Origin of the sequence: Roseomonas sp. 18066, assembly GCF_902706185.1 — a bacterium.
Lineage (GTDB): Bacteria > Pseudomonadota > Alphaproteobacteria > Acetobacterales > Acetobacteraceae > Pseudoroseomonas.
This window is the reverse complement of the sequence record NZ_CACSJM010000030.1, coordinates 1-46782: the sequence shown is the minus strand read 5'-3', so window position 1 is coordinate 46782 and position 46782 is coordinate 1. Positions and strand designations below refer to the sequence as shown.

48 protein-coding genes and 1 riboswitch are annotated in these 46782 nt (G+C 71.2%); of the genes, 19 read left to right on the top strand and 29 right to left on the bottom strand.

What is annotated here, in order from left to right:
* Nucleotides 1–158: 158 nt before the first annotated feature.
* Together GVN67_RS08745 and GVN67_RS08740 are read right to left on the bottom strand one after the other, a co-directional pair.
* The gene (locus GVN67_RS08745; RefSeq protein WP_159994867.1) at nucleotides 159–650 is read right to left on the bottom strand and encodes a YdcF family protein; all 492 of its coding nucleotides are present in this window, start codon (nucleotides 648–650) and stop codon (nucleotides 159–161) included.
* Nucleotides 647–1885: a methyltransferase gene (locus tag GVN67_RS08740; RefSeq protein WP_159994865.1), complete on the bottom strand. Its 1239-nt coding sequence runs from the start codon at nucleotides 1883–1885 to the stop codon at nucleotides 647–649. The genes GVN67_RS08745 and GVN67_RS08740 overlap by 4 nt, the downstream gene beginning before the upstream one ends.
* Nucleotides 1886–2088: 203 nt before the next feature.
* Between GVN67_RS08740 and GVN67_RS29665 the strand changes: the two genes are divergently transcribed.
* Both GVN67_RS29665 and GVN67_RS08730 read left to right on the top strand, forming a co-directional pair.
* A complete protein-coding gene (locus GVN67_RS29665) occupies nucleotides 2089–2313 on the top strand; it encodes a hypothetical protein (RefSeq protein WP_200845178.1) in 225 nt (74 codons plus the stop codon).
* Nucleotides 2314–2549: 236 nt separating this feature from the next.
* Nucleotides 2550–3017: an N-acetyltransferase gene (locus GVN67_RS08730; RefSeq protein ID WP_159994863.1), complete on the top strand. Its 468-nt coding sequence runs from the start codon at nucleotides 2550–2552 to the stop codon at nucleotides 3015–3017.
* Here GVN67_RS08730 and GVN67_RS08725 read toward each other — a convergent pair whose 3' ends face one another.
* The gene (locus GVN67_RS08725; protein WP_159994861.1) at nucleotides 3018–3932 is read right to left on the bottom strand and encodes a bestrophin family protein; all 915 of its coding nucleotides are present in this window, start codon (nucleotides 3930–3932) and stop codon (nucleotides 3018–3020) included. It abuts the gene before it with no gap.
* A gap of 66 nt (nucleotides 3933–3998) precedes the next feature.
* Here GVN67_RS08725 and GVN67_RS08720 point away from each other — a divergent pair, with 66 nt between their 5' ends.
* The 4 genes from GVN67_RS08720 (at nucleotide 3999) to GVN67_RS08705 (ending at nucleotide 7776) form a co-directional block, all read left to right on the top strand.
* Nucleotides 3999–4652: a type 1 glutamine amidotransferase gene (locus tag GVN67_RS08720; RefSeq protein WP_159994859.1), complete on the top strand. Its 654-nt coding sequence runs from the start codon at nucleotides 3999–4001 to the stop codon at nucleotides 4650–4652.
* A gap of 297 nt (nucleotides 4653–4949) precedes the next feature.
* Nucleotides 4950–5666: a ribonuclease PH gene (rph, locus tag GVN67_RS08715; RefSeq protein ID WP_159994857.1), complete on the top strand. Its 717-nt coding sequence runs from the start codon at nucleotides 4950–4952 to the stop codon at nucleotides 5664–5666.
* Nucleotides 5667–5716: 50 nt separating this feature from the next.
* Nucleotides 5717–6304 (top strand): non-canonical purine NTP pyrophosphatase, encoded by a 588-nt coding sequence (locus GVN67_RS08710; RefSeq protein ID WP_159994877.1) that lies wholly within the window; start codon nucleotides 5717–5719, stop codon nucleotides 6302–6304.
* A gap of 146 nt (nucleotides 6305–6450) precedes the next feature.
* Nucleotides 6451–7776 (top strand): aspartate aminotransferase family protein, encoded by a 1326-nt coding sequence (locus GVN67_RS08705; protein WP_200845177.1) that lies wholly within the window; start codon nucleotides 6451–6453, stop codon nucleotides 7774–7776.
* Nucleotides 7777–7813: 37 nt separating this feature from the next.
* Here GVN67_RS08705 and GVN67_RS08700 read toward each other — a convergent pair whose 3' ends face one another.
* Nucleotides 7814–8431, bottom strand: coding sequence for a LysE family translocator (locus GVN67_RS08700; protein WP_159994855.1), 618 nt, complete (start codon nucleotides 8429–8431; stop codon nucleotides 7814–7816).
* Nucleotides 8432–8455: 24 nt separating this feature from the next.
* Nucleotides 8456–8542: riboswitch (ZMP/ZTP riboswitch) on the bottom strand.
* Between the two features lie 166 nt (nucleotides 8543–8708).
* Between GVN67_RS08700 and GVN67_RS08695 the strand changes: the two genes are divergently transcribed.
* Complete coding sequence (locus GVN67_RS08695) at nucleotides 8709–9677, top strand: GTP-binding protein (protein WP_159994853.1); 969 nt, start codon at nucleotides 8709–8711, stop codon at nucleotides 9675–9677.
* The gene (locus GVN67_RS08690; protein ID WP_159994851.1) at nucleotides 9674–10729 is read left to right on the top strand and encodes a WD40 repeat domain-containing protein; all 1056 of its coding nucleotides are present in this window, start codon (nucleotides 9674–9676) and stop codon (nucleotides 10727–10729) included. The genes GVN67_RS08695 and GVN67_RS08690 overlap by 4 nt, the downstream gene beginning before the upstream one ends.
* Nucleotides 10730–10796: 67 nt before the next feature.
* On the opposite strand, the gene GVN67_RS08685 is transcribed toward GVN67_RS08690, so the two are convergent.
* Both GVN67_RS08685 and GVN67_RS08680 read right to left on the bottom strand, forming a co-directional pair.
* Nucleotides 10797–11219: a hypothetical protein gene (locus GVN67_RS08685; RefSeq protein ID WP_159994849.1), complete on the bottom strand. Its 423-nt coding sequence runs from the start codon at nucleotides 11217–11219 to the stop codon at nucleotides 10797–10799.
* 52 nt (nucleotides 11220–11271) lie between these two features.
* Nucleotides 11272–11919, bottom strand: coding sequence for a polymer-forming cytoskeletal protein (locus tag GVN67_RS08680; protein WP_235035184.1), 648 nt, complete (start codon nucleotides 11917–11919; stop codon nucleotides 11272–11274).
* A gap of 330 nt (nucleotides 11920–12249) precedes the next feature.
* Here GVN67_RS08680 and GVN67_RS08675 point away from each other — a divergent pair, with 330 nt between their 5' ends.
* From GVN67_RS08675 to GVN67_RS08665, 3 genes are read left to right on the top strand one after another with little or no spacing between them, the layout of a single operon-like run.
* On the top strand, nucleotides 12250–13233 hold the full coding sequence (locus GVN67_RS08675) for an adenosine kinase (protein WP_159994847.1): 984 nt from the start codon (nucleotides 12250–12252) through the stop codon (nucleotides 13231–13233).
* 13 nt (nucleotides 13234–13246) lie between these two features.
* The gene (locus GVN67_RS08670) at nucleotides 13247–14158 is read left to right on the top strand and encodes an AEC family transporter (protein ID WP_159994845.1); all 912 of its coding nucleotides are present in this window, start codon (nucleotides 13247–13249) and stop codon (nucleotides 14156–14158) included.
* Nucleotides 14159–14201: 43 nt separating this feature from the next.
* The gene (locus tag GVN67_RS08665) at nucleotides 14202–15161 is read left to right on the top strand and encodes a tripartite tricarboxylate transporter substrate binding protein (protein ID WP_159994843.1); all 960 of its coding nucleotides are present in this window, start codon (nucleotides 14202–14204) and stop codon (nucleotides 15159–15161) included.
* 217 nt (nucleotides 15162–15378) lie between these two features.
* Here GVN67_RS08665 and trpA read toward each other — a convergent pair whose 3' ends face one another.
* From trpA to aroA, 12 genes are all read right to left on the bottom strand, one after another.
* The gene (gene trpA, locus GVN67_RS08660) at nucleotides 15379–16209 is read right to left on the bottom strand and encodes a tryptophan synthase subunit alpha (protein WP_159994841.1); all 831 of its coding nucleotides are present in this window, start codon (nucleotides 16207–16209) and stop codon (nucleotides 15379–15381) included.
* A complete protein-coding gene (gene trpB / locus GVN67_RS08655) occupies nucleotides 16206–17423 on the bottom strand; it encodes a tryptophan synthase subunit beta (RefSeq protein ID WP_159994839.1) in 1218 nt (405 codons plus the stop codon). The genes trpA and trpB overlap by 4 nt, the downstream gene beginning before the upstream one ends.
* 122 nt (nucleotides 17424–17545) lie before the next feature.
* Entirely contained in the window at nucleotides 17546–18208 is a 663-nt protein-coding gene (locus tag GVN67_RS08650; protein ID WP_159994837.1) for a phosphoribosylanthranilate isomerase, read from the bottom strand.
* Nucleotides 18208–18921, bottom strand: coding sequence for an orotidine-5'-phosphate decarboxylase (gene pyrF / locus GVN67_RS08645; protein ID WP_159994835.1), 714 nt, complete (start codon nucleotides 18919–18921; stop codon nucleotides 18208–18210). Before pyrF ends, GVN67_RS08650 begins: the two co-directional genes overlap by 1 nt.
* Nucleotides 18921–19253: a lipopolysaccharide assembly protein LapA domain-containing protein gene (locus tag GVN67_RS08640; protein ID WP_159994833.1), complete on the bottom strand. Its 333-nt coding sequence runs from the start codon at nucleotides 19251–19253 to the stop codon at nucleotides 18921–18923. The genes pyrF and GVN67_RS08640 overlap by 1 nt, the downstream gene beginning before the upstream one ends.
* On the bottom strand, nucleotides 19250–19576 hold the full coding sequence (ihfB, locus tag GVN67_RS08635; protein WP_159994831.1) for an integration host factor subunit beta: 327 nt from the start codon (nucleotides 19574–19576) through the stop codon (nucleotides 19250–19252). Before ihfB ends, GVN67_RS08640 begins: the two co-directional genes overlap by 4 nt.
* Before the next feature lie 64 nt (nucleotides 19577–19640).
* Nucleotides 19641–20552, bottom strand: a complete 912-nt coding sequence (gene sppA, locus GVN67_RS08630; RefSeq protein WP_159994829.1) for a signal peptide peptidase SppA — start codon at nucleotides 20550–20552, stop codon at nucleotides 19641–19643.
* 205 nt (nucleotides 20553–20757) lie between these two features.
* Entirely contained in the window at nucleotides 20758–22479 is a 1722-nt protein-coding gene (gene rpsA, locus GVN67_RS08625; protein ID WP_159994827.1) for a 30S ribosomal protein S1, read from the bottom strand.
* 552 nt (nucleotides 22480–23031) lie between these two features.
* Entirely contained in the window at nucleotides 23032–25080 is a 2049-nt protein-coding gene (locus GVN67_RS08620; RefSeq protein WP_159994825.1) for a hypothetical protein, read from the bottom strand.
* 138 nt (nucleotides 25081–25218) lie between these two features.
* Nucleotides 25219–25641 (bottom strand): VOC family protein, encoded by a 423-nt coding sequence (locus GVN67_RS08615; RefSeq protein ID WP_159994823.1) that lies wholly within the window; start codon nucleotides 25639–25641, stop codon nucleotides 25219–25221.
* 30 nt (nucleotides 25642–25671) lie between these two features.
* Nucleotides 25672–26322: a (d)CMP kinase gene (cmk, locus tag GVN67_RS08610; protein WP_200845176.1), complete on the bottom strand. Its 651-nt coding sequence runs from the start codon at nucleotides 26320–26322 to the stop codon at nucleotides 25672–25674.
* Entirely contained in the window at nucleotides 26319–27701 is a 1383-nt protein-coding gene (gene aroA / locus GVN67_RS08605) for a 3-phosphoshikimate 1-carboxyvinyltransferase (protein WP_159994821.1), read from the bottom strand. Before aroA ends, cmk begins: the two co-directional genes overlap by 4 nt.
* An 81-nt stretch (nucleotides 27702–27782) precedes the next feature.
* Between aroA and GVN67_RS08600 the strand changes: the two genes are divergently transcribed.
* The 3 genes from GVN67_RS08600 to GVN67_RS08590 all read left to right on the top strand — a co-directional run bounded on the left by GVN67_RS08600 (nucleotide 27783) and on the right by GVN67_RS08590 (nucleotide 30288).
* Nucleotides 27783–28106, top strand: a complete 324-nt coding sequence (locus GVN67_RS08600; protein ID WP_159994819.1) for a TIGR02300 family protein — start codon at nucleotides 27783–27785, stop codon at nucleotides 28104–28106.
* A 192-nt stretch (nucleotides 28107–28298) separates the two neighbouring features.
* Entirely contained in the window at nucleotides 28299–29474 is a 1176-nt protein-coding gene (locus GVN67_RS08595) for a dihydrodipicolinate synthase family protein (protein WP_159994817.1), read from the top strand.
* Nucleotides 29475–29478: 4 nt separating this feature from the next.
* The gene (locus tag GVN67_RS08590; protein ID WP_159994815.1) at nucleotides 29479–30288 is read left to right on the top strand and encodes a sugar phosphate isomerase/epimerase; all 810 of its coding nucleotides are present in this window, start codon (nucleotides 29479–29481) and stop codon (nucleotides 30286–30288) included.
* Nucleotides 30289–30442: 154 nt separating this feature from the next.
* Here the strand turns inward: GVN67_RS08590 and hemE are convergent, their stop codons facing one another.
* Nucleotides 30443–31486 (bottom strand): uroporphyrinogen decarboxylase, encoded by a 1044-nt coding sequence (gene hemE / locus GVN67_RS08585; RefSeq protein ID WP_159994813.1) that lies wholly within the window; start codon nucleotides 31484–31486, stop codon nucleotides 30443–30445.
* 343 nt (nucleotides 31487–31829) lie between these two features.
* Between hemE and GVN67_RS08580 the strand changes: the two genes are divergently transcribed.
* Complete coding sequence (locus GVN67_RS08580) at nucleotides 31830–32702, top strand: pyruvate, water dikinase regulatory protein (protein ID WP_159994811.1); 873 nt, start codon at nucleotides 31830–31832, stop codon at nucleotides 32700–32702.
* Entirely contained in the window at nucleotides 32699–33295 is a 597-nt protein-coding gene (locus GVN67_RS08575; RefSeq protein ID WP_159994809.1) for a nucleoside triphosphate pyrophosphatase, read from the top strand. The genes GVN67_RS08580 and GVN67_RS08575 overlap by 4 nt, the downstream gene beginning before the upstream one ends.
* A gap of 49 nt (nucleotides 33296–33344) precedes the next feature.
* Here GVN67_RS08575 and hrcA read toward each other — a convergent pair whose 3' ends face one another.
* A complete protein-coding gene (hrcA, locus tag GVN67_RS08570) occupies nucleotides 33345–34415 on the bottom strand; it encodes a heat-inducible transcriptional repressor HrcA (protein WP_159994869.1) in 1071 nt (356 codons plus the stop codon).
* Nucleotides 34416–34619: 204 nt separating this feature from the next.
* Here hrcA and GVN67_RS08565 point away from each other — a divergent pair, with 204 nt between their 5' ends.
* Entirely contained in the window at nucleotides 34620–34916 is a 297-nt protein-coding gene (locus GVN67_RS08565; protein WP_159994807.1) for a hypothetical protein, read from the top strand.
* Nucleotides 34917–34924: 8 nt separating this feature from the next.
* A complete protein-coding gene (locus tag GVN67_RS08560) occupies nucleotides 34925–35098 on the top strand; it encodes a hypothetical protein (RefSeq protein ID WP_159994805.1) in 174 nt (57 codons plus the stop codon).
* A 21-nt stretch (nucleotides 35099–35119) separates the two neighbouring features.
* On the opposite strand, the gene GVN67_RS08555 is transcribed toward GVN67_RS08560, so the two are convergent.
* The 7 genes from GVN67_RS08555 to GVN67_RS08525 all read right to left on the bottom strand — a co-directional run bounded on the left by GVN67_RS08555 (nucleotide 35120) and on the right by GVN67_RS08525 (nucleotide 43192).
* Nucleotides 35120–36187, bottom strand: coding sequence for an AGE family epimerase/isomerase (locus GVN67_RS08555; protein WP_159994803.1), 1068 nt, complete (start codon nucleotides 36185–36187; stop codon nucleotides 35120–35122).
* A 74-nt stretch (nucleotides 36188–36261) separates the two neighbouring features.
* Nucleotides 36262–37590 carry an FAD-binding oxidoreductase gene (locus GVN67_RS08550; protein ID WP_159994801.1) on the bottom strand — a complete coding sequence of 443 codons (1329 nt, stop codon included), beginning with the start codon at nucleotides 37588–37590 and terminating at the stop codon, nucleotides 36262–36264.
* Nucleotides 37591–37620: 30 nt separating this feature from the next.
* Nucleotides 37621–38613: an ABC transporter ATP-binding protein gene (locus GVN67_RS08545; protein WP_159994799.1), complete on the bottom strand. Its 993-nt coding sequence runs from the start codon at nucleotides 38611–38613 to the stop codon at nucleotides 37621–37623.
* The gene (locus GVN67_RS08540; protein WP_159994797.1) at nucleotides 38610–39623 is read right to left on the bottom strand and encodes an ABC transporter ATP-binding protein; all 1014 of its coding nucleotides are present in this window, start codon (nucleotides 39621–39623) and stop codon (nucleotides 38610–38612) included. The genes GVN67_RS08545 and GVN67_RS08540 overlap by 4 nt, the downstream gene beginning before the upstream one ends.
* Nucleotides 39623–40516, bottom strand: coding sequence for an ABC transporter permease (locus GVN67_RS08535; protein WP_159994795.1), 894 nt, complete (start codon nucleotides 40514–40516; stop codon nucleotides 39623–39625). The genes GVN67_RS08540 and GVN67_RS08535 overlap by 1 nt, the downstream gene beginning before the upstream one ends.
* Nucleotides 40517–40529: 13 nt before the next feature.
* Nucleotides 40530–41480, bottom strand: a complete 951-nt coding sequence (locus tag GVN67_RS08530; protein ID WP_159994793.1) for an ABC transporter permease — start codon at nucleotides 41478–41480, stop codon at nucleotides 40530–40532.
* A gap of 44 nt (nucleotides 41481–41524) precedes the next feature.
* The gene (locus tag GVN67_RS08525; protein WP_159994791.1) at nucleotides 41525–43192 is read right to left on the bottom strand and encodes a peptide ABC transporter substrate-binding protein; all 1668 of its coding nucleotides are present in this window, start codon (nucleotides 43190–43192) and stop codon (nucleotides 41525–41527) included.
* Between the two features lie 240 nt (nucleotides 43193–43432).
* Between GVN67_RS08525 and GVN67_RS08520 the strand changes: the two genes are divergently transcribed.
* Nucleotides 43433–44071: a helix-turn-helix domain-containing protein gene (locus GVN67_RS08520; protein ID WP_159994789.1), complete on the top strand. Its 639-nt coding sequence runs from the start codon at nucleotides 43433–43435 to the stop codon at nucleotides 44069–44071.
* A 68-nt stretch (nucleotides 44072–44139) separates the two neighbouring features.
* Here GVN67_RS08520 and typA read toward each other — a convergent pair whose 3' ends face one another.
* Nucleotides 44140–45969, bottom strand: a complete 1830-nt coding sequence (typA, locus tag GVN67_RS08515) for a translational GTPase TypA (protein ID WP_159994787.1) — start codon at nucleotides 45967–45969, stop codon at nucleotides 44140–44142.
* Between the two features lie 418 nt (nucleotides 45970–46387).
* On the bottom strand, nucleotides 46388–46782 hold a 395-nt coding region (locus tag GVN67_RS08510; protein ID WP_200845175.1), incomplete at its 5' end, for a hypothetical protein.

The following is a 46782-nucleotide window of genomic DNA, read 5'->3' as shown; positions in this document are numbered from 1 at the left end:
TTCGATGGAACGACGGAGCGTGACCCTCGCTTCTTTACGGGCTCGATCGCCCCAAGGGGTTCCGGGCTACGCTCCGCCACCGCTCCGGACACTCTAGCAACGACCGAGCGCGATGGCGCCAAGTTACAAGGGGTCCAGGGGAATTCATTCCCCTGGCCTTACCGTCTGATCTTGCTGTCCCAGGTTCCCGCCACCGCGTCATAAGGCAGCGCCGCCGCTTCCCGCGCCCGCCACCACCAGCGTTCCTGCCAGCGATGCGCAGCTTCCGGCGCCGGCGCCGCGCGGGCGGGCAGGCCGTAGATCCGCAGCAGCATCACGCAGCGCGGCAGGTGGTAGCCGCTGGAGGCGGCGAAGACCGGGCCGGCATGGTCGCGCAGCAGCGCCGCGCAGGCGCGGGCGGAGCTCAGCGTGTCGGTGCCGGTGGTCTCCTGCAGGATGGCGTCGGCCGGGGTGCCGAGGTCTTGCAGCAGGCGCGCCATCACCGCGGCCTCGGCCGGGCCGTGGCGGCCTTGGGCGCCGGTGGGGACGAACAGGGCCTCGGGCGCGAAGGCATGGGCGGCCATGACGCGGCGGCGCAGCGTCAGGCTGGGGCTGCCATCGGGGCGGACCGCGGCGCCGAAGATGACGATGGCCGGGCGGCCGGCGGTCATGCGGCGGGGGCGGCCAGCAGCAGGCGGTTCAGCGGCTCCAGCGCCTGGCGCAGCGCCGCGAAATCGCGGGCGAAAGCGGCTTCGGTCACGCCGTTCTGGGCCAGCTCGGCGCCGATTTCCGCGATGCTGCGGCGGCCGTCGATGCGGGCCAGGATCGCCGAGGCCAGGCGCGGCAGCGGCACGCCGAGCCGGATGCCGTCGAAGGTCACGCGCAGCACGCCATCGGCCGGGATGCCCTTGGCCAGGGTCGGGCCGTCGAGCTCGCGCAGGATCGGCACGGCCGCGGGGTTGTCCCAGTCGGGGGTCAGCGCCTCGTCGCGGGTGACGTAGGCGATGTGGATGCCCATGTTGCCGGCCAGCGACTCGGCCAGTGCCGCGCGTTCGGTGGCGCCCAGCGTGGCGATGCGGGCGCGCAGCTTCGGGTCGGGCAGGTAGCGCTCGGGCTCGTAGCGCAGCGGCTCGACGAAGCAGCGCAGGCGCAGGCCGGCGCCGTCGATCAGCGCCGCCAGCTGGGGGACACTGAAGGACACGTCGCGCGGGTTGAGCAGCAGGTCGTAGAGCCCGGCATCGCCGCCCTCCAGGTGGTCGGTGATCCAGGGGTTGCGGCGCAGCCAGGCGGTCTCCGGCAGCTGCTTCCACAGCCGCTTGGCGATGTCGACGCGGGCCGGGGGCGCCTCGCTGTCGGGGGCCAGCAGGCGCAGCGCATCCTGCAGCATATAGACGCCGGTGCGGCCATGCGGGGCATAGACCATCAGCCCGATGCCGCCGCCCGGGGCCAGGCTGCCGGCCAGCGCCGCCAGCCCCGCCGCCGGGTCCGGCAGGTGGTGCAGCACGCCGCAGCAGTCGATGTAGTCGAATTTTCCCAGATCCAGCGCCGGCAGGTCCAGCAGGGAACCGCTGACGAAGCGGATATTGGTCAGGCCGCGCTGCTTTGCGCGCGCTTCCGCCACCGCGCGGGCGGCGGTCGAGCGGTCCAGCCAGGTCACCTCGCCCGGGCGCCCGGCGCTGGCCAGCTGCTGCGCCAGCATCATGGTGCCGTCGCCGCTGCCGCCGCCTGCCATCAGCACGCGCAGCGGCTGGCTGGCGGGGCGGCGGGCGCCGAAGATCCAGTGGTCGACCTCCCGCAGGTGGCTGGGGCTGCCGATGATCAGGCGCTTCGCCTCGTCGCGCGGGTCGCGCTCGGGATAGGGATAGGCCTCGTACTGGGCGGCAAGGCGGGCATCGGTGGCGTCCATGGCCTTCCGGATAGGGAAGCCGCATCCCATCTGCAAGGGCATGCCGCCGATCAGCACCCTGTCCCGCATCGTCCTCGTCCTGCTGGTGGCCAGCGCCGTGGTGCGCATCTTCCTCTTCGCGCTGGAACGCTGACCGCGTCGTGATCCAATGGCCGGTCCCGGCCCGGCTATGACAGGGGCGCAACAACCGGGGAAAGCCACCCTTGGCCAATGTCGTCCTGATGCTGCCGGTGCTCGCGCTGGGCGGGCTGACCGCCATGGCGCTGGTCGGCAGCCTCCGCGAGCGGCGGCGCCGGCCGCGCCAGGGCAGCAACACCGGGGATGGCGGTGGCGGCGATGTCCAGGGCGACGGCTGGCTCGACGGCGGCGGCAGCGATTCCGGCAACAGCGACGGGGGTGGCGGCGATGGTGGCGGCAGCAGCGACTGATGCCGCGTTGACCGGCGCGTTGACCACGTCCTAGGCTCCGCGCCATGGCCCATCGGATCTTCCGCACCGCCGACCGACGCCGCCGCGGCATCCCCGCGGCGGGCCTGTCTGCCATGGCATGCGCGGACCGACGAGGCTGAAAGGCTCGCGGCCCGCCGACCATCGGACACAGAGACCTCCGCAGCCCCCGCGCTCCGGGGGTTTTTTCATGCCCTTCGCCAAGGACGACCCTGGACATGGTTGAGAACAGCATCGCCGGCCTGCGGCGGGCGACGCCCGAGGATGCCGCCCTGGTGCGCGGCTTCACCCGCGCCGCCTATGCCAAATGGGTGGACGTCATCGGCCGCGAGCCGCGCCCGATGACCGCCGATTACGAGCTGGCCCTGCGCGAGCACCGCATCGACCTGGTCGAGCCCGGCGGCGTGCTGCAGGCGCTGATCGAGACCCATGCCGAGCCCGACCACCTGCTGATCGTCAATGTCGCCGTCGCCCCCGAGCACCAGGGGAAAGGCCTGGGCCGCGCCCTGCTGGCCCATGCCGAGGGTCTGGCGCGGGCGGCGGGCCTCTCCGAGATGCGGCTCTACACCAACAGCCGCTTCGATTCGAACCTCGCCCTCTATGCCCGCTATGGCTACGAGAAATACGCCGAGGAGGTGCTGCCGCCGCTGGGCATCGTCATCCACATGAAGAAGACGCTGCGATAGCTACAGCAGCAGGTCGCGCACCGGCTTCAGGGGCTGCGGCAGGTCGGTCTCGCCCAGCGATTCCAGCAGGTCGATCTGCACCAGCCGGGCGAGCGCGTCGATCGGCAGGTCGTTGACCGCGGTGCCGAAGGGTTCCTCCAGCTCGTCGCTGAGCTCGTCCAGCCCGAAGAAGGTATAGGCCAGGATCGCCACCACCGCCGGCGTCGCCAGCCCCAGCGCGCCGACATAGCCGAAGGGCAGCAGCAGGCAGAACAGCCAGGCGGTGCGGTTCAGCAGCAGCCAATAGGCGAAGGGGGTGGGGGTGTTGCGGATGCGCTCGCAGCCGGTCTGCGCCTCGGTCAGCACGCCCAGCTGGGTCTCCAGCTGGGCATAGAGCGGCTCGCCGATGCGGCCCTGGCGCCGCGCCTCGGCGAGCTCCCGGGCGATGGCGCGCAAGGTCGCCTGCAGCGGGTTGCGCAGGGCGGGCGCCGCGGCGGCCTCGGCCTCCGGCAGCCAGGGGGCCAGCGCCGTCGCCGCCTGGCCCTGGCGCAGCTGCGCCGCCAGGCCGAGGGTGAAGCCGACTAGCCGGCGCACCACCCGTTGCCGCAGCGCTGTGTCGTCCGGGAACAGCGCGTCCATGTCCCGCGCCAGGCTGCGCGCCGCCATTTCCAGCCGGCCCCAGAGGCCGCGCGCCTCCCACCAGCGCGCGTAGCAGGTGTTGGTGCGGAAGCCCAAGAAGATGGACAGCGCCAGGCCCATGAAGGTGAAGGGCAGCGCGGTGATCTGCGGAAAGATCTGCGGCCAGCCCAGGTCGGCCGCCGTCAGCAGGGTCGCCAGCAGCGTCACCACCACCAGCCGGCCGAAGATCCGCGGCAGGATGGAGCCGCGCAGGGTGAAGATCAGGCCGAGCGGCCCGGGACGCTTGCGCACGATCATGATCGGGGCAGTTTCCACCGGGCGCGGGGGATGGGAAACTCCCCGCTTCTGCATGGAAGCTGTGCGATGCGCGTGCTCGTTCTCGAGAATTCCCCCCTCGCCCCGATCGGGCATTTCGGCGCCTGGCTGCAGGCGGATCGCGGCGCCACGCTGGACACGGCCTCCGGTCCTGGCCTCGTGGCGGGCGCGCCGCTGCCCGAGGCCGACCTGCTGGTGACGCTGGGCTCGCCCCAGGCGGCCTATGACGCCGATGCCTGGATCGCCGCGCAACGCGACCTGCTGTCCCGCTGGATCGCGGATGGGCGCGCGGTGATCGGCATCTGCTTCGGCGCGCAGATGATCGCCAGCGCCATCGGCGGCAGCGTCTCCGCCATCGGCCGCTTCCACGAGGGCTGGATGGAGACCGCCGAGGTCACCGGCCCGGTCTGGCGCGGGCCCTGGGTGCGCTGGCACGGCGACCATGTGGCGGTGCCCGAGGGGACCGAGGTGCTGGCGCGGTCGGAAGACACCATCCAGGCCTTCCGCCACCGCCGCGCGCTGGGGGTGCAGTTCCACCCGGAGGCCAATGCCGGCTGCGTCGCCGATTGGATCGGCTTCACGCCGGCCGGGCGCCTGGATGACCCCGAGGCGATCCTGGCGGTGACGCGGGAACGCGACGCCTCGCTGGCGGCGCAGCGGGAGGCGCTGTTCTCTGAAATGCTGCGATTGGTTGAGGTTTAAGTATTTAATTTAAAAAGGAAAAGGCCAGGGGAATGAATTCCCCTGGACCCCATCTTTTTTCTGTCTGTGCTGCCGCAGGCCACACTGCCGGCGTCCCACCGTGACCCCCTGGCGACGTTTCCCGTGAAACGTTGGCCTGGTCATGGCCGAATATCAGAAAAAAGATGGGGGCTTGGGGGAATTCATTCCCCCAACCTTTTCAATAACTTCCTTTGAAATCCCTGTCTTCGGTTTGACAGCCACCCTCCCCCCAGCGCATCAGCCCCACAGCAAGAACCCCAGGAAAGTCCCCCCGCCATGCGTCCTTCCGGCCGCGCTGCCGATGCGCTTCGCAGCGTCACGCTCCAGCCTGGCGCCGCCCGCCACGCCGAGGGCTCCTGCCTGATCCGCATGGGCGTCACCGAGGTGCTCTGCACCGCCAGCGTCGAGGGCCGCGTCCCCGGCTTCCTGCGCGGCAAGGGCGAGGGCTGGGTCAACGCCGAATACGGCATGCTGCCGCGCGCCACCCACAGCCGCGGCGAGCGCGAGGCCGCCCGCGGCAAGCAGTCCGGCCGCACCCAGGAAATCCAGCGCCTGATCGGCCGCGCGCTGCGCGCCGTGATCGACCGCAAGGCCATGGGCGAGGTGCTGATCACCATCGATTGCGACGTGCTGACCGCCGATGGCGGCACCCGCTGCGCCGCCATCACCGGCGCCTGGGTGGCGCTGCACCAGGCCTTCGAGCATTGCGTGCTGAAGAACCTGATGTCGCGCAACCCGCTGCGCGACCAGGTCGCCGCCGTCTCCTGCGGCGTCTACAAGGGCGAGACGGTGCTGGACCTCGACTATGCCGAGGACAGCGCGGCGCAGACCGACGCCAATTTCGTGCTGACCGGCAAGGGCGGCATCGTCGAGCTGCAGGCCGCGGCCGAGGGCGCCCCCTTCGACGACGCCCAGTTCCAGGCGATGCTGGCCCTGGCCCGCCAGGGCAGCGAGGGCCTCTTCGCCGCCCAGCGCCGGGCGATCGGCCGGTGAGCGTCCCCGTGAGCGCCCCCCGCCGCCCGCTGACCGAGACGCGCATCGTCATGGCCAGCCACAATGCCGGCAAGGTGCGCGAGAACGCCGCCCTGCTGGCCGAATACGGCATCGAGATCGTCAGCGCGAAGGACCTGGACCTTCCCGTGCCGGACGAGACCGAGACCAGCTTCATCGGCAATGCCACGATCAAGGCCCTGGCCGCGGCGAAGGCCTCTGGCCTGGTGGCGCTGGCCGATGACAGCGGCTTCTCGGTCGCAGCCCTCGACGGGGCGCCCGGCGTCTACACCGCCGACTGGGCCGAGCAGCCGGATGGCAGCCGCGACTATCCCGCCGCCATGGCCAAGGTGGCGGATCTGGCGCGGCCGCATGCCGATCGCGGCGCCTGGTTCACCTGCGCGCTCGTCCTGGCCTGGCCGGACGGCCATACGGAGGGCTTCGAGGGCCGGGCGATGGGCGAATGGATCTGGCCGCCACGCGGCGAGGCCGGCTTCGGCTACGACCCGATGTTCGTGCCGAACGGCCACAGCCAGAGCTTCGCCGAGATGGGCAAGGCCGAGAAGCACGCCATCAGCCACCGGGCGGATGCCTTCCGCCTGCTGGCCGAAGGCTGCCTGGCCGGGCGCCGCAAGGGCTGAGGCGCCGTGCCGTGCCGGCGCAGCGACTGCGCCGGACAGCGGAAAAATCAGCGTTTTCTGCGGCCGCGGCGGCGCATCGCCCCTCGCCAGCCGCGCGCATCGGGCCTAGCCTCGCCGGCTTACGCCCTTGCCCGCGCAGGATCGCCATGAACCAGATCGCCGTGCCGCGTCCCAACAATCTGGACGCCTTCTGGATGCCCTATACCGACAACCGCTACTACAAGGGGCATCCCCGCCTGCTGGCGCGGGCCGAGGGCATGTCCTACTGGACCGCGGACGGGCAGGAAGTGATCGACGGCACCGCCGGCCTGTGGTGCTGCAACGCCGGCCATGGCCGCCGCCAGATCACCGAGGCGATCCAGAAGCAGGCGGCGGTGATGGACTTCGCGCCGACCTTCCAGCTCGGCCATCCGCTGGCCTTCGAGGCGGCGGCGCGCGTCGCCTCGATGACGCCCGAGGGGCTGGACCGCATCTTCTTCACCAATTCCGGCAGCGAGAGCGCCGACACCGCGCTGAAGATCGCGCTGGCCTACCAGAAGGCGCGCGGCCAGGCCCAGCGCGTCCGCCTGGTCGGGCGCGAGCGCGGCTATCACGGCGTCGGCTTCGGCGGCATGTCGGTGGGCGGCATCGGCGGCAACCGCAAGCAGTTCGGCGCGATGCTGCCCTATGTCGACCACCTGCCGCACACCCACCTGCCGGCGCAGAACAGCTTCGTCCGCGGCCTGCCCGAGCACGGCGCCCACCTGGCCGATGCGCTGGAAGGGCTGGTCGCGCTGCATGGCGACACCATCGCCGCCGTGATGGTCGAGCCGATGGCGGGCTCCACCGGCGTGCTGGTGCCGCCGGTCGGCTACCTGCAGCGGCTGCGCGAGCTCTGCGACAAGCACGGCATCCTGCTGATCTTCGACGAGGTCATCACCGGCTTCGGCCGCGTCGGCACCAATTTCGGATCGGAGCGCTTCGGCGTCACCCCCGACATCATGACCATGGCCAAGGGGCTGACCAACGCCGCCGTGCCGATGGGCGCCGTCGCGGTGAACAACGGCATCTACGACGCCATCGTCAACGGCGCGCCGGACGGGATCGAGCTGTTCCACGGCTACACCTATTCCGGCCATCCGCTGGCCTCGGCGGCGGCGATCGCCACGCTGGACCTGCATGTCTCGGAAGACCTGCCGGGCCGCGCCAAGGCGATGGAGCCGTATTTCGAGGAGGCCGCCCATTCGCTGCGCGGCCTGCCGAATGTCATCGACATCCGCTCGATCGGGCTGGTCTGCGGCATCGAGCTGTCGTCGCGCCCGGGCAAGCCGGCGGCGCGCGCCGTCGACGTGTTCCGCGACTGCTTCGACAAGGGCGTGCTGATCCGCACCACCGGCGACATCATCGCGCTGTCGCCGCCGCTGATCGCCGAGCGCAGCCATATCGACCGGATCTTCGGCACCCTGGCCGACGCCATCAAGGCGGCCGCCTGAAACTGGGGGGGAGGCTTCGGCCTCCCCCTTCTTCGTTTCAGCGCGGCAGCAGCAGCCGCATGCCGAGCCCGGCCATGACCAGCCCGGCGGCGCGGTCCAGCCAGGCTTTGCTGCGCAGATAGGCCGCCCGCGGCGCCGGCGCCGAGAAGGCCAGGGCCACCAGCGCGTACCAGCCGGCCTCCACCGCCAGCACCAGCAGCGGCAGCGCCAGCAGGAACCAGCCCGGACGGTCGGCCGGCAGCAGGGCGGCGAAGATGCCGGCATAGGCCAGCGCCGTCTTCGGGTTGCTCAGCTGGGTCGCCAGCGCCAGCCAGAAGGCGTTGCCGCGGCGCGGCGGCGCGTCCGGCCCCTCCATCGCCAGCGGCATGGCGGCGCCGCGGAAGATGCGCCAGCCGAGCCACAGCAGGTACAGCCCGCCGCCCAGGCGCAGGCCCAGCGCCAGGGCCTCGACCCGGGTCAGCAGCGCGGCCAGGCCCAGCAGGGCGAGGCCGGCGAAGACCGCGCCCCCCACCCCCATGCCCAGCGCCGCGGCCAGGCCAGCGCCTCGGGCGCGGCCGACGGCGAGGCGGCAGACCAGGACGAAGCTGGGGCCGGGGCTGATGGCGCCCAGCAGCAGGGCGCCCAGGATGGCGAGCAAGGCGGTGGTGGCGGACATGGCAATCCTCCTCGGGAAGGAAGCGTGGATTGCCCAGGCGAGCGGCATGGCCGGCATGGCCCCGCGCTTCCCGATGGTGCTCCATCTCTCTCGCCAGTCGCGCGGGAGCCGAGGCTAGGCCGGGTCGCGCGGGCATCGCAACGGAATTTGCGGCACAGGCGGCGGGGGGCCGCGGGTCGGGCATGCCCGCTGATCGCAGCGGACCCCGTGACCTTCGGCGGGAAGCGTATCATATAACGCTGCGAGCGCCGTTCCCCCGGCAGGAGAGAAGTCCCCCATGAGCGACACCGAGACCGTCCCCGTCACCGTGCTGACCGGCTATCTGGGCGCCGGCAAGACCACGCTGCTGAACCGCATCCTGACCGAGAACCACGGCAAGAAATTCGCCGTGGTGATCAACGAGTTCGGGGAGCTCGGCGTGGACAACGACCTCGTCATCGATGCCGATGAGGAAGTGTTCGAGATGAACAACGGCTGCATCTGCTGCACCGTGCGCGGCGACCTGGTGCGCATCCTCAGCGGGCTGATGAAGCGCCGCGGCAAGTTCGACGGCATCATCGTCGAGACCACCGGCCTGGCCAACCCGGCCCCGGTCGCGCAGACCTTCTTCATGGACGAGGACGTCAAGCGGGCGACGCGCCTGGACGCCATCGTCACCGTGGTCGACGCCAAGAACCTGGTCGCCCGCCTGGCCGATTCGAAGGAGGCCGAGGAGCAGATCGCCTTCGCCGACCTGATCGTGCTGAACAAGATGGACCTGGTGGACGAGGCCGAGGCGGCCGAGGTCGAGCGCCGCATCCGTGCCATCAACCCCTATGCCGAGCTGCAGCGCGCCACCAAGTCGGCGGTGCCGGTCGACAGCGTGGTCGGGCGCGAGGCCTTCAGCCTGGAGCGCATCCTGGAGCGCGAGCCGGACTTCCTGACCTCCGACGAGCATGAGCACAATGCGGACATCATGAGCATGTCCTTCGAGGTCAGCCAGCCGATCGACGCGGAGAAGTTCAACGCCTGGATCGGCCAGCTGCTGCAGGCCAAGGGCCAGGACCTGCTGCGCACCAAGGGCATCCTGGCCTATGAGGGCGAGGACCGCCGCTTCGCCTTCCAGGCGGTGCATATGATCGCCGATGGCGACTTCATCGGCCCCTGGAAGGACGGCGACCCGCGCAAGTCCAAGCTGGTCTTCATCGGCCGCAACCTGAACCGCCCGCAGCTGCGCCGCGGCTTCGAGAGCTGTGTCGTGGCATGAGCGAGACCGAGACCGGAAGCGTCGACGACGCCGACTTCATCCTGCAGAGCCGCGGCGCCGGGCATGAGCTGGGCGCCTGGGTGGTCAATGTCGCCTTCGGGGCGGATGGCAAGTCGGCCGGCTTCGCGCTGGGCGACGGCAGCATCCACCTGGCCGACCCCAAGACCCCCGAGACCGCCTGGCGCAAGCTGGAGGCGCATGACGGCGCCTGCCTGTCGATGGTGGCCGATGCCGGCAGCGGCTTCCTGTCGGGCGGCGACGACGGCAAGCTGCTGCGGGTCGAGACCGATGGCAGCACCAGGACGCTGGCCGATTTCGGCATGATGAAGTGGGTCGAGCATGTGGCCAGCCACCCGTCCGGCCTGCGCGCCGCCTCGGTGGGCAAGGTGGTGCATGTGCTGGGCAAGGACGGGGCGAAGCTGAAGGCGCTGACGCACCCGTCCAGCGTCGGCGGCGTCGCCTTCGACGCCAAGGGCAAGCGGGTCGCCGCCGGCCACTACAACGGCGCCAGCGTCTGGTTCGTCAACAGCAAGGACGACAATGCCAAGGTGCTGCCCTGGAAGGGCAGCCACCAGGCGACGGCGTTCAGCCCGGACGGCACCCATGTGGTGACCTCGATGCAGGAGAATGCCCTGCATGGCTGGCGGCTGACCGACCAGCAGGACATGCGGATGTCCGGCTACCCCTCCAAGATCAAGAGCTTCTCGTTCACGGGCGGCAAGGGTCGCTGGCTGGCGACGTCGGGGGCGGATTGCATCGTGCTGTGGCCGTTCTTCGCCGGCGGGCCGATGGGCAAGCCGCCGCTGGAGCTGGCCGGGGGCGACGGGGTGCTGTGCAGCCAAGTCGCCTGCCATCCGCAGCATGAGGTGGTGGCTGCCGGCTTCGCGGATGGGCTGGTGCTGATGGCCGAGGTCGGCAGCGGCAAGATCGTGCCGGTGGCCGCCCCCGGCCGCGGCGCCGTGAGCGCGCTGGCCTGGAGCCCGACGGGCACGCACCTGGCCTTCGGCACCGAGACGGGTTTTTGTGGGTTGGTGGATTTGTCCCGCCGCTGATCTGGCTTTCAGGACAGAAAAAAGATGGGGGTCCGGGGGAATTCATTCCCCCGGCCTTTTTTTATGTTCAGCCGCGCCGGAGCAGCTCGCTCATGCAGGCGGCTTCGGTCCGCCGCTCGGTCCCGCTGGCGCGGGCGGCGGCATAGCTGACGCGCAGCGGGCTGCCCGCGGTGTCATCCCGATCCATCACCACGTCCAGGTTGCAGAACTGCCCCTGGTAGAGCCAGACCTGGGCATTGCCTTCGTTGCGGCGCAGGCGCGGCTCGCCGAGCCAGCGGCGCACGGCGTCGGGCGACTGGCCGAGCAGCTGGGTCGCGCTCTGCGGCGTGCCGTCGAGCTGCGGCAGCACCGGCGCGGTGGTCGGCTGCATGCCGGCGATATTGTTGCGGTAGCTTTCCAGCACGTCGCGCAGCACCGCGTGGCGGTCGACGGCGGGCTCCTGGGCGCAGGCGGCGAGGAGCGGGATCAGCAGCAGGGAAAAGGGTCGCATGCTTCGCAAGGGATGCGCCGCGGGCCGGGGGCCGGCCCGCGGGCGTGTCGGTTCAGGCCTCGTCGGCGGGCAGCGGCAGGGCAGGGGCGCGGCTGCCACCCTCGCCCAGCATCTCCATGCGGCCGGAGAGCTGGCCGCCCTCCTCCACCTGCAGGCGGCGGCAGCGGGCGACGCCCAGCACCTTGCCGGTGGCGCGGATCACCAGGTTGTTGCGGGCGGTGATGGTGCCGTCGAAGGTGCCGGCGATCTCGGCGTCATCGACCTCGACCTCGCCCTTGAACACGCCGGCATGGCTGATCATCAGCTCATTGGCGTGCATCATCTGGCTCTCGATGGTGCCTTCGACGACCAGGCGCTCGGCGTCGGTCACCGTGCCCTGCAGGCTGATGCCCTTGCCGACAACCATGGTGCGCCGCTCGACGGCGGCGACCGGCTGGCCGGGACGAACGGGCGGGGCGCCGGGGGCGCCGGCATTGACCGGCGGCCGCGGCGGCATGCCCATTCCGGCGGGCGGCTGGCTGGGCTTCGGCGGCAGGGTCATGGCGGCCTCCTTGCTGGGCGCGGCGGGGCGGAAGGGGGGAACGGCGAGATCCGGGTCGCGGGCCACCGGCACGGTGGTCGGCGCCTTGCCGGCATCCTCGGTCCCTCCCGCAGCGGGCGCGGGCGGTGTGGGCTCTTCGCGGCGGCGGAAGATGGACATCGGTGCCCCCTCTGCACGACTGTTTTCAATGAAGCCTGGCGCAGTCTCCGCCAGGCGGCGGGGTGCGTCTGAGCGGGGCTATCACGCGGTCCCCGGTGGAACAACCGGGGGCAGGCCGCGCGGCTGAATTTCCCGCGCTTTTCTCGCGCGCTGCGCGCGGCCCGAAGCCCCTGGCGCAGCAGCGCGGGGCGGATATTCGTCACGCCGCCGGAAATTCCTGCGCCGCGAGATGTGAGCGAAACCCGGCACCTCCGCCGCGTCCCGGCGGCGCCCTATGAAGCGCCGCGCCCGGCTGCTATCGCGGGGGCGCAGGCAGATCAGGACCGCAGCATGACCGCCACCACTCTCGACATCCTCGGCATCGGCAATGCCATCCTGGACGTGCAGGCGCGCGCCGAGGACGGGTTCCTGGCCGCCCAGGGCATGGTGAAGGGGTCGATGGCGCTGATCGACACCGCCCGCGCCGAGGCGATCTACGGCGCGATGGGCCCGGGCGTGGAGAGCAGCGGCGGCTCGGCCGGCAATACCTGCGCGGTGGCGGCGGGGCTGGGCGCCAAGGTCGGCTATCTCGGCAAGGTCGCCGACGACACGCTGGGCCAGGCCTTCGCGCATGACATCCGCGCCGCCGGCGTGGTCTTCCCCTCGGCGCCGCTCACCGGTGGCGATCCCACGGCGCGCTGCCTGATCCTGGTGACGCCGGATGGCCAGCGCACCATGAACACCTATCTAGGCGCCTGCGTCAGCTTCGGCGAGGCGGACGTGGACACCGCCCTCGTCGCCTCGGCCGCGGTCACCTACCTCGAGGGCTACCTGTTCGACCCGCCGGCGGCGCAGGCGGCGTTCCGCCGGGCGGCGGCGGCGGCGCACGCGGCGGGGCGCCAGGTCGCGCTGTCGCTGTCCGACCCCTTCTGCGTCGGCCGCCACCGCGAGGCCTTCCGCGCGCTGGTCGCCCGCCAGGTCGATATCCTCTTCGCCAACGAGGCGGAGATCATGTCGCTCTACGAGGTCGACAGCTTCGAGGCGGCGATGGAGGCGGTGCGCGGCGAGGTGAAGCTGGCCGCGCTGACCCGCAGCGAGCAGGGCAGCGTCGTCGTCTCCGGCGAGCAGACCCATGTGATCAAGGCGGCCCCCGCCCAGGTGGTCGACACCACCGGCGCCGGCGACGCCTATGCCGCCGGGTTCCTCGCCGCGCTGACCGCCGGCCACGCGCTGCCGGAATGCGGCCGCTGGGGCTCGATCGCCGCGGCCGAATGCATCGGCCATTTCGGCGCCCGGCCGCAGGCCGACCTGAAGGCGCTGGTCGCCGCCGGCTGAGGCGACCAAGCCCATGGGCCCCTGGCTGGACGCCTTCGTCGCCACCTTCGGGATGATCGGCCTGGGCGCCCTGCTGCGCCGCCGGCTGCTGACCGAGGTGGCGGTCTGGGCGGGCATGGAGAAGCTGGTCTTCTCCGTGCTGCTGCCGGCGCTGCTGGTCTCCTCGATCGGGGCGGTCGACCTGGCCGCCCTGCCGCTGGGGGCGCTGGCCGGGACCATCTGGGGGTCGCTCGCCATCGGCACGGTGCTGTCGCTGCTGCTGGCGCGCGCGCTGGGGCATGGCCATGCGGCGGCGACCTCCGTCCTGCAGGGCGGCATCCGCTACAACAATCTCCTCGCCTTCGCCGTGGCCGGCGCGGTGCATGGCCCGGCCGGGATCGCCTTCGGCGGCATCGCCACCGGGCTGATCGTGCCCTTCGTGCAGGTGGTGATCACCATCGTCTTCGCCCTCGGCGGGGCGACGCGGCCCAGCCCCTGGCGGGTGGCGAAGCAGATGGCGACCAACCCGCTGCTGCTGGCCTGCGCCGCGGGCATGGTGCTGGCGCTGCTCGGCGGGCCGCCGCCGGGGCTGTCGGGGCTGCTGCGCGGCCTGGCGCAGGGGTCGCTGGCCGTGGGCCTGCTCTGCGTCGGCGCGGCGCTGACGCCGGGGGCGCTGCAGGCGCAGCCGGTGACGCAGCTGCTGACCGGGGTGCTGAAGCTGCTGGTGATGCCCGTCATCGCCCTGGTCCTGGCGAAGCTGCTGGGGCTGGAGGCGCTGGCGCTGGCCGTCGCCGTGCTGTTCATGGCCCAGCCCACCGCCACCACCGCCTATGTCCAGGCCCGCGTCATGGGCGGCGACGCGCCGCTGATGGCGGCGATGATCACCACCCAGCACCTGGCCGCCATGGTCAGCCTGCCGCTCTGGGTGCTGCTGCTGGCGCGCTGACCGGCGATCCCGCATGATGCGCCGCATCACGGGAAGCCATGCGATGCTGCGACGACGCGCTGTTCTGGGCACGGCCTTGGCCCTGCCCTCCCTGGCCAAGGCCCAGACGGCCTCCTGGCCCGAGCGCGCGCTGCGCTGGGTGGTGGGCTATCCCCCCGGCGGCCCCAGCGACACCTATGCCCGGCTGATCGCCAGCTTCATCACCCCGCGCCTGGGCCAGACCATGCTGGTGGAAAACCGCCCCGGCGGCGGCGCCGTGCTGGCCAGCGAGACCGTCAGCCGCAGCGCGCCCGACGGCTACACCCTGCTGCACGCCGACAACGGCAACCTGGTCTACAACCCGGCGCTCTACGCCCGCCTGCCCTACGACCCCGACCGCGACCTGACCGGCGTCGGCTTCATCGGTCGGTTTCCGCTGTTCCTGGTGGTCCGCCCCGACAGCCCGGTCGACAGCTTCGCCGCCTACACGAAGCTGGCGACCCCGCCCACCTACGGCTCCCCCGCCGTGGCCTCGCCGCACCACCTGGCGATGGAGATGCTGAAGCGCCGCGCCGGGTTCGATGCCACCCACGTGCCCTATCGCGGCGGCCCCGCCGCCATGCAGGACCTGCTGGGGGGCACGCTCGACAGCGTGCTGATCGACTGCGCCACCGGCATCCCCTTCCTGCGCGACGGCAAGGCCCGCGCCCTGGTGGTGCTGTCCGAGGCGCGCTCGGCCCAGGCGCCCGGCGTGCCGACGGCGCTGGAGCTCGGCATCGACAAGGCCGTCGCCTTCGGCTGGCAGAGCATGCACGCCCCCGCCGGCACCCCCGCCGCGGTGATCGAGCGGCTGAACCAGGACCTGCGCGCGGCAGTGGCGTCGGATGCCATGCAGGAGCGGATGCGCAACCTCGGCATCGAAAGCGCGCCCTGGACCCCCGGCGCCCTGAACGACTTCGTCGCGGCAGAAAACGGGGTGTGGCGGCCGTTGATCCGGGAACTGGGGATCAGGCTGGATAGCTGAAGAAAAGACGGGGGCAGGCCAGGGGAATGAATTCCCCTGGACCCCTTCTTCTTTCTGGTCACCGGCCGTTCGAAGGCCTGCTCTTCAACGGCACCGTCGTACGGGCATCACGGCGGGACGCCCCTATACAAAAACAGCGCGACCTCGAAGGTCGCGCTGCTGCCGGGCCGTCCAGGGGGAATTCATTCCCCCTGGCCTTGCCTCCAAACGCTTCTCGTCAGGCCGCGACCCGCGCCACCCGCACCGCCTCGGCCAGGTCGCGCACCTGGTCGAGCACCTTGCGGACGGTGTCGGGCTTCGCCCGGCCCTGCTCGTCGAGCGACCTGGCCAGGGTGTCGATCAGCGCCGAGGCCACCACGGCGCCGTCCGCCACCTGCACCGCTTCCGCCGCCTGCTGCGGCGTGCGGACGCCGAAGCCAATGGCGATGGGCAGGTCGGTGAAGCGCCGGACGCGCGGGATGGCGTCGGCCAGCGTGTCCTTGGTGGCGCTGCGGGTGCCGGTGATGCCGGCGATGGCCACGTAGTAGATGAAGCCGCTGGTGCCGGCGAGGACCTTGGGCAGGCGGTTCTCGTCGGTGGTGGGCGCCACCAGGCGGATCATGTCCAGCAGCTGCGCCTTGGCCGGGATCGCCAGCTCGTCGGCTTCCTCCGGCGGCAGGTCGACCACGATCAGCCCATCCACCCCCGAGGAGGAAGCGTCGAGGCAGAAGCGGTCGATGCCATAGGCCAGGATGGGGTTGAGATAGCCCATCAGGACGATCGGCGTGTCGTCATCCTCGCGGCGGAAGTCGCGCACCATGGCCATGGCGCCGGCCAGGGTGCCGCCGGCCTTCAGCGCGCGCTGCCCGGCCATCTGCACGGTCGGGCCGTCGGCCATCGGGTCGGTGAAGGGCACGCCCAGCTCGATCAGGTCGGCCCCCGCCCCCGGCAGCCCGCGCAGCAGCGCCATGCTGGTGGCGGGGTCGGGGTCATAGGCCTCGATGAAGGGCATCAGGGCGCCACGGCCCTCGGCCTTGAGCTCTGCGAAGCGCTTGGCGATGCGGCTCACAGCGTCTCTCCCAGGTGCTTGGCGACGGTGAAGATGTCCTTGTCGCCGCGGCCGGACAGGTTCAGGACGATGATCTTGTCCTTGTCCAGCGTCGGCGCCAGCTTCATCACATACGCCAGCCCATGCGCGGATTCGAGGGCGGGGATGATGCCCTCCAGCCGCGAGCACAGCTGGAAGGCTTCCAGCGCCTCGGTGTCGGTCACGCTGACATAGGTGGCGCGGCCGATCTCGTGCAGCCAGGAATGCTCCGGGCCGATGCCGGGATAGTCGAGCCCGGCCGAGATCGAATGCGCCTCCTGGATCTGGCCATGCGCATCCTGCAGCAGATAGGTGCGGTTGCCATGCAGCACGCCCGGCTGGCCGCCGGCGATGGCCGCCGCATGCTCGCCGGAATCGATGCCGCGGCCGGCGGCCTCGACGCCGTAGATGGCGACCTCGGGGTCGTCCAGGAACGGGTGGAACAGCCCCATCGCCGAGGAGCCGCCGCCGACGGCGCAGACCAGCGCGTCGGGCAGCCGGCCTTCGGCCAGCAGGATCTGCTGCTTGGTCTCCTCGCCGATGACGCACTGGAAGTCGCGCACCATCTGCGGGAAGGGCGCGGGGCCGGCCACGGTGCCGATGCAGTAGTAGGTGTCGGAGACGTTCGCGACCCAGTCGCGCATCGCCTCGTTCATCGAATCCTTCAGCGTGCCGGCGCCGGAGGTGACGGGGATGACCTCCGCCCCCAGCAGCTTCATGCGGAAGACATTGGGCTGCTGCCGCTCGACGTCGGTGGCGCCCATGTAGACGATGCACTTCAGGCCGAACAACGCGCAGGCGGTGGCGGTGGCCACGCCATGCTGGCCGGCGCCGGTCTCGGCGATGATGCGCGGCTTGCCCATGCGCTTGGCCAGCATGATCTGGCCCAGCACGGCGTTGATCTTGTGCGCGCCGGTGTGGTTCAGCTCCTCGCGCTTGAAGTAGACCTTGGCGCCGCCCAGGTGCTCGGTCAGCCGCTCGCAGAGCCACAGCGGGCTGGGCCGGCCGACATAGTCTTTCAGCAAGCGTCGCCACTCTGCCATGAAGGCCGGGTCGTTGCGGGCCGCGTTATAGGCCTGCTCGACCTCCTGGATGACGGGCATCAGCGTCTCGGCGACGTAGCGGCCACCGAACTGACCGAAGCGACCGCGCCCATCCGGGCCCTGGCGCAGAGTATTTGGCAGAGGCTTGTTCACTGAATTCCTCCAGGCCGCGCGTCCTGAATCCCGCGCAGCGGCAGCAGGGGATCGTATCCCCTGTGCTCTTTTAACCCGATGCGGGCCCGGGGGAATTCACTCCCGCAGGCTTTTTTCACAAATCAGGCGGAATGCGCCGCCGCGATGAAGGCTGCGATCAGCACCGGGTCCTTGACCCCGCGCAGCCGCTCGAGGCCGGAGGAGGCGTCGACCGCGGTGGCACCGGTGGCGCGGATCGCCTGGGCGATGTTCAGCGGCGTCAGGCCGCCGGCCAGCATCCAGGGCCGGGGAATGGCGCGGCCGGCCAGCAGCGACCAGTCGAAGCTGACCGCGTTGCCGCCCGGCAGGCTGGCGCCCGGCGGCGCCTTGGCATCCAGCAGGAAGCGGTCGACCACGGGGGCATAGGCCTCGATCAGGTCGAGATCGGCCTCCGAGCCGATGCCCAGCGCCTTCATCACCGGCAGGCCGAAGCGCGCGCGGATGGCGGCGCAGCGTTCCGGCGTCTCCTCCCCGTGCAGCTGCAGCAGGCCGAGCGGCACCTGCTCCAGCACCTCGGCGATCAGCGCGTCGTCCGGGTCGACGAACAGCCCGACGCAGAGCGGCCGGCGGCCGTTGCCGCTGCGCCCGGCCAGCGCCGCCGCCTGCTCCGGGCTGACATAGCGCGGCGAGGGCGGGTAGAAGACGAAGCCCACCAGGTCGGCGCCGGCACGGCAGGCGGCGTCATAGGCCTCGGCGTCGTTGATGCCGCAGATCTTGACCTGGACGGGGGCGTGGCTGTCCGGCATCAGCGCGGCCGGATCGAGGCGGCGATGGCGGCCGCGGCCGCCGCCGGGTCGGGGGCTGCCATGATCGGCCGGCCGATCACCAGCCAGTCGGCGCCGGCGGCGATGGTTTCTTCCGGTGTCGCCACGCGGGCCTGGTCGCCGATATCGGCGCCGGCCGGGCGCACGCCCGGGACCACCAGCAGCGGGTCGCCGCCAAAGGCGTCGCGAATACGAGAAACCTCATGCGGGCTGCAGACAAGGCCATCGGCGCCGGCGGCCAGGGCCAGGCGGGCCAGCCGCAGCACCTGCTGCGCCGGGCCGCCGGAGACACCGGTATCGGCCAGGCCGCTGGCGGTGAAGCTGGTCAGCACGGTGACCGCCAGGATCGCCGGGCGGTCCTCGCCGAGGCTGTCCTCGGCGGCGCGGCGGGCGGCCTCGATCATGGCGCTGCCGCCGCCGCCATGCAGCGTCAGCATCGCCGGTCGCGCCGCGCAGACCGAGCGGACGGCGCCGGCCACGGTGTTGGGGATGTCGTGGAACTTCAGGTCGAGGAAGACCGGGCGGTGCTGCGCCACGCGGGTGACCACCGACAGGCCCTCGGCGCAGAACAGCTCCAGCCCGACCTTGACCAGGCCGACATGCGGGGCGACGGCGCCGGCCCAGGCCTCGGCCCGGGCGGCATCCGCCGTGTCCAGCGCGGCGATGATGCCGGCTGCATTAGGCTTCTGGCGCATCAGCGGGTGGCCAGGGCCGTGCCGGCTGGCGTCGCCGCCTTGCGCGCCGCGTCCTGCTGGGCGCGCAGCTCGGCGAGCTCGGCCTCCAGCAGCTGCGCCGCGCGCTGCATCTTCCAGGCGCGGCGGCGGTAGCGCAGCGCGCCGCCCCAGGCCACCAGGGCGCCGAGCAGGAAGGAGATGGCGGCGGCCCCCAGCACGGCGCCGGCCAGCGGCACCTCCCAGGCGAGGTCGAGCGGCCAGAGCTGCAGCAGCACGGCAGCGCTGTTGGAAATGGCGAAGAGCACCAGCAGCAGCAGCAGCAGCGCGGTCAGCGCCAGGCCGATGAGCCTCATGGGGCGGGCACCGCGCGCGGGGCGCGTTTCGGCGCCTGCAGCGGCCCGCCATTGACGCGCTCGCGCAGCTCCTTGCCCGGCTTGAAATAGGGCACGGCCTTGCTGGAGACCTCGACGGCCTCGCCGGTGCGCGGGTTGCGGCCGGTGCGGGCCTCCCGCGCCTTGGCGGAGAAGGCGCCGAAGCCACGCAGCTCCACCCGGTCGCCGCGGGCCAGGGCCGCGGTGATCTCGTTGAAGATGGTGCCCACGATCAGTTCCACATCCGGTTGGCGCAGATGCGGATTGGCCGCCGCCAGTTGCGCGATCAGCTCGGATTTCGTCATGGCACTGCGCTCTCCTGCCGGAAGCCAGAAATGGGGGCCGGCTCGCCGGTCACTGCAGAAAGGGTCATTGCGGAAGCTGCCAAACGGCCCGGACGCCGTCAATCGCAAGCCATTCTGAAACAACGCTTTTCATGATGGTCTGGACCGAGAAGCCGAGAGCGCGCTCGGCCGCGCTGCGCGGGTCCAGGTCCTGCACCGGGGTGGTGTCGGGAATCGCGGCCTCGGCGGCCAGCCAGGCGCGGGCCTCGGGCTCGCCGCCGATGGCGTCGACCAGCTTCTCGGCCAGCGCCTGGCGGCCGGTATAGACGCGGCCATCGGCCAGGGCGTGGACGCGCTCGAGCGGCAGCTGGCGGCCTTCGGCGACCATGGCGACGAATTGCGCGTGCATGTCGGCCAGCACCCCCTGCAGCACGGCGCGGCCCTCCGCCGTCATCGGGCGGAACGGGTTGGGCTCGCCCTTCAGCGTGCCGGAGGTCAGCATCTCGGCGCGGATGCCGAGCGTGTCCATCAGCCGGCTGGCCTCGAAGCTCTGCAGGATGACGCCGATCGAGCCGGTCAGGGTGGAGTCGCGGGCGAAGACGCGCTGGGCCGGCATGGCGATCATGTAGCCGGCCGAGGCCGCGGTGCCGCGCATGACGGCGACCAGCGGCTTGCCGGTCTCGCGGAAGCGCTTCAGCGCGGCGTGCAGGCCCTCGCCGCCGGCGACGGTGCCGCCGGGGCTGTCGATCGACAGGATCATGCCACGGACCGCGTCGTCTTGGGCGGCGGCGGCGATGGCCTCGGTCAGCTTGCGGTCGTCGGTGATGGTGCCTTCGACCGAGAGGCGGACCAGGTGGGCGGGGGCGAAGCTGCCGGCCATGCGGGTGGCGAGGGCGGCGCCGGCGGCCAGCACCGCGAGCACGGCGGCGACGCGCCAGAAGACCAGGCGGCGCTTCAGGCGGCGGCGGTCGACCAGCAGGTCGTGCTCGAGGGGCATGCTCATTGCCGCCCATGAATGGGGGGCGGGGTGTGCCGGGTCAAGGGAAAGGCCCCCCCCAGAGGCCATCATGACAAAAGGCCCCAGGGGTTTCCCCCTGGGGCCTTCCGGGCGCTGCCGTCTCCGCCAGCGCCAAAGATCGGAAACAGAGGGGGGTCCGGGGGTCGTCCGAGGCAGCGCCCCGGACCCCCCCCGGCCTTCTCTATTACTCGTCGGTCGCCATCTGGTTACGGCGGCGGATGGCCGCACCCAGGATGTCGCCCAGCGAGGCGCCGGAGTCGGCGGTGCCGTACTCCTTCATCGCCTCACGCTCTTCCTCGACTTCCTTGCCCTTGATGGTCAGGGCCAGGCGGCGGGCAGCGCGGTCGACGGCGGTGACCTTCGCATCGACCTTCTCGCCGATGGCGAACTTGTCGGGGCGCTGGTCGCCACGGTCGCGGGCCAGCTCGGCGCGGCGGATGAAGCCCGTCAGGACCTCGTCGACCTTCACCTCGATGCCGTTCTGCTCGACCTTGGTCACGATGCAGGTCACGACATCGCCCTTGCGGACGCGGTCGAGAACCTCGGCGGCCGGGTCAGCCTGGAGCTGCTTGATGCCGAGGGAGATACGCTCCTTCTCGATATCGACGTCCAGCACCTTGGCCTTGACGATGTCGCCCTTCTTGTAGGCGGCCATCGCCTGCTCGCCGGCAACATCCCACGACAGGTCGGACATGTGCACCATGCCGTCGATCTCGGGAGCCAGACCCACGAACAGACCGAACTCGGTGATGTTGCGGATCTCGCCCTCGACCAGCGAGCCGGGGCCATGGCTCTCCAGGAACAGCTCCCAGGGATTGCCCTGGGCCTGCTTCAGGCCGAGCGAGATGCGGCGCTTCGGCTCGTCCACGTCCAGGATCATCACGTCGACTTCCTGCGAAGTGGCGACGATCTTGCCCGGGTGGACGTTCTTCTTGGTCCAGCTCATCTCGGAGACGTGGACCAGGCCTTCGACGCCCGGCTCCAGCTCCACGAAGGCGCCGTAGTCGGTGATGTTGGTCACGCGGCCAGAGAACTTGGCGCCGACCGGGTACTTGATCGCCACGCCTTCCCACGGATCGGACATCAGCTGCTTCATGCCGAGCGAGATACGCTGCGTCTCGGAGTTGAAGCGGATGACCTGCACGCGGACCTGCTGACCGATGGTCAGGGCCTCGGAGGGGTGGTTGATCCGGCGCCAGGCGATGTCGGTGACATGCAGCAGGCCGTCCACGCCGCCGAGGTCGACGAACGCACCGTAGTCGGTGATGTTCTTGACGACGCCGTCGAGGATCATGCCTTCCTTCAGGCCCTGGATGAGCTCCGAGCGCTGCTCGGCGCGCGTCTCCTCGAGCACAGCGCGGCGCGAGACCACGATGTTGCCGCGGGCGCGGTCCATCTTCAGGATCTGGAAGGGCTGGGGCGAGCCCATCAGCGGGCCGACATCGCGCACCGGGCGGATATCGACCTGGGAGCCGGGCAGGAAGGCCACGGCGCCGCCGAGGTCGACGGTGAAGCCGCCCTTGACGCGACCGAAGATGACGCCGTTGACGCGCTGCTGCGCGTTGAACGCCTTCTCCAGGTTGGTCCAGGCTTCCTCGCGGCGGGCCTTCTCGCGCGACAGCACGATGGAGCCGTCGCGATCCTCATAGCGCTCGACGAAGAGCTCGATGATGTCGCCGGGCTTCACCTCGGCCTTCTGGCCGGGGGGGGCGAATTCCTTGAGGGGCACGCGCCCCTCGCTCTTCAGCCCGACGTCCACGACCGCGAAATCATCATCCACCCGGACGACGCGGCCGGTCACCACCGAGCCGGCGAAGCCGGTATCGGCGCCCAGCGAGGCGTCGAGCAGGGCGGCGAAATCTTCCATGCCGGCCGAGGTCGTGGAAGGGCTGTTGGCATTAGCCATGAAGCGGAAATTTCCTGACATCAGCCCGGACAGGCGTCCGGACCGATTCCTGCGCCCCCACCAGAGGAAAGTCACCGCGGCGCCGCAAGGCCCTGGCGGTGTCTCATCGGGCAGACACGACTTGACCGGGCGCTGACCCCGCGGGGCATGGCGCCGACCGGCCCTGTTGCGACAGACGGTGTGCGGCCCGCCTCTTCCGGCCCGGCGGCGGCGGACGTGCTGCGCAAGGCACGAGGCCCTGGCGGCGCGAAAGCCCGGGGGAAGACCCCCCGCCGGACGCTGCCGGACCTCGCGGCCCATCAGCTCAGCGTTGGCCCCTAGGCCAGGGGTGGCGGGGCCGTCAAGCGAAATCGGAGAGCGGCCGGAACGGTGCGGCGCACCCGCCGCGGCCGGGCTTTCACCGCCCCCGGCAGGTTTTCTAGCTTATGGATTGATTCGGTTTTTTAATGGGGCGAAGACCGCGGCGAACAGCGGCCCGGAGAGGGGAAAAGCCCCCTGCCCTGGCTTCCGCTGCCCGGCGCCGCCGTGGCCGGCCGCGCGCGACTCCGCCGGCTAGCCGCCGACCAGCGCCTCGACCCCCAGCTGCCAGGCGGTCCAGGCGCGGTCGGCGCCGGCGCCGGCGCGCTCCGCCTCGGCCGAGGCGGCGTTCAGCGCCTGGCGCGCCGCGGTGCGCGACCCGCCGCTGCGGTCCTCCACCGCCGCGCGGGCCCGGGCCAGGGTGGTGTCGGCGGCCTGGGCGGCGATGGCGGCGGCGCGGAAGGCCTCCAGCAGTTCTCTCTGCCTGCCCATCTGCTCGACCAGCCGGGTCAGGGTGCCGGCATCCTCGGGCGGCATGCGCGTCTGCAGCTCGCGCAGCGTCTCCAGCGTGCCGGGGCCGCCGGGCAGGCGGCGGGCGTCGCGCTCCAGGTCGATGTCGCGCCAGACCAGCAGCCGCGGATCGCCCAGCCCCTGGTCCCAGAGCGGCATGTCGCGCCGCATCTCCCGCTCATAGGACAGGCGCAGGGTGGTCGGCTTGCCGTCCAGCACCGCCTCGTGGCGCAGGCCGAAATCCCCCTCGGAGGCGATGCTGAAGCGCGGCGTGGCGCCGGCGCGGCGCGGCAGGTCGAGCAGCAGCCGGCCGCGGGCGCCGCGCGGGTCGATGGCGAAGGACAGGGTCTCGATGCGCAGGAAGCGCAGCTTCAGCTGGTGGCCCTGCAGGTCGGCGGCCACCAGCCGCTCCGACTGGTCGTTGGCGGCGGTCAGCAGCACGTCGCGGTCGCGGGCGAAGGCCAGCAGCCGGGTCTCGCCGGGCGCCATGGCGCGGATCTCGGCATCGCCCAGGAAGGCGCCGGATTCGGCCCCCGCGGTGCCGAAGACGGTGGCCAGGCCGGCGGGCAGGATGGCGTTGCCGTTGTTGGTCAGGCGCAGCGCCTGCAGCGGGTGGCGGGTGGTCAGCTCCTGCACCCACCAGACGCGCTCGGCCGGCAGGCGGGCATCGAGGAAGGGCAGGTTGGCGGTCTCGCCGCCGCGCAGCGTCACCGGCTCCGGCAGGGTGAAGGAGACCCGGCCGGCGGAGGCGGCGGCCAGCGCCGGGGCGGCGAGCTCGGCCGGGGGCGCGGCAGCCTCGGCGGCGGCCATGGCGCGGTCGCGGCGCATCATCTGGCCGAGCGGCGCCGGGGCCGAGGGCGCGGCCAGAGGCGGCGGCGGCGGCGGCGCCGGGCGGGCGCCGCTATCGGCCTGGGGCCGCAGGGCTTCCGCCATGCGCAGCGGCAGCTCGATGCGCGGCACCAGCAGCGGCTCGTAGAGCGGCTGGCGGAAGGCGGCCGAATCGGCCTCGACCAGCGACAGGCGGATCTGGTTCCAATCGGCGCCGGAGCGGTTCTCGACCACCGCCCAGCCCTGCAGCCGCGCCTCGGCCGGGGCGCCGGAGGGCGGCGCCAGCAGCCGCCAGGACGGCTTCCACAGCGGCGCGCCGGCGACATAGGTCAGGCTGACGGCGCGGTCCTGCCCGGCGCGCATCCGGCCCGAGCGCATGGCGATCTCGATGCGGCGCTGGTCGGCGCCGGCGCTGGCCGCCACCGCCTCGGCGGCGCGCTCCAGCCGCTGGGCCAGCGACGGGTCGGTGAAGCGGACCGAGACCCCTTCCTCCAGCAGCAGCGGCGTCAGGCCGGTGGGCGTCAGCAGGGTGACGCGCAGGCCCTTCTCGGTCTCCTGCGCGCCGGCCAGGCGCCCGGACTGGCTGGCGACCTCGACCTGCTGGCCGCGCAGCGCGGTCAGCAGCGCGGCGCGGCTGGAAAAGTCGTCCGCCGTGACCGGCAGGCCCTGGAAGGCCTCGGCGGCCAGGTCGCGCGCCGGCAGGCGCAGCCCGACCACGCTGCCGACCGGGTCGGAGACCACCAGGCTCTTCAGCAGGTCGTCGATATCGCCGAGCGGGGCGCGGAAGGCGATCGGCGCGCCGGCCGGCAGGGTGCCGCTGCGCTCGATCTGGGCGAGGCCGGAGGAGGAGAGGGTGACGGCGCGCACCGGCAGCTCCACCGCCGTGATCTCCGGCGCCGGCACCTGGGCCAGGGCGGCGCCCGAGAGGATCAGGGGCAGCAGGCAGAGCGGCAGCAGCTGGCGCATGGGGGCGGTGATCCGGTCCTGGTCAGGCCGCCAGCCTAAGCACCGCGCGCCCCGGCGCCGAGGGGGCAAGACGCTGCGGCGCGGCAAAACCGGCGTGATCGGTCCCGATCGTGATCGCCTCCCCCTGGTCCATGTCCGTCAGGGGGCGAAGCGGACATAGCCCTCGGGGCTGATCGGCCAGGACGGGTTGAAGGCGATTTCCCAGGCATGGCCGTCGGGGTCGGCGACATAGCCGCGCATGCCGCCATGCGGCGGCGCGTCGGCGGCGCGCAGCAGGCTGCCGCCATGGGCGACCAGGCGGTGCATGGCGGGGGCGACGTCCTCGGCGCGGGCGACGTTATGGGCCAGGGCGAAGGCGCCGGGCCGGGCCTGGTCGGCGCGCTGCGAATCGGCTGCCAGCGCCGATTCCAGCCAGGTTCCCAGGACGAACCCGTTCAGCTGATAGAACAGGATCTCGGGGTTCTCGAAGACCGGGGCCCAGCCGAAGCCCTCGGCATAGAAGCGACGGGAAGGGGCGAGGGCCGCGACCCCCAGCGTGATCACCGACATCTGGGCCTGCATGGCGCCCCCCTTCCCTGCTGCGGTCGTTCCCTAGGCGGGCAGCTTCCGCGTCACCACGGCCAGGGCCGCGGCATAGGCGGCCTCGGCATCGAGCGTGGTGGTGTCCAGCTGCACGGCGTCCTCGGCCGGCTTCAGCGGCGCGACGGCGCGGCTGGCATCCTGCGCGTCGCGGGCGCGCAGTTCCTCCAACACCACCGTGAAGTCCGCCGCCACGCCGCGGCCGGCGAGTTCCAGGTGGCGCCGCCTGGCGCGCTCCTCGTCGGAGGCGGTGACGTAGAGTTTTACCAATGCGTCGGGGAAGACGACGGTGCCGATGTCGCGGCCATCCAGCACGGCGCCATGCAGGCGGCCGAAATCGCGCTGCCAGTCCAGCAGGGCGGCGCGGACGGCGGGGATGGCGGCCACCGCGCTGGCGGCGCGGTCGGCTTCCGGCCCGCGCAGGTCGCCCCGCGCGAGATCCTCGGGCGTCAGGCTGCGGGCGGCCGCCTCGGCCGCCGCCGCGTCGCGCGGATCGGCGCCGGCATCGAGCACCCGCCGCGCCGTGGCGCGGTACAGCAGGCCGGTGTCGAGATAGGCCAGGCCCAGCTCGGCGGCCAGGCGCCGGGCCAGCGTGCCCTTCCCCGCCGCGGCCGGGCCGTCGACGGCGATGACCAGCCCCGGGCGAGGAAGCGGCTTGCTCATGCCCCGGCGCTGTTCAGCCGGCGCAGCGCGTCGCTGCCGCTGGCGCGGTTGATCAGCTCGGCGAAGCCGGGGAAGGAGGTGTCGATGAAGCTGCTGTCGTCGACGGTGACCGGCGCCTGGGTGGCCAGGCCCAGCACCAGGGCGCTCATGGCGATGCGGTGGTCCATATGGGTGACCACCATGCCGCCGCCGGGGGGCAGCCCGCCGGTGCCATGCACCAGCATGTCGTCGCCCTCGATCTCCACCTTGATGCCATTGGCGGCGAGCAGGGCGGCGGTGGCGGCGACGCGGTCGCTTTCCTTGACGCGCAGCTCGGCAAGGCCGCGGAACCGGCTGATGCCGGTGGCGCAGGCCGCGGCCACCGCCAGGATCGGGTATTCGTCGACCATCGACGGCACCCGCTCGGGCGGCACGTCGACCGCCTTCAGCGCGCCGAAGCGGGCGGTGATGTCGCCCACCGGCTCGCCGCCCTCGGTGCGGGCATTGCCCACCGTCAGGTCGGCGCCCATCTCCTGCAGGCTGGTGAACAGGCCGGTGCGCAGCGGGTTGAGGCCGACGCGCTCGACGGTGAGGTCCGAGCCCGGCACCAGCAGGGCGGCGACCAGCGGGAAGGCGGCCGAGGACGGGTCGCCGGGCACGGCGACGGGGGCTGCGATCAGCTCCGGCTGGCCATCGAGCTCGATGACCCGGCCATGGCCCTCGACGGCGACGCGGACGGTGGCGCCGAAATGGCGCAGCATGTTCTCGGTGTGGTCGCGCGTCGCCTCGGGCTCGATCACCCGGGTCACGCCACGGGCGCAAAGCCCGGCCAGCATGACCGCCGACTTCACCTGGGCGGAAGCCATCGGCAGGCGGTAATCGAGCGGCATCGGGTCGGTGGCGCCCTCGATGGTCAGCGGCAGCCGGCCGCCGGCGCGCGACGAGAAGCGGGCGCCGCTGGCGGATAACGGGTCCATCACCCGCTTCATCGGGCGCTTCCTGAGCGAGCCGTCGCCGGTCAGCACCGCATAGAGCGGATGGCCGGCCAGCAGCCCGCAGATCAGCCGGGCGGCGGTGCCGGAATTGCCCATGTCGAGCACATCCTCCGGCTCCACCAGGCCGCCGACGCCGCGGCCGGAGACCTGCCAATGGCCGTCCCCCAGCCGGTCAACGGTGGCGCCGAGCGCGCGCATGGCGGCGGCGGTGCGCAGCACATCCTCGCCCTCGAGCAGCCCGGTGATCTCGGTGCGGCCAACGGCCAATGCCCCGAACATCAGCGCGCGATGGCTGATGGACTTGTCGCCGGCGACCGTCAGGCGGCCGGCGAGGCCCCGAAGCGGCCTGGCGGCGCGCAACGGCCTTGCTTTCGTGTCGTGTCCCACAAAGCGGGGGTTTGACATGGGGGCGGGGTGCGTGGCAATGCGCGGCGTGTTTCTCGGCCGGCCCGTCCCTGGCCCGCCTTTCCCGGGATATTCACGCTGATGGCCAAGCCCGAACTGGGTCTGAAACGCACTTGCGTCGCCTGCGGCGCCAAGTTCTACGACCTTGCCCGCCAACCTGCCGCCTGCCCGAAATGCGGCACCGAGCAGCCGGCCGAGCAGCCGCGCCTGCGCCGCGCGGCCGCGGTGGTCGAAGAAAAGCCGAAGAAGCGCGTCGTCGCGCCCCAGGCTGATGGCGACGATGTCGAGATCGAGGATGTCGATGCCGACGAGGCGATCGACGATGCCGAGGATCTCGACGACGACGCCGAGGACGATATCGACGCCGAGATCGAGGTCGAGACCGACCGCGAGGAAGAGAACTGATCCAGCCGCCGGGCCTCCTCCGGGAAGCCTGGCGCTGATACCGGTCCGACCTGGAATCCGGCCGCGGTCCCCGCGCGCCGGATTTTTGGCGTCCGCGGTCCGGCGGGCAATTCCTGTCCAGGGTTTTTTCTGCGCAGACTGGTCGCAGAAAGAACAAGGGGGCCTGACCCCCGGGAACAGGAAACCGTCCGCATGCCCAGCCCCGTCCTGGATCGTATCCTGCTGCCCGGTGCCGATGGCCGGCTGGCGCCCTTCGCGCTGAGCCCGCCGCGCCGCTTCCCGGCCGCCCAGCCCCCCTTCCCGCGCATCGCCCTGGCCGCCGCCCATATGGTCGTCGACCCGCGGGCGCCGCAGGACCCCTGGGACGCCCAGGCGATCGACTGGGACCGCACCATCGCCTTCCGCCGCCACCTGTGGTCGCTCGGCCTCGGCGTCGCCGAGGCGATGGACACGGCGCAGCGCGGCATGGGCATGGACTGGACCACCGCGCAGGCGCTGGTGCGCCGCTCGCTCGACGCGATGCAGGACTTCCCCGGCGCGGCCATGGCCAGCGGCGCCGGCACCGACCACCTGGCGCCCGGGCCCGATGTCAGCATCGACGACGTCATCCGCGCCTATGAGGAGCAATGCGCCGCCATCGAGGGCATGGGCGGGCGGATCATCCTGATGGCGTCGCGCGCGCTGGCCCATGCCGCGCGGGGGCCGGACGACTATGTCCGGGTCTATGACCGCATCCTGTCGCAGGTCAGGCAGCCCGTGGTGATCCACTGGCTGGGCGAGATGTTCGACCCGGCGCTGGACGGCTACTGGGGCCATGCCGACCACATGGCGGCGATGGAGACCGCGCTGCAGGTGATCGGCGCCCATGCGGCGAAGGTCGACGGGGTCAAGATCTCCCTGCTCGACGCCGGCAAGGAGGTCGCCATGCGGCGCCGCCTGCCCCCGGGCGTGCGGATGTACACCGGCGACGACTTCAACTACCCGGAGCTGATCGCCGGCGACGGGCAGCACCATTCCGACGCGCTGCTCGGCATCTTCGACCCGATCGCACCGGCGGTGGGCGGCGCGCTGGCCTGCCTCGCGGCCGACGACCTGGCGGGCTTCCACGCCATCCTGGCGCCCACCGTGCCGCTGTCGCGGCATATCTTTCAGGCGCCCACCCGCTTCTACAAGACCGGCGTGGTCTTCATGGCCTGGCTGAACGGCCACCAGCCGCATTTCTGCATGCTGGGCGGCCAGCAATCGGCCCGATCCCTGCTGCATTTTTCCGAGCTGTTCCGGCTGGCCGATGCCGCCGGGCTGCTGAGCGACCCGGAGCTGGCAGCACAGCGAATGCGGACGCTGCTGGCGCTGCACGGGGTGGAATAGCCGGATGGGCCCGCTGTCGCTGAACACCGTGACGGTGAAGCAGCGCTGGGACCTGGCGCATTGCATCGAAGGCTGCGCCCGCCACGGCATTCCTGCCATCGCCCCCTGGCGGGACGTGCTGCAGGCCATGGGGGTGGCGCAGGCGGCGAAGCAGATCCGCGATGCCGGGCTGTCGGTCTCCGGCCTCTGCCGCGGGGGCATGTTCCCCGCGACCGACGCCGCCGGCCGGGCCGCCGCCATCGAGGACAACCGGCGCGCCATCGCCGAGGCCCAGGCCCTGGGCGCCGCCTGCCTGGTGATGGTCTGCGGCGGGCTGCCGGAGGGCTCCAGGGACCTCGAGGGGGCGCGCAGCATGGTCGCCGAGGGCCTCGCCGCCATCCTGCCCGAGGCGCGCGCCGCCGGCGTCACCCTGGCGCTGGAGCCGCTGCACCCGATGACCTGCGCCGACCGCAGCGTGCTGTCGACCACCTCCCAGGCGCTGGACCTCTGCGACGCGCTGGGGGCGGGCACCGGCGTCGCGCTCGACGTCTACCACATCTGGTGGGACCCGGAGCTGGCGCGGCAGGTGGCGCGCGCCGGGGACCGCATCGCCGCCTTCCACGTCTGCGACTGGCTGGTGCCGACCACCGACACGGTCTTCGACCGCGGCCTGCCGGGCGACGGGGTGATCGACATCCCGCATATCCGCGGCCTGGTCGAGGCCGCCGGCTATCGCGGCGCCGTCGAGGCCGAGATCCTGTCGCATCGCTGGTGGCAGCAGGACCCCGACCTGGTGCTGACCCTGCTGAAGGAACGCCACGCCGAGGCCTGCTGAAGGCCCCTGGCGGCTTCCTGAGCGCCAGCGGCGCCCGTGGACGCCGCCAGCCTTCCTGAGCCGCTGGCAGGGCCTTCCAGCCGCCCGCGGCCGCTTTAGGATTTTTTTCCAGGCGGTCCGGCGGCGGTGGCGCCGGAGCCCCTAGAAAAACTAATCACCCAATGCGAATGACCCGGGCCAGGGCGGCGACATGCTCGGGCGGGGTCGGCGGCACGATGCCGTGGCCCAGGTTGAAGACGAAGGGCCGGCCGCGCATCGCCGCCAGCACCGAGCGCGCCTCGGCCTCCAGCGCCATGCCGCCGGCGACCAGGGCCTGCGGATCAAGGTTGCCCTGCAGCCCGATATTCGACGGCACGTTCGCCGCGGCCCAGCGCGGGTCCATCGCGGTGTCCATGCCGACGGTGCCGACGCCGGTGCGCTGCGCGTATTCCACCAGCAAGGGCCCCGCCAGGCGCGGGAAGCCGATCAGCGGAATGGTCGGGAAATGCTTGCGGATGCCGCGGACGATGGCGTTGGTCGGCTCGATCGACCAGCGGCGGAACTGCGCCGGCGACAGCAGCCCGGCCCAGCTGTCGAACAGCATCAGCGCCTCGGCCCCGGCCTCGGCCTGGGCGACCAGGTAGTCGACGGTGCTGTCGACCAGCAGCCGGATCAGCTTCCCGAACAGCTGCGGATCGGCATAGGCCATGCGGCGGGCATGGGCGAAGTCGCCGCCGCCTTTGCCCTCGACCATGTAGCAGGCGACGGTGAAGGGGCTGCCGGCGAAGCCGATCAGCGCGGTCTTCGGCGCTTCCTGAGCCAGCCCGGCCCGGACACGGGCCACCGTCTCCAGGATCGGCGCGATGTTTTCGCGAACCTTTTCAGGGTTCAAGCGCGAGAAAGCCTCGGCGTCGCGGATCGGCTCGAGCAGCGGCCCCTCGCCCTCGGCATAGCGCAGCCCCTGCCCCATGGCCCAGGGCAGCATCAGGATGTCGCTGAACAGGATCGCGCCATCCATGCCGTAGCGGCGCAGCGGCTGCAGCGTGACCTCGGCCGCGAGTTCGGGGTTGGTGCAGAGGCTGATGAAGTCCCCCGCCTGGGCCCGGAGCGCCCGGTATTCCGGCAGGTACCGCCCGGCCTGGCGCATCAGCCAGAAGGGCGGCGGCCAGACGGCTTCCCCGCCAAGGGCACGCAGGAGTGGCTTCGACGCGTTTTCCATGGCGCCCCTTTCTATGAAAAAGAGTCTTTAAGAAAGATGGGGGACTTATAGGGCCTGTGGATAAGGGGGACGCAATTCCGCGGACTCTCAGTCCACAAACTTCTCCACAGGCGCGAATCGGGGCAAAACCCAGTTCAAAGGCCGGTTTCCGCGCGTTTCCCCGGACTCGTGCGGACCGATCGCCGGACATGTCCCCAAGGCACCTAAAATGCGGATTCGCTCCCCGATTCCCCCAGGGGGGCTGGTCGGCGGCAAAGTTTTCCCCAATCTCCACAGCAATCCCCGCTTTCCTCCCCAGGGATCGCCACCCCTTCCCGCCACCGCCAGCCGCATGCCGGAGCCGATGTCCAGCCGCATCCTGAACCTGCACCTCGTCTCCGACAGCACCGGCGAGACCCTGAACTCGATCGCCCGCGCGACGCTCGCCCGCTTCGCCGAGGCGCATGTGGTGCATCACCGCTGGTCGCTGGTGCGCTCCCACCTGCAGCTCGAGCAGGTGCTGGAAGGCATCAAGGCGGAGCCCGGGCCGGTGATGTTCACGCTGGTCGACCGCTCGCTGCGGCATGCGCTGGAGGGGGTGTGCCAGCAGCTGGGCATCGCCCATCTGTCGGTGCTGGACCCGGTGATGGACCTGCTGCAGACCCAGCTGGGCCAGCAGGCGCGGGAGAAGCGGGCCGCCCAGTATGTGCTGGACGCCGATTATTTCCGCCGCATCGACGCCATGCACTATGTGCTGGCGCATGATGACGGCCAGGGCGTGGCCGGCATCGAGGAGGCCGATTGCGTGCTGGTCGGCGTCAGCCGCAGCAGCAAGACGCCGACCTGCTTCTACCTGGCCAATCGCGGCATCAAGGCGGCGAACGTCCCCATCGTCCCCGGCGCCACCCTGCCGGAGGAGCTGCTGAACCCGCCCTGCCCGGTGATCGGCCTGACCATCGCCACCGACGCGCTGATCGACATCCGCCGCCACCGGCTGAAGATCATCGGCGCCGGGGGGGTGCGGCAGGACACCAATGAATATGTCGACTTCGAAGCGGTGAAGTCGGAGATCCAGGCGGCGCGGCGGCTCTGCACCACGCATGGCTGGCCGGTGATCGACGTCACCCGCCGCTCGATCGAGGAGACGGCGGCGACGGTGCTGCAGCTGATGGAGGCCTGGCACGCCCGCCGCAGCGGTGGCGGCCAGCCGCCCAAGCCCGGGCTGATCGGCGCATGACCCGGCTGGTCCTGGCCTCCTCCTCCACGACGCGGGCGGCGCTGCTGCGCGCCGCCGGGCTGGAATTCGAGGCCCGCCCCGCGCATGTCGACGAGGCCGCGCTGAAGGAGGCCGCCCAGGCCGAGGAAGCCCCGCCCGCCGAGGCCGCGATCCTGCTGGCCGAGGCCAAGGCCGCCCGCATCGGCCGCCGCGACACCGAGTCGCTGGTGATCGGCGCCGACCAGCTGCTGGTCTGCGGCAAGGACTGGTTCGACAAGCCGGCCGACCTGGCCGCCGCCCGCCACCAGCTGCAGGCGCTGCGCGGCCGCAGCCACACGCTGTACACGGCGATGGTGCTGTGGCGTGGCGGCCAGCGGGTCTGGCACCATGTGGCGACGCCGCGGCTGACGATGCGCGGGTTTTCCGATGCTTTCCTAGACCGCTACCTGGCCAGCGAGGGCCAGGCGGTGTTGAGCTCGGTGGGCGCCTACCGCCTGGAGGGCCTTGGCGTGCAGCTGTTCCAGGAAATCCAGGGCGAGCATTCGGCGATCCTTGGCTTGCCGCTGCTGCCCTTGCTGGGGTTCCTGCGCCAGCACGGCGCTATCGAGGAATAGAAAAAAGAAGGGGTCCAGGGGAATTCATTCCCCTGGCCTGTCTTTTTTACTACCCCAACAGCTTCCCAATCACCCGCGCCGTGTAGTCGACCACCGGAATCACCCGCCCGTAATTGATGCGGGTCGGCCCGATCACGCCGATGGCGCCGACGATCTGTTCCTGCCCGTCGCGGAAGGGCGCCACCACCATCGACAGTCCGGCGCTGTTGAACAGCCCCGATTCAGCGCCGATGAAGATCTGCACGCCCTGCCCGCGCTGCGCGAGCTCCAGCAGGCGCAGCATGGTCTCCTGCGCTTCGAGCCGTTCGAACAGCGCCTGGATTTCCTGCACCCGGGCGATCTGGTCGACGTTTTCCAGCAGCTTCGACTGGCCGCGCAGGATCAGCGACCCGCCGCCGCCGCCGGCCCAGGTGGCCAGGCCCGCCTCGATCATCTGCTGGGTCAGCCCGTCGAGGGCCGAGCGGTTGGCCTGGATTTCGTCGGCGACCTTGGTGCGGGTCTCCTCCAGGGTGCGGCCGGACAGGCGTGCGTTGATGAAGTTGCTGGCCTGGGTGAAGGCGCTGGGCGGCAGGCCGGCCGGCACGTCGATGACGCGGTTCTCCACCTGGCCATGCGCGTTCACCAGCACCACGAGGGCGCGGCCCGGGGAGAGGGCGACGAATTCGATATGCTTGATCGCCGCCTCGGTCTTCGGCGCCACCACCAGGCCGGCGGCGCCGGCCAGGCCGGACAGCATCTGCCCGGCTTCCGACAGCGTCTCCTCCATGCTGCGGCCGGAGGCGGCGCAGCGCAGGGCGATGGCGTCGCGGTCCTCCTCCGACAGCGCGCCGAATTCCAGCAGCCCGTCGACGAAGAGGCGCAAGCCCTGCTCGGTCGGCAGGCGGCCGGCGGAGGTATGCGGGGCGTAGAGCAGCCCGGCTTCCTCCAGGTCGGCCATGGCGTTGCGGATGGTGGCCGGGGAGAGCGCCAGCGGCAGGCGGCGGGACAGGGTGCGGGAGCCGACGGGCTCGCCGGTCTCCACGTACATTTCCACCACCTGGCGCAGGATGGTGGCGCCGCGGCTGTCCAGCGCCGGCGACATGGAGACGCCCGGGCGCAACCCGGTCAGCAACGTCGGCATGCCCAGGACTTTCGCCAAGTTCCGTCGTTCCTTCGTCAAGAATCACCCTTCTGGCGTGTTCTCAAGCAGGCGTGAAGCCATGAGGCACTGTAGCGGGCCGATCTTGTCACGCGATGACACATGATGGCCATGAAGGCGTTGCATCCCTGGCCAATGGTGTTCCGCATGGTGCAGCACCGGATGCAAGCCGGCACGGAGGGGCTCATGACCGATATGTCCGGATCCCGGCTCTGGCCCCTGGCCCTGATGGGCTGGCTGGCGGCCTATCCGCCGGAGACGCAGGAAGACCAGCCAGGCCAGTCGCCGATGCTGGAGGAGCAGGAAGCCGAGCGGAACGCCGAGGACGCGGCCCGCCCCGGCCAGCGCACCGCCTGGCTGCGCGCCGCGCGGCAGCGCTACGCCGCGATGACGCCGGAGGAACGCCACGCCCAGCGCCAGTCGCAGGAGGTGCAGCGCCGCGCCGGCTTCGGCCCCCGCTCGGTGGAAGCGCTGCGCGGATGATCGCCGCGATGAACCCCACGCTGATGGGCTTCCTCTCGGTGCTGATGCTGTTCGCGCTCGGCGCCTCGGCCGCCGGGCTGATGTTGGACCGCGCCGCCCGCAACCCCGGCGCCGCCGCGGCGCTGGTGGTGGTGCTGGTGATCGGCCTGTCCTGGGGCGGGGTCATGGTGCTGGGCGAATAACGCCCGCTTGCGCCGGTCGTTTCAGCCGCGGCGCGCCACGAAGTCCAGCGCGCAGGACAGGTGGTACAGGCTGCTGGCTGGCGCCGCTTCCTGGCTGAGGCTGCCATCCGCCAGCCGCCGCTCATGCCACAGCCCGTCGGGGCGCAGATAGGGCGCCAGCGCCGCCTCGGCCGCCGCCAGGGCCACCGGGCCCTGCAGCGCGGCCGCCTTCAGCCGCTCTGCCTGGGGCCAGAGCCGCGCCGAGTCGCTGGCCGGCTGGCCATTGGGCGCGACGCCATCGCGCAACGGGCCAGCCTGCAGCACGCCGAAGCGGGCGACGAAGCGCTGCAGCCCCGCCGCCTGGGCCAAGGCGACATGGCCGCCGGCCAGGCGCGCATGCCAATCCAGCAGCCAGAGCCATTCGCAGTGATGCCCGGGCTCGACCGGGGCGGGCAGGGGGCGCAGGTCGTCGTCGTAGAATTCGGCCAGGGTGCCGGTGGCGAATTGGTAGAATTTGCGCCGGAACAGCGCCACCAGCCGGGTCGCCGCATCGAGGAAACGCTGGTCGCCGAAGGCCTCGAAGGCGGCCAGACGGGCTTCCAGCAGATGCATATGCGGGTTCTGCCGGCGCGGCAGGGCCGGGGGCAGGCTTTCCAGATAGCCGCCCTCGGCATGGGTCATGCGGTGCTCGATGAAGTCGTCGAGCTGCAGCGCCATCGCGCGCAAGGGTGCCGCGGGCAGCACGGCCGCCGCGGCCGACAGCGCCAGCAGCACGAAGCCATGGTCATAGAGGTCGCGCCGGTCGTCGATCACCCGCCCGTCGAGGGCGAAGCGCCAGGCATAGCCGCCATCCGGCCGCTTCGCCTTGCGCCGCAGGAAATCCAGGCCGAGCTCGACCGCCTCGCCGGCGCGGGGCAGCCCATGGCGATGCGCCAGGGAGAAGCTGTAGACCTGCCGCGCCACCACGCGCAGCCGGCGGTGATCCGCCGGGCAGCGCTTGTCCTCCAGGGACAGGCTTTCGTGGAAGCCGCCATTCTGCCAGTCGACGCCATGCGCCAGCCAGCAGGGCCATGCCTGGCGGGTCAGCCAGGACCAGAGATCATCTCGCACCCCACGGCCCTAGACCCGTCGGCCGGGGGGGACAAGCCCGCCCGGCCAACAACTTCCGCTCAGAGCGCGCCCGATTACAAAGCGCCGGCCGGGGCCAGGTAGGTGCCGTCGATCAGCCGCGTGTAGCGATAGGGGTGGGCATCGACCACCGGCGTGTCGCCGGTGACGATGTCGGCGGCCAGCCGCCCGGCCGCCGGGCCGATGCCGAAGCCATGGCCGCTGAAGCCGGTCGCCAGGTAGAAGCCGCGCAGCTTGTCGACGCCGGAGATCACCGGCACCGCGTCGGGGGTCGAATCGATGGTGCCGCCCCAGGCCTCGGCGCAGCGGACGCCCGCCAGCTCCGGATAGGCCTGGCCCAGCATGGTCAGCGCCTCCTCGACCAGGGTCATGTCGGGGGCCGGGTCCAGCACGCGGTTGCGCTCGAACACCGTCTCCTTGTCGAAGGACCAGCTGGCGCCGGTCATCAGCCCGTCGAGGAAGGGCTTGCCGACGCGGATCTTCAGCTTGGCGGCGCGGGTGCGGAAGGTCGGCCAGAACTGGCGGGCGTAGCGCAGCCCCTCCGGCGTCAGGTTCAGCGTGCCGCGGCCGCGCAGCGCCACGGTGTAGCCGCCATCCTCGCGACGCCGCATGCAATAGCCGGGGGTTCCCAGCCCGCCCTCGGTGATCACCGGCGCGGCGGTGGTGCTGAAGGCGGTGCCGGTGACCATGGCCTGGGGCAGGTCGATGCCGTGGCGGCGGCAGAACAGCGTCGACCAGGCGCCGCCGGCCAGCAGCACGGCGCTGGTGCGGATGCGGCCGCGCTCGGTGACCACGGCGTCGATGGCGCCGCCCTTGGTCTCCATGCCGCGCGCCGCGCAGTTCTGCAGGATCTTCACGCCCAGGGCGCGCGCCGCCTTGGCCAGGGCCGGGGCCGCCATCGAGGGCTCGGCGCGGCCGTCGGAGGGGGTCTCCATGCCGCCCAGCCAGCCTTCGGTATGGGTCGGCAGCCGCTCGGCGATCTCGGCGCGGCTCAGCATGCGGCTGTGCACCTGCTGCTCGCGCGCGACATCGGCCCAGCGCTCCCAGCCGGCCAGCTCCTTCGGGTCGTTGGAGACCCAGAGCACGCCCTTGCGGCGGAAGCCGAGATCGGCGCCGATCTCCTCATGCAGCCCGCCCCACATCTCGAGCGCGACGCGGGCCAGCGGGATCTCGTGCCGGTCGCGCCCCTGCTGGCGGCACCAGCCCCAGTTGCGGCTGGACTGCTCGGCGCCGACATGGCCCTTCTCGATCAGCGCGACCGAGCGGCCCTTCTTCGCCAGGTGATAGGCGGCGGCGACGCCGATGATGCCGGCGCCGATGACGACGACATCGACCGCCTCCGGCAGCTTCTCATCGCTGGCGATGCGATCGACGGGAGGCGACATGGGTGGGCGTCCTTAATCAGGTAAGAAGAATCAGGCGACGGAGGCCTGCAGCGCGAGGTCGTCGCGGATGCAGGCGGAAAGGTGTCCGGGGCCAACGGCGCGCAGCGGCGGCACCACCGACGCGCATTCCGGCAGGGCATGGCGGCAGCGGGTGCGGAAGGCGCAGCCGGAGGGCGGGTCGATCGGGCTCGGGATATCGCCCTGCAGCAGGATGCGGCTGCGGCGCAGCGTCGGGTCCGGGATGGGGGCGGCCGAGAACAGCGCCTCGGTATAGGGATGGCGGGGGGCGCGGAACAGCGCCGCGGTCTCGGCGATCTCGACCACCCGGCCCAGATACATCACCGCGATGCGGTCCGAGATATGGCCGACCACCGCCAGGTCATGGGCGATGAACAGGATGGTCAGCCCCAGCTTTTCTTTCAGTTCCAGGAGAAGGTTCACCACCTGCGCCTGGATCGAGACGTCCAGCGCCGAGACCGGCTCGTCGGCGACCAGGAAGGACGGGTTCATGATCAGCGCCCGGGCGATGCCGACGCGCTGGCGCTGCCCGCCGGACAGCTCATGCGGATAGCGGTCGGCATGGTGCGGCTGCAGCCCGACCAGGCGCAGCATCTCGGCCACCCGCTCGCGCTTCGCGGCCGAGGAAGACCCGCTGTCATGGATGGCCAGCGGCACGGCGACGATTTGCTCCACCGTCTGGCGCGGGTTCAGCGAGGCGAAGGGGTCTTGGAAGACCAGCTGCATCCGCCGGCGGAACGGCCGCAGCCCGCGCCGCGACAGGGTGGTGATGTCCTGCCCCTCGAAGCGGATGGCGCCGCCGGTCGGGTTGGTCAGCCGCAGCACGGTGCGGCCGAGCGTCGTCTTGCCCGAGCCGCTCTCGCCCACCACCGACAGGATTTCGCCCTTCTCGATGGAGAGGGACACGCCGTCCAGCGCCCGGACCTGCTTCGCGCCGCGGCCGAACAGCCCGCCGCCGACGGGGAAATACTTCTGCAGGCGGTCGATCTCGACGAGGGCGGTCATGCGACGAACTCCGGCCAGCGCAGGCAGCGCACCTGGCGGCCATCGGCGGTGGTGTCCAGCCGCGGCGCCTCGACATTGCAGCGCCCGTCCGAGAAGGAATCGCAGCGCGGGTGGAAGGCGCAGCCCGGCGGCGGCTGGCGCGGGTCGGGCACGTTGCCGGGGATGGCGTAGAGCGCGCCCTTGCGCCGCCCGGCCAGGTCCAGCCGGGGGACCGAGCGCAGCAGGCCGCGGGTATAGGGCATCAGCGGCTGCTGGAAGAGCGGCACCACATCGGCCTGCTCCACCACCCGGCCGGAATACATCACCATCACCCGGTCGGCGATCTCGGCGACGACGCCGAGGTTGTGGGTGATGAAGATCACCGCCATGCCGGTCTGCTCTTGCAGCCGCTTCAGCAGGTCGAGGATCTGCGCCTGGATGGTGACGTCGAGCGCCGTGGTCGGCTCGTCGGCGATCAGCACCGAGGGCTCGCAGGACAGCGCCATGGCGATCATCGCCCGCTGCCGCATGCCGCCCGACAGCTGGTGCGGATAGGCCGACAGGCGCTGGCGCGGCGCCGGGATGCCGACCAGGTCGAGCAGGCGCAACGCCTCGTCCTCGGCGGCGCGGGCCGGCATCGGGCGGTGCAGGCGGATGGTCTCGGTGATCTGCGCCCCGATCGTCTTGACCGGGTTCAGCGAGGTCATCGGCTCCTGGAACACCATGGCGATGTTGTTGCCGCGCACCGACTGCATCGCGGGCTCGGTCAGCGACAGCACGTCGAGCATGCCGGTCCCCGCCTTGTCGCGGAGGCGGACGCTGCCGCGCACCTGGCATTGCGGCGCGTCGGGCAGCAGCCGCATCAGGGCGAGGGACGTGACGCTCTTGCCGGAGCCGCTCTCGCCGACCATGGCCAGGGTCTCGCCCTGGCGCAGCTTGAAGGAGACGTCGCTGACCGCATCCGCCACGGCGCCCCGGCTGCGGAAGCTGACCGCGAGGCCGTCCACCTCCAGCAGCAGCTCGCCCGCCATCAGTGGTTCTCCATCCGGGGATCGAGCGCGTCGCGCAGCCCGTCGCCGAGGAAGTTGAAGCTGGTCACCGCGAGCGTGATGAACAGGCCGGGCAGGATCGCCAGCCAGGGCGCGCTGGTCAGGTAGATCTGCGCGTTGTTCAGCATGTTGCCCCAGCTGGGCGTCGGCGGCTGGATGCCGTAGCCGAGATAGCTGATGTAGGATTCCAGCAGGATCGCCTTGGCGACGTTCAGCGTCGCCGCCACCACGATCGGCGCCACCGCGTTGGGCACCAGCTCGCGGAAGACGATGCGCAGGTCCGACGCCCCCAGCGCCTCGGCGGCCACCGCGAAGTCGCGCTCGCGCAAGGACCGGATCTGCGCTTCGACGATGCGCGCCACATCCATCCAGGCGGTGGCCGCGATCAGCAGGGTGATGGAGGCGACGCCGGGCTCGATCAGGGCGGCGAGGGCCAGCAGCAGGAAGATCGAGGGGAAGCACAGCACCGCGTCGACGAAGCGCATCAGCGCCGCGCCGACGACGCCGCCGTAATAGCCGGCGATGGCGCCGACCAGGATGCCGATGCCCATGCTGATCACCATGGCGGTGAAGCCGACCGCCAGCGAGATCCGCCCACCCATCATGATGCGCGCCAGCATGTCGCGGCCGAGCTCGTCGGTGCCCAGCAGATGCGCCCCCGACAAGGGCGGCGCGAAGCGCTGCATGATGTCGATGAAGGTGTCGTCGAAGGGCAGCAGCAGGGGGCCGAGGTAGCAGCCGACCACCAGGATGGCGATGATGATGGCGCCCGCCATGGCCAGGCGGTGGCGGCAGAAGCGGCGCAGCGCGGTGTTGCGCTGCGGCAGGGGCAGGGCCGCCTCGCGGGCGGCGAAATCGCCGGTCGTGCTGCTCATGGCCGGTTCTCTCTCAGCTCAGGCGGATGCGGGGGTCGGCCACCGCGTAGAGCATGTCGGCCAGCAGGTTGCCGAGCAGCACCAGCGCCGCCGAGAACATCAGGATGCCCATCACCACCGGGTAGTCGCGGTAGCTGATGCTATCCAGGAACAGCCGGCCCATGCCGGGCCAGGTGAAGACCGTCTCGGTCACCAGGGCGCCGCCCAGCAGGGTCGGCATCTGCAGGCCCGCCACCGTGATCATCGGCAGCAGCGCGTTGCGCATGGCGTGGCGGGTCAGCACCTTCCAGCGCGGCAGGCCCTTGGCGCGGGCGGTGCGGATATAGTCCTGGCCGACCACGTCGAGCATGGAGGAGCGCATGAAGCGGCTCCAGATCGCCGTCTCGACGAGGGCCAGCACCATCGCCGGCGCGATCAGGTGGTGCAGCATGTCGAGCAGCGAGCCGTCGCCCACCGTCTCGCGGTTGCCGGCCGGCAGCCAGCCGAGCTCGACCGAGAAGACGAAGATGGCGACCAGGCCGAACCAGAAGGTCGGGATCGACAGCGCCACCATGGCGCCCACCGTCGCCAGGTAGTCGAAGGCGGAGTAGCGGCGGATGGCGCCGAGGATGCCGATCCAGCAGCCCAGGAAGATCGCCAGCAGCGTCGCCGTCAGCATCAGCTGCAGCGTGGCGCCGAGATGCGAGCCGATGACATGCAGCACCGGCTGGCCGTCCCGGAACGAGGTGCCCCAATTGCCCCCCAGCATCCGCCAGAGCCATTCCGCGTATTGCACCGGCAGGGGCCGGTCGAGGCCGAGCTGCTGGGCGATGCGGTCGAGGTCTTCCTGCGACATGTTGGAGCCGATGGCGTACTGCGCCATCGGCCCCCCCGGCGCCAGGTGCAGGATGGCGAAGCCGATCATGGAAACCACCAGGAGCAGCAGCACCGCCTGACCGAAGCGCCGGATGAGATAGGGGGCCATTCGGATCTTACGCTTTCATCAAGACAGAGAGGATGACCGGGCCCTTAGGAGGCCCAGTACCACTCGCGAACGTTCCAGCAATTCGAAGAAGTATTGATGTTCGGCTTGAAGCCGGTCAGGCCGTCCTTGGTGCCCTCGACCAGCACCTGCTGGAAGATCGGCAGGATCGCCAGCTCGTCGCGGATGATGCGCTGGATCTGGCCGTAGGTGGTGCGGCGCGCCGACTGCTCGAACTGGGTGGCCCCCGTCTCCAGCAGCGCGTCGACCCGGCTGTTCTCGAACTGGAAGGTGTTCTGGCCGCGGCCGCCCTTGGCCGGGATCGCCTTGCTGCTGAAGCGCGGCGTCACGTCCGGGTCGCTGCCCAGCATGTAGTTCACGGCGACCATCACCGAGCTGAACTTCGACTGCTGCCAGAACTCGCCCCAGATCACCGCCGCCGGCATGTTCTGGATGCGCATCGCGGCGCCGACGGCCTTCCAGTCCTGCATCAGCACCTGCTGCGCCTGCTCGCGCACCGGGTTGCCGGCGGTGGTGGAATTGGCGAATTCGAGCTTCACCCCGTCCTTGACCCGGATGCCGTCGGCGCCGCGCTTCCAGCCGGCGGCCTCCAGCGTCTCGTTCGCCTTCGCCACGTTGAACTCGTGCTTCGGCAGGTCGGGGTTGATCGCCCAGGACTGCGCCGGCAGGAAGCTCTCGGTCGGCGTCGGCAGGCCGTAATAGATGGCGTCGATCAGCGCCTTCTTGTTCATGCTCATGTAGAGCGCCTGGCGCACCGCCTTGTCGCCGAAGGCCGGGCTGCCGAGGTTGGGCGCGATGCTCTCGACCGAGGCGGTCGGGTTCACATGCACCTTCCGGCCGCGCAGGGCCTGGGCCTCGCGCGCGAAGTTCGGGCTGATGCCGGAGATGCCGGTATAGTCGATCTGGCCGGTGCGGAACTGGGTGTACATCACCGTCAGGTCGGGGATGTACTTGAAGACCAGCCGCTCCAGATAGGGGCCGGCGCCATGATAGGCGGGGTTGGCCACCAGCTGGACATTGTCGCCGGCGGTGCGGCTGCCCCAGCGGAAGGCGCCGGTGCCGATCGGCGCATTGTTGAAGGGCGAGGTGTTCGGGTCGGTCGCCGTCGACAGGATGTGCTTGGGCACCATGAAGGTCAGCGACAGGATCGACAGGTAGGGCGCGTAGGGCGCGTCCATCCGCCATTCGATCTCGTCGACGGCGGTGACCTTGATGTCCTTGACCAGCCCGTGGCCCACGCGGTTGCGCACGCGGAAATTCGGGTTGTTGATCAGGTCGAGGGTGAACTTGACGTCCTCGGCGGTGAAGGCGGTGCCGTCATGCCACTTCACGTCGCGGCGCAGCTTGATCTTCCAGACCAGGCCGTCCTCGGAAATGCCGCCATTGGTCTGGCTGGGCATCTCGGCGGCCAGGTCGGCCACGAACTTGCCGTCCGGGTCGATGTACCAGAGCGTGCTGAACAGGTTCCACCAGACGCCCTGGTCCACCTCGATGCCGGGCATCAGCGGGTGGAACACGGTCGGCTCCTGGCTGAGGCCGACCACGACCTGGCCGCGCGGCTTCTCGGGCGGGCGGCCCTGGGCGCGGGCGGGCCCGGCGGCCAGCGCCGCGGCCGCGCCGCCGCCGATGGCGAAGAGGCCGCGCCGGGTGGGCGCCAGCAGCTGCGTCCAACGCTGGGTGTCGTCTTGCGTCATGGTCTTCGTCTCCCGCTCAGCCGGCCGCGGCGCCGCGGCCGGTGTTCCGGCTGGCTTGAAACCGCACAGGCTTTCCCCTGGTCCCGGGTTTTACCGGGATCAAAATTCTTGCCGTCATGTTCAGGCTGATGAAAGCTTGATGTCAATCGCCTTGTGGCGGCTCGACAATCACCTTCATCGTGGCAGCGCGCGCCCTTGCGCACTGCCACGGCAGCCCCCGGCGGGGGGAGGAGCGGACGGATGAAAGATCAGGCAGGCCTCGTCGCAGGCGTGGCGCCCGCGGCGCCGCCCATTTCCGGCCCCTCTGCCATCGACGATGCCGCCAGCGACCGCCGGCTGGGCGAGAGCGTCCGGCTGCTGCGGCAGAATATGGGCCTGTCGCTGCAGGAGCTCGGCCGCCGCGCCAGCCTGTCGATCGGCATGATCAGCCAGCTGGAGCGCGGCCTGGCCACCCCTTCGGTGCGGACGCTGCGCATGCTCAGCCTGGCGCTGCAGGTGCCGATCTCCTTCTTCTTCGAGGAGCGGGCCGAGGGGCCGTCGCCGCGCTACATCGTCCGCCGCGGCCATCGCCGGCAGCTGCGGCTGACCACCTCGGGCGTGCTGAAGGAAAGCCTGGCGCCCGACGCGCCGGGGCAGATGGAGCTCTACGAGCTGACGCTCAGCGCCGGCGGCTCCTCGGGCGCCGACTTCGTCAAGCACCAGGGCGAGAAGGCGGGCTATGTGCTGGCCGGCACGCTGCGGCTCTGGCTGGACCACGAGGCGCATCTGCTGGAGGCGGGCGACAGCTTCCGCTTCCCCTCCACCGTGCCGCATATGTTCGACAACCCGACCGACGCGCCGACCCGCATCGTCTGGATCACCAACCCCGTCGAGACATAAAAAAAGCCCGGGGGACGTGGTCCCCCGGGCTTCGGTCAGGCGCGCCCCCCGAAGGGGGCGCCGCGTTCTCAGGCCGCCTGGCTGTCGGAACGGCGCGAGTTCTTCTTGCGCTCGTTCGGGTCCAGGTAGCGCTTGCGCAGGCGGACGGCGGTGGGGGTCACCTCGACCAGCTCGTCGTCCTCGATATAGGCGATCGCCTGCTCCAGGCTCATGCGGCGGGGCGGGATCAGCAGCAGGGCCTCGTCCTTGCCGGCGGCACGGACGTTGGTCAGCTTCTTCTCCTTGATCGGATTCACGTCGAGGTCGTTCTCGCGCGAATGCTCGCCCAGGATCAGGCCGGTATAGACCTTGTGGCCGGGGTCGACGAACAGCGTGCCACGCTCCTGCAGGGAGAACAGCGCGTACTGCACCGCCTCGCCGTCGGAGTTGGAGATCAGGCTGCCCTTGATGCGACCCTCGATCGGGCCGACCCAGGGCTGATAGCCCAGGAACAGCCGGTTCATCATGCCGGTGCCGCGCGTGTCGGTCATGAACTCGCCGTGGTAGCCGATCAGGCCGCGCGACGGGATGTGGAAGGTCAGGCGGACCTTGCCACCGCCGGACGGACGCATGTCCTGCATCATGCCCTTGCGGATCGACATCTTCTCGACGACGACGCCCGAATATTCCTCATCGACGTCGATGACGGCTTCCTCGAAGGGCTCCTCGCGGCCACCGGTCTCCGGGTTGACCTGGGTCAGCACGCGCGGGCGGCCGATGGTCAGCTCGAAGCCTTCGCGGCGCATCTGCTCGATCAGCACGCCCAGCTGCAGCTCGCCGCGGCCGGCCACCTCGAAGGCGTCGACCTCCTCGGAGACCTTCACGCGGATCGCCACGTTGCCTTCCGTCTCCTTGAAGAGACGGTCGCGGATCTGGCGCGACGTGACCTTCTTGCCCTCGCGGCCGCCCAGCGGGCCGTCATTGATGCGGAAGGTCATCGACAGGGTCGGCGGATCGATGGGGATCGCCGGCAGCGGCTCGGTCACCTCGGGGGAGGCGATGGTGTCGGGGATGGTGGCTTCCGACAGGCCGGCGATGGCGCAGATGTCGCCCGCCTGCACCTCGTCGACCGGCACGCGGTCCAGGCCCGAGAAGGTCATCAGCTTGGTCAGGCGGCCGGTCTCGACGATCGAGCCGTCCTGGCGCATGACGCGGACCGGCATGTTCGTGCGGGCGACGCCCTGCTCGATGCGGCCGGTCAGGATGCGGCCGAGGAAGTTGTCGGCCTCCAGGATCGTCGCGTTCATCGCGAAGGGCGCGTTCACGTCGACGGTCGGCTGCGGCACGTGGCTCAGGATCAGGTCGAACATCGGCGACAGGTCCTTGCGGGCCCCGTCCAGCGTCAGATCGGCCCAGCCCTGGCGGCCGGAGGCGAACATGGTGTGGAAGTCGAGCTGCTCATCCGTCGCGCCCAGCGCGGCGAAGAGGTCGAACACCTCGTTCAGCACCTCGTCGGCGCGGGCGTCCTGGCGGTCGACCTTGTTGATCACCACGATCGGCTTCAGGCCACGGGCCAGCGCCTTGGTGAGCACGAACTTGGTCTGCGGCAGCGGGCCCTCGGCGGCGTCGCACAGCACGATGGCGCCGTCCACCATCGACAGGATGCGCTCCACCTCGCCACCGAAGTCGGCGTGGCCCGGCGTGTCGACGATGTTGATCTTCACACCCTTCCATTCCACCGCGGTGGACTTGGCCAGGATGGTGATGCCGCGCTCCCGCTCCAGGTCGTTCCGGTCCATGGCGCGCTCGGCCACGGCCTGGTTGGCGCGGAAGGCGCCGGCCTGCTTCAGCAGATTGTCGACCAGCGTCGTTTTACCATGGTCGACGTGGGCGATGATGGCGACGTTGCGCAATTCCATAGGGCGGGCAGTTCCGAAGCTGCGCCGCCTGTGCTGAAAGCCCGGCGACCCCTCCGCAGAGGTGCGGCGGAGTTCGGGTCGGGCGGGCCGGGCGGCTTGTTGCGGCGCACAGATAGGATGGCCCGCGGCAAAAAGCGAGCCTTTCCGCCACAGGACCCCGGCACTGCGTGCAGGGCAGCCCCGAGCCAAGCCTGGCCATTCTGCCCCGAAATCCGAGCCGCGCCAGGCTTTTGCCGGCGATTCATTGCCGGGGCGGGGGTTTTTCCGGCGCTCTCCCGCGCGTCCCGGCACGCGGCCGGCGCGATCGCCCTGCGCGCGCGCCGGCGTGTCACCGCTTCTTCATCGCCGGCGGGCGGGCATGAAAAGGCCGGGCACCCCCTGCGCGGGAGGGCCCGGCCTGTTCAGGTCGGTGGCAGCGTCACAGCCGGTAGACGGCCCGCGACGCCCCGCCCAGCGGCTGGCGCGGCGAGAAGCGCTCCACCAGGCAGAGATGCACCGCCTGGTGCATCGCCGGCGTGGTGGCCGGGTCCGCGGCGCCCGGCGGCAGGGCCGGCGGGATGCCGTTCTGCGCGCCCGGCCCGGGAAGCGGCCGGCCCTGGCTGTCGGTCGGGCCTTCCGGCCGTCCCTTGGTCTGGCCGACGGCCTGTCCGCGCAGCGGCGCCCCCTGCCACGCCACTAGACGCGGCATGGTGGAGCGGAACAGCGGCGCCGACTGCGAGCAGCCGGGCGCCTGGGCCAGCCCGTTTTCCGGGCCGGCGGCAATGGTCTGGATGCCCGCGGCCTCGAAGCGGGGGGAGGGGAGGCCGGTGGGAC

Excerpts from the sequence above, each read along its gene's own strand:
- GVN67_RS08745 (WP_159994867.1), bottom strand. The coding sequence starts at position 650 with ATGACCGCCGGCCGCCCGGCCATCGTCATCTTCGGCGCCGCGGTCCGC.
- GVN67_RS08740 (WP_159994865.1), bottom strand. The coding sequence starts at position 1,885 with ATGGACGCCACCGATGCCCGCCTTGCCGCCCAGTACGAGGCCTATCCC.
- GVN67_RS08730 (WP_159994863.1), top strand. The coding sequence starts at position 2,550 with ATGGTTGAGAACAGCATCGCCGGCCTGCGGCGGGCGACGCCCGAGGAT.
- GVN67_RS08725 (WP_159994861.1), bottom strand. The coding sequence starts at position 3,932 with ATGATCGTGCGCAAGCGTCCCGGGCCGCTCGGCCTGATCTTCACCCTG.
- GVN67_RS08720 (WP_159994859.1), top strand. The coding sequence starts at position 3,999 with ATGCGCGTGCTCGTTCTCGAGAATTCCCCCCTCGCCCCGATCGGGCAT.
- rph (WP_159994857.1), top strand. The coding sequence starts at position 4,950 with ATGCGTCCTTCCGGCCGCGCTGCCGATGCGCTTCGCAGCGTCACGCTC.
- GVN67_RS08710 (WP_159994877.1), top strand. The coding sequence starts at position 5,717 with ATGGCCAGCCACAATGCCGGCAAGGTGCGCGAGAACGCCGCCCTGCTG.
- GVN67_RS08705 (WP_200845177.1), top strand. The coding sequence starts at position 6,451 with ATGAACCAGATCGCCGTGCCGCGTCCCAACAATCTGGACGCCTTCTGG.
- GVN67_RS08700 (WP_159994855.1), bottom strand. The coding sequence starts at position 8,431 with ATGTCCGCCACCACCGCCTTGCTCGCCATCCTGGGCGCCCTGCTGCTG.
- GVN67_RS08695 (WP_159994853.1), top strand. The coding sequence starts at position 8,709 with ATGAGCGACACCGAGACCGTCCCCGTCACCGTGCTGACCGGCTATCTG.
- GVN67_RS08690 (WP_159994851.1), top strand. The coding sequence starts at position 9,674 with ATGAGCGAGACCGAGACCGGAAGCGTCGACGACGCCGACTTCATCCTG.
- GVN67_RS08685 (WP_159994849.1), bottom strand. The coding sequence starts at position 11,219 with ATGCGACCCTTTTCCCTGCTGCTGATCCCGCTCCTCGCCGCCTGCGCC.
- GVN67_RS08680 (WP_235035184.1), bottom strand. The coding sequence starts at position 11,919 with ATGTCCATCTTCCGCCGCCGCGAAGAGCCCACACCGCCCGCGCCCGCT.
- GVN67_RS08675 (WP_159994847.1), top strand. The coding sequence starts at position 12,250 with ATGACCGCCACCACTCTCGACATCCTCGGCATCGGCAATGCCATCCTG.
- GVN67_RS08670 (WP_159994845.1), top strand. The coding sequence starts at position 13,247 with ATGGGCCCCTGGCTGGACGCCTTCGTCGCCACCTTCGGGATGATCGGC.
- GVN67_RS08665 (WP_159994843.1), top strand. The coding sequence starts at position 14,202 with ATGCTGCGACGACGCGCTGTTCTGGGCACGGCCTTGGCCCTGCCCTCC.
- GVN67_RS08650 (WP_159994837.1), bottom strand. The coding sequence starts at position 18,208 with ATGCCGGACAGCCACGCCCCCGTCCAGGTCAAGATCTGCGGCATCAAC.
- pyrF (WP_159994835.1), bottom strand. The coding sequence starts at position 18,921 with ATGCGCCAGAAGCCTAATGCAGCCGGCATCATCGCCGCGCTGGACACG.
- GVN67_RS08640 (WP_159994833.1), bottom strand. The coding sequence starts at position 19,253 with ATGAGGCTCATCGGCCTGGCGCTGACCGCGCTGCTGCTGCTGCTGCTG.
- ihfB (WP_159994831.1), bottom strand. The coding sequence starts at position 19,576 with ATGACGAAATCCGAGCTGATCGCGCAACTGGCGGCGGCCAATCCGCAT.
- sppA (WP_159994829.1), bottom strand. The coding sequence starts at position 20,552 with ATGCCCCTCGAGCACGACCTGCTGGTCGACCGCCGCCGCCTGAAGCGC.
- rpsA (WP_159994827.1), bottom strand. The coding sequence starts at position 22,479 with ATGGCTAATGCCAACAGCCCTTCCACGACCTCGGCCGGCATGGAAGAT.
- GVN67_RS08620 (WP_159994825.1), bottom strand. The coding sequence starts at position 25,080 with ATGCGCCAGCTGCTGCCGCTCTGCCTGCTGCCCCTGATCCTCTCGGGC.
- GVN67_RS08615 (WP_159994823.1), bottom strand. The coding sequence starts at position 25,641 with ATGCAGGCCCAGATGTCGGTGATCACGCTGGGGGTCGCGGCCCTCGCC.
- cmk (WP_200845176.1), bottom strand. The coding sequence starts at position 26,322 with ATGAGCAAGCCGCTTCCTCGCCCGGGGCTGGTCATCGCCGTCGACGGC.
- aroA (WP_159994821.1), bottom strand. The coding sequence starts at position 27,701 with ATGTCAAACCCCCGCTTTGTGGGACACGACACGAAAGCAAGGCCGTTG.
- GVN67_RS08600 (WP_159994819.1), top strand. The coding sequence starts at position 27,783 with ATGGCCAAGCCCGAACTGGGTCTGAAACGCACTTGCGTCGCCTGCGGC.
- GVN67_RS08595 (WP_159994817.1), top strand. The coding sequence starts at position 28,299 with ATGCCCAGCCCCGTCCTGGATCGTATCCTGCTGCCCGGTGCCGATGGC.
- GVN67_RS08590 (WP_159994815.1), top strand. The coding sequence starts at position 29,479 with ATGGGCCCGCTGTCGCTGAACACCGTGACGGTGAAGCAGCGCTGGGAC.
- hemE (WP_159994813.1), bottom strand. The coding sequence starts at position 31,486 with ATGGAAAACGCGTCGAAGCCACTCCTGCGTGCCCTTGGCGGGGAAGCC.
- GVN67_RS08580 (WP_159994811.1), top strand. The coding sequence starts at position 31,830 with ATGTCCAGCCGCATCCTGAACCTGCACCTCGTCTCCGACAGCACCGGC.
- GVN67_RS08575 (WP_159994809.1), top strand. The coding sequence starts at position 32,699 with ATGACCCGGCTGGTCCTGGCCTCCTCCTCCACGACGCGGGCGGCGCTG.
- hrcA (WP_159994869.1), bottom strand. The coding sequence starts at position 34,415 with ATGCCGACGTTGCTGACCGGGTTGCGCCCGGGCGTCTCCATGTCGCCG.
- GVN67_RS08565 (WP_159994807.1), top strand. The coding sequence starts at position 34,620 with ATGACCGATATGTCCGGATCCCGGCTCTGGCCCCTGGCCCTGATGGGC.
- GVN67_RS08560 (WP_159994805.1), top strand. The coding sequence starts at position 34,925 with ATGAACCCCACGCTGATGGGCTTCCTCTCGGTGCTGATGCTGTTCGCG.
- GVN67_RS08550 (WP_159994801.1), bottom strand. The coding sequence starts at position 37,590 with ATGTCGCCTCCCGTCGATCGCATCGCCAGCGATGAGAAGCTGCCGGAG.
- GVN67_RS08545 (WP_159994799.1), bottom strand. The coding sequence starts at position 38,613 with ATGACCGCCCTCGTCGAGATCGACCGCCTGCAGAAGTATTTCCCCGTC.
- GVN67_RS08540 (WP_159994797.1), bottom strand. The coding sequence starts at position 39,623 with ATGGCGGGCGAGCTGCTGCTGGAGGTGGACGGCCTCGCGGTCAGCTTC.
- GVN67_RS08535 (WP_159994795.1), bottom strand. The coding sequence starts at position 40,516 with ATGAGCAGCACGACCGGCGATTTCGCCGCCCGCGAGGCGGCCCTGCCC.
- GVN67_RS08530 (WP_159994793.1), bottom strand. The coding sequence starts at position 41,480 with ATGGCCCCCTATCTCATCCGGCGCTTCGGTCAGGCGGTGCTGCTGCTC.
- GVN67_RS08525 (WP_159994791.1), bottom strand. The coding sequence starts at position 43,192 with ATGACGCAAGACGACACCCAGCGTTGGACGCAGCTGCTGGCGCCCACC.
- GVN67_RS08520 (WP_159994789.1), top strand. The coding sequence starts at position 43,433 with ATGAAAGATCAGGCAGGCCTCGTCGCAGGCGTGGCGCCCGCGGCGCCG.
- typA (WP_159994787.1), bottom strand. The coding sequence starts at position 45,969 with ATGGAATTGCGCAACGTCGCCATCATCGCCCACGTCGACCATGGTAAA.